The sequence below is a fragment of the Pseudomonas sp. TMW22091 genome (genome assembly GCF_022496705.1).
Taxonomy (GTDB): domain Bacteria; phylum Pseudomonadota; class Gammaproteobacteria; order Pseudomonadales; family Pseudomonadaceae; genus Aquipseudomonas; species Aquipseudomonas saxonica.
Map to the genome: position 1 here is coordinate 286,117 of NZ_SCFI01000006.1, position 57,671 is coordinate 343,787.

At 57.1% G+C, this 57,671-nt stretch carries 51 protein-coding genes (2 of these 51 only partly in view); 25 read left to right on the plus strand and 26 right to left on the minus strand.

What is annotated here, in order from left to right; genetic code table 11:
• Both EQV93_RS14170 and purL read right to left on the minus strand, forming a co-directional pair.
• Positions 1–203: the 5' portion of a Nif3-like dinuclear metal center hexameric protein gene (locus EQV93_RS14170; protein ID WP_122782491.1), read on the minus strand. Its footprint begins 109 nt before the window's first position; only the first 203 of its 312 coding nucleotides appear in the window; its start codon is at positions 201–203; its stop codon lies beyond the left edge, outside the window.
• A 20-nt stretch (positions 204–223) separates the two neighbouring features.
• Positions 224–4,120, minus strand: a complete 3,897-nt coding sequence (gene purL, locus EQV93_RS14175; protein WP_122782492.1) for a phosphoribosylformylglycinamidine synthase — start codon at positions 4,118–4,120, stop codon at positions 224–226.
• A 285-nt stretch (positions 4,121–4,405) separates the two neighbouring features.
• Here purL and mltF point away from each other — a divergent pair, with 285 nt between their 5' ends.
• Positions 4,406–5,863, plus strand: a complete 1,458-nt coding sequence (gene mltF, locus EQV93_RS14180; protein ID WP_240891776.1) for a membrane-bound lytic murein transglycosylase MltF — start codon at positions 4,406–4,408, stop codon at positions 5,861–5,863.
• Between the two features lie 174 nt (positions 5,864–6,037).
• Here the strand turns inward: mltF and pdxJ are convergent, their stop codons facing one another.
• The 8 genes from pdxJ to lptF form a co-directional block, all read right to left on the minus strand.
• Complete coding sequence (pdxJ, locus tag EQV93_RS14185) at positions 6,038–6,781, minus strand: pyridoxine 5'-phosphate synthase (protein WP_240891777.1); 744 nt, start codon at positions 6,779–6,781, stop codon at positions 6,038–6,040.
• A gap of 50 nt (positions 6,782–6,831) precedes the next feature.
• Positions 6,832–7,521 carry a DNA repair protein RecO gene (gene recO / locus EQV93_RS14190; protein ID WP_122782495.1) on the minus strand — a complete coding sequence of 230 codons (690 nt, stop codon included), beginning with the start codon at positions 7,519–7,521 and terminating at the stop codon, positions 6,832–6,834.
• A 143-nt stretch (positions 7,522–7,664) separates the two neighbouring features.
• Positions 7,665–8,567: a GTPase Era gene (gene era / locus EQV93_RS14195; RefSeq protein ID WP_122782496.1), complete on the minus strand. Its 903-nt coding sequence runs from the start codon at positions 8,565–8,567 to the stop codon at positions 7,665–7,667.
• Positions 8,560–9,249 (minus strand): ribonuclease III, encoded by a 690-nt coding sequence (gene rnc, locus EQV93_RS14200; RefSeq protein ID WP_122782497.1) that lies wholly within the window; start codon positions 9,247–9,249, stop codon positions 8,560–8,562. Before rnc ends, era begins: the two co-directional genes overlap by 8 nt.
• A gap of 259 nt (positions 9,250–9,508) precedes the next feature.
• Positions 9,509–10,363, minus strand: a complete 855-nt coding sequence (lepB, locus tag EQV93_RS14205; protein WP_122782498.1) for a signal peptidase I — start codon at positions 10,361–10,363, stop codon at positions 9,509–9,511.
• 5 nt (positions 10,364–10,368) lie between these two features.
• On the minus strand, positions 10,369–12,168 hold the full coding sequence (lepA, locus tag EQV93_RS14210; RefSeq protein ID WP_122782499.1) for a translation elongation factor 4: 1,800 nt from the start codon (positions 12,166–12,168) through the stop codon (positions 10,369–10,371).
• A 162-nt stretch (positions 12,169–12,330) separates the two neighbouring features.
• A complete protein-coding gene (gene lptG, locus EQV93_RS14215) occupies positions 12,331–13,392 on the minus strand; it encodes an LPS export ABC transporter permease LptG (protein WP_122782500.1) in 1,062 nt (353 codons plus the stop codon).
• Positions 13,385–14,503, minus strand: a complete 1,119-nt coding sequence (gene lptF / locus EQV93_RS14220) for an LPS export ABC transporter permease LptF (protein WP_122782501.1) — start codon at positions 14,501–14,503, stop codon at positions 13,385–13,387. The genes lptG and lptF overlap by 8 nt, the downstream gene beginning before the upstream one ends.
• 318 nt (positions 14,504–14,821) lie before the next feature.
• Here lptF and EQV93_RS14225 point away from each other — a divergent pair, with 318 nt between their 5' ends.
• The 5 genes from EQV93_RS14225 to rlmF all read left to right on the plus strand — a co-directional run bounded on the left by EQV93_RS14225 (position 14,822) and on the right by rlmF (position 21,379).
• Positions 14,822–16,312: a leucyl aminopeptidase gene (locus tag EQV93_RS14225; RefSeq protein WP_122782502.1), complete on the plus strand. Its 1,491-nt coding sequence runs from the start codon at positions 14,822–14,824 to the stop codon at positions 16,310–16,312.
• A 59-nt stretch (positions 16,313–16,371) separates the two neighbouring features.
• Complete coding sequence (locus EQV93_RS14230; protein ID WP_240891778.1) at positions 16,372–16,812, plus strand: DNA polymerase III subunit chi; 441 nt, start codon at positions 16,372–16,374, stop codon at positions 16,810–16,812.
• Positions 16,813–16,819: 7 nt separating this feature from the next.
• The gene (locus EQV93_RS14235) at positions 16,820–17,194 is read left to right on the plus strand and encodes a DNA polymerase III subunit chi (protein WP_122782504.1); all 375 of its coding nucleotides are present in this window, start codon (positions 16,820–16,822) and stop codon (positions 17,192–17,194) included.
• 232 nt (positions 17,195–17,426) lie between these two features.
• Positions 17,427–20,273 (plus strand): valine--tRNA ligase, encoded by a 2,847-nt coding sequence (locus EQV93_RS14240; protein ID WP_122782505.1) that lies wholly within the window; start codon positions 17,427–17,429, stop codon positions 20,271–20,273.
• An 89-nt stretch (positions 20,274–20,362) separates the two neighbouring features.
• Entirely contained in the window at positions 20,363–21,379 is a 1,017-nt protein-coding gene (gene rlmF / locus EQV93_RS14245; protein ID WP_122782506.1) for a 23S rRNA (adenine(1618)-N(6))-methyltransferase RlmF, read from the plus strand.
• Between the two features lie 71 nt (positions 21,380–21,450).
• On the opposite strand, the gene EQV93_RS14250 is transcribed toward rlmF, so the two are convergent.
• Complete coding sequence (locus EQV93_RS14250) at positions 21,451–21,732, minus strand: HU family DNA-binding protein (RefSeq protein ID WP_122782507.1); 282 nt, start codon at positions 21,730–21,732, stop codon at positions 21,451–21,453.
• A gap of 398 nt (positions 21,733–22,130) precedes the next feature.
• Here EQV93_RS14250 and yejK point away from each other — a divergent pair, with 398 nt between their 5' ends.
• Both yejK and EQV93_RS14260 read left to right on the plus strand, forming a co-directional pair.
• Positions 22,131–23,135 carry a nucleoid-associated protein YejK gene (yejK, locus tag EQV93_RS14255; protein ID WP_146385357.1) on the plus strand — a complete coding sequence of 335 codons (1,005 nt, stop codon included), beginning with the start codon at positions 22,131–22,133 and terminating at the stop codon, positions 23,133–23,135.
• Positions 23,135–23,509 carry a glutaredoxin family protein gene (locus EQV93_RS14260; RefSeq protein ID WP_122782509.1) on the plus strand — a complete coding sequence of 125 codons (375 nt, stop codon included), beginning with the start codon at positions 23,135–23,137 and terminating at the stop codon, positions 23,507–23,509. The genes yejK and EQV93_RS14260 overlap by 1 nt, the downstream gene beginning before the upstream one ends.
• A gap of 346 nt (positions 23,510–23,855) precedes the next feature.
• On the opposite strand, the gene EQV93_RS14265 is transcribed toward EQV93_RS14260, so the two are convergent.
• The 4 genes from EQV93_RS14265 to EQV93_RS14280 form a co-directional block, all read right to left on the minus strand.
• Positions 23,856–24,164, minus strand: a complete 309-nt coding sequence (locus EQV93_RS14265) for a GIY-YIG nuclease family protein (RefSeq protein WP_122782510.1) — start codon at positions 24,162–24,164, stop codon at positions 23,856–23,858.
• Positions 24,151–24,615 carry a nuclear transport factor 2 family protein gene (locus EQV93_RS14270; RefSeq protein ID WP_240891779.1) on the minus strand — a complete coding sequence of 155 codons (465 nt, stop codon included), beginning with the start codon at positions 24,613–24,615 and terminating at the stop codon, positions 24,151–24,153. Before EQV93_RS14270 ends, EQV93_RS14265 begins: the two co-directional genes overlap by 14 nt.
• A gap of 65 nt (positions 24,616–24,680) precedes the next feature.
• Entirely contained in the window at positions 24,681–25,979 is a 1,299-nt protein-coding gene (locus EQV93_RS14275) for a CynX/NimT family MFS transporter (RefSeq protein WP_240891780.1), read from the minus strand.
• Positions 25,969–26,628 carry a FadR/GntR family transcriptional regulator gene (locus tag EQV93_RS14280; protein WP_122782513.1) on the minus strand — a complete coding sequence of 220 codons (660 nt, stop codon included), beginning with the start codon at positions 26,626–26,628 and terminating at the stop codon, positions 25,969–25,971. Before EQV93_RS14280 ends, EQV93_RS14275 begins: the two co-directional genes overlap by 11 nt.
• A 165-nt stretch (positions 26,629–26,793) precedes the next feature.
• Between EQV93_RS14280 and EQV93_RS14285 the strand changes: the two genes are divergently transcribed.
• Both EQV93_RS14285 and EQV93_RS14290 read left to right on the plus strand, forming a co-directional pair.
• The gene (locus EQV93_RS14285) at positions 26,794–27,102 is read left to right on the plus strand and encodes a type II toxin-antitoxin system MqsR family toxin (RefSeq protein WP_146385363.1); all 309 of its coding nucleotides are present in this window, start codon (positions 26,794–26,796) and stop codon (positions 27,100–27,102) included.
• On the plus strand, positions 27,102–27,593 hold the full coding sequence (locus EQV93_RS14290) for a type II toxin-antitoxin system MqsA family antitoxin (RefSeq protein WP_240891781.1): 492 nt from the start codon (positions 27,102–27,104) through the stop codon (positions 27,591–27,593). Before EQV93_RS14285 ends, EQV93_RS14290 begins: the two co-directional genes overlap by 1 nt.
• Positions 27,594–27,696: 103 nt before the next feature.
• Here EQV93_RS14290 and EQV93_RS14295 read toward each other — a convergent pair whose 3' ends face one another.
• From EQV93_RS14295 to EQV93_RS14310, 4 genes are all read right to left on the minus strand, one after another.
• The gene (locus tag EQV93_RS14295) at positions 27,697–28,461 is read right to left on the minus strand and encodes an amino acid ABC transporter ATP-binding protein (RefSeq protein WP_122782516.1); all 765 of its coding nucleotides are present in this window, start codon (positions 28,459–28,461) and stop codon (positions 27,697–27,699) included.
• 9 nt (positions 28,462–28,470) lie between these two features.
• The gene (locus EQV93_RS14300) at positions 28,471–29,568 is read right to left on the minus strand and encodes an amino acid ABC transporter permease (RefSeq protein ID WP_122782517.1); all 1,098 of its coding nucleotides are present in this window, start codon (positions 29,566–29,568) and stop codon (positions 28,471–28,473) included.
• Between the two features lie 10 nt (positions 29,569–29,578).
• The gene (locus tag EQV93_RS14305; protein WP_240891782.1) at positions 29,579–30,760 is read right to left on the minus strand and encodes an amino acid ABC transporter permease; all 1,182 of its coding nucleotides are present in this window, start codon (positions 30,758–30,760) and stop codon (positions 29,579–29,581) included.
• Positions 30,761–30,828: 68 nt separating this feature from the next.
• Positions 30,829–31,857 carry an amino acid ABC transporter substrate-binding protein gene (locus EQV93_RS14310; protein WP_122782519.1) on the minus strand — a complete coding sequence of 343 codons (1,029 nt, stop codon included), beginning with the start codon at positions 31,855–31,857 and terminating at the stop codon, positions 30,829–30,831.
• A 420-nt stretch (positions 31,858–32,277) separates the two neighbouring features.
• Here EQV93_RS14310 and EQV93_RS14315 point away from each other — a divergent pair, with 420 nt between their 5' ends.
• Both EQV93_RS14315 and rhlB read left to right on the plus strand, forming a co-directional pair.
• Positions 32,278–32,934 carry an alpha/beta hydrolase gene (locus EQV93_RS14315; protein WP_240891783.1) on the plus strand — a complete coding sequence of 219 codons (657 nt, stop codon included), beginning with the start codon at positions 32,278–32,280 and terminating at the stop codon, positions 32,932–32,934.
• Between the two features lie 85 nt (positions 32,935–33,019).
• On the plus strand, positions 33,020–34,510 hold the full coding sequence (gene rhlB / locus EQV93_RS14320; RefSeq protein WP_122782520.1) for an ATP-dependent RNA helicase RhlB: 1,491 nt from the start codon (positions 33,020–33,022) through the stop codon (positions 34,508–34,510).
• Between the two features lie 86 nt (positions 34,511–34,596).
• Here the strand turns inward: rhlB and EQV93_RS14325 are convergent, their stop codons facing one another.
• The 4 genes from EQV93_RS14325 to moaC form a co-directional block, all read right to left on the minus strand.
• On the minus strand, positions 34,597–35,190 hold the full coding sequence (locus EQV93_RS14325) for a hypothetical protein (RefSeq protein WP_240891784.1): 594 nt from the start codon (positions 35,188–35,190) through the stop codon (positions 34,597–34,599).
• A gap of 982 nt (positions 35,191–36,172) precedes the next feature.
• A complete protein-coding gene (gene moaE / locus EQV93_RS14330; RefSeq protein ID WP_122782522.1) occupies positions 36,173–36,625 on the minus strand; it encodes a molybdopterin synthase catalytic subunit MoaE in 453 nt (150 codons plus the stop codon).
• A gap of 2 nt (positions 36,626–36,627) precedes the next feature.
• A complete protein-coding gene (moaD, locus tag EQV93_RS14335) occupies positions 36,628–36,873 on the minus strand; it encodes a molybdopterin converting factor subunit 1 (protein WP_153379769.1) in 246 nt (81 codons plus the stop codon).
• Positions 36,870–37,343, minus strand: a complete 474-nt coding sequence (gene moaC, locus EQV93_RS14340; RefSeq protein ID WP_122782524.1) for a cyclic pyranopterin monophosphate synthase MoaC — start codon at positions 37,341–37,343, stop codon at positions 36,870–36,872. The genes moaD and moaC overlap by 4 nt, the downstream gene beginning before the upstream one ends.
• 158 nt (positions 37,344–37,501) lie before the next feature.
• On the opposite strand from moaC, the gene EQV93_RS14345 reads away from it, so the two are divergent.
• Entirely contained in the window at positions 37,502–37,948 is a 447-nt protein-coding gene (locus EQV93_RS14345) for a DMT family transporter (RefSeq protein WP_122782525.1), read from the plus strand.
• Here EQV93_RS14345 and EQV93_RS14350 read toward each other — a convergent pair.
• Positions 37,865–38,845 carry a LysR substrate-binding domain-containing protein gene (locus EQV93_RS14350; protein ID WP_122782526.1) on the minus strand — a complete coding sequence of 327 codons (981 nt, stop codon included), beginning with the start codon at positions 38,843–38,845 and terminating at the stop codon, positions 37,865–37,867. The genes EQV93_RS14345 and EQV93_RS14350 overlap by 84 nt on opposite strands.
• 222 nt (positions 38,846–39,067) lie before the next feature.
• Positions 39,068–40,462: a PhoH family protein gene (locus EQV93_RS14355; RefSeq protein WP_122782527.1), complete on the minus strand. Its 1,395-nt coding sequence runs from the start codon at positions 40,460–40,462 to the stop codon at positions 39,068–39,070.
• 474 nt (positions 40,463–40,936) lie between these two features.
• On the opposite strand from EQV93_RS14355, the gene EQV93_RS14360 reads away from it, so the two are divergent.
• Positions 40,937–41,257, plus strand: coding sequence for a hypothetical protein (locus tag EQV93_RS14360; RefSeq protein ID WP_122782528.1), 321 nt, complete (start codon positions 40,937–40,939; stop codon positions 41,255–41,257).
• A gap of 34 nt (positions 41,258–41,291) precedes the next feature.
• On the opposite strand, the gene EQV93_RS14365 is transcribed toward EQV93_RS14360, so the two are convergent.
• Entirely contained in the window at positions 41,292–42,419 is a 1,128-nt protein-coding gene (locus tag EQV93_RS14365) for a polysaccharide deacetylase family protein (protein ID WP_240891785.1), read from the minus strand.
• A gap of 943 nt (positions 42,420–43,362) precedes the next feature.
• Between EQV93_RS14365 and yaaA the strand changes: the two genes are divergently transcribed.
• From yaaA to EQV93_RS14420, 11 genes are all read left to right on the plus strand, one after another.
• On the plus strand, positions 43,363–44,142 hold the full coding sequence (yaaA, locus tag EQV93_RS14370; protein ID WP_240891786.1) for a peroxide stress protein YaaA: 780 nt from the start codon (positions 43,363–43,365) through the stop codon (positions 44,140–44,142).
• A 660-nt stretch (positions 44,143–44,802) separates the two neighbouring features.
• The gene (locus EQV93_RS14375) at positions 44,803–46,119 is read left to right on the plus strand and encodes a nucleotide sugar dehydrogenase (protein ID WP_122786470.1); all 1,317 of its coding nucleotides are present in this window, start codon (positions 44,803–44,805) and stop codon (positions 46,117–46,119) included.
• A gap of 101 nt (positions 46,120–46,220) precedes the next feature.
• Positions 46,221–47,702: a mannuronan synthase gene (alg8, locus tag EQV93_RS14380; RefSeq protein WP_122786469.1), complete on the plus strand. Its 1,482-nt coding sequence runs from the start codon at positions 46,221–46,223 to the stop codon at positions 47,700–47,702.
• A 34-nt stretch (positions 47,703–47,736) separates the two neighbouring features.
• Entirely contained in the window at positions 47,737–48,906 is a 1,170-nt protein-coding gene (locus EQV93_RS14385; RefSeq protein WP_122786468.1) for an alginate biosynthesis protein Alg44, read from the plus strand.
• A 2-nt stretch (positions 48,907–48,908) separates the two neighbouring features.
• Positions 48,909–50,222, plus strand: coding sequence for an alginate biosynthesis protein AlgK (locus tag EQV93_RS14390; protein WP_240891787.1), 1,314 nt, complete (start codon positions 48,909–48,911; stop codon positions 50,220–50,222).
• Positions 50,219–51,691: an alginate export family protein gene (locus EQV93_RS14395; RefSeq protein WP_122786467.1), complete on the plus strand. Its 1,473-nt coding sequence runs from the start codon at positions 50,219–50,221 to the stop codon at positions 51,689–51,691. Before EQV93_RS14390 ends, EQV93_RS14395 begins: the two co-directional genes overlap by 4 nt.
• A 26-nt stretch (positions 51,692–51,717) precedes the next feature.
• Positions 51,718–53,289 carry a mannuronan 5-epimerase AlgG gene (gene algG / locus EQV93_RS14400; protein ID WP_122786466.1) on the plus strand — a complete coding sequence of 524 codons (1,572 nt, stop codon included), beginning with the start codon at positions 51,718–51,720 and terminating at the stop codon, positions 53,287–53,289.
• An 11-nt stretch (positions 53,290–53,300) separates the two neighbouring features.
• A complete protein-coding gene (locus EQV93_RS14405; RefSeq protein ID WP_122786465.1) occupies positions 53,301–54,719 on the plus strand; it encodes an alginate O-acetyltransferase in 1,419 nt (472 codons plus the stop codon).
• 8 nt (positions 54,720–54,727) lie between these two features.
• Complete coding sequence (locus EQV93_RS14410; protein ID WP_122786493.1) at positions 54,728–55,849, plus strand: mannuronate-specific alginate lyase; 1,122 nt, start codon at positions 54,728–54,730, stop codon at positions 55,847–55,849.
• A gap of 220 nt (positions 55,850–56,069) precedes the next feature.
• Positions 56,070–57,509: an MBOAT family O-acyltransferase gene (locus EQV93_RS14415; RefSeq protein WP_122786464.1), complete on the plus strand. Its 1,440-nt coding sequence runs from the start codon at positions 56,070–56,072 to the stop codon at positions 57,507–57,509.
• Between the two features lie 12 nt (positions 57,510–57,521).
• Positions 57,522–57,671, plus strand: the 5' portion of a protein-coding gene (locus EQV93_RS14420) for an alginate O-acetyltransferase (RefSeq protein ID WP_122786463.1). Its footprint extends 1,029 nt past the window's final position; 150 of the gene's 1,179 nt are visible here — the first part of the coding sequence; it begins with the start codon at positions 57,522–57,524; the stop codon falls past the right edge of the window.

The window sequence follows — 57,671 nt, forward strand, 5'->3', positions numbered from 1 at the left end:
ACCTTCCATTCCCCGACATACTCGACCTGACCGGTTTGCCCGATAAACGGCTGACTGCCGTCCAGCGCACGAAACTGGCCCTGCCCCATGGTTTGCCAGGCGCAATGGTCGTAGTTGCCGATTCGCCCGCCACCGGCAGCGAATACGGCCTCTTTAACGCCATCCACATGGCTGGGTGGAACAAAAAAGCTAAGCTTGTACATCCTGATAATCCATCCAGCTTTTAATTTACCCAAGCACGCGCGTTACGGAACATGCGCAACCACGGTGCATCTTCGTTCCAGTCTTCAGGGCGCCACGAGTTCTGCACGGCGCGGAACACACGCTCCGGGTGCGGCATCATGATGGTCACACGGCCGTCACGGCTGGTGAGACCGGTAATACCGCGCGGCGAGCCATTCGGGTTAGCCGGGTAGTTTTCAGTCACTTTGCCGTGGTTATCGACGAAACGCAGTGCCACTGAACCGGACAGATCCGCTTGCAGCATGGCCTCTTCGCTGGCGAACTCGGCATGACCTTCACCGTGAGCAATGGCGATTGGCATGCGTGAACCGGCCATGCCCTGCAGGAAGATCGAGTTCGACTCTTGCACTTGAACCATCGCTACACGGGCTTCGAACTGCTCGGAGCGGTTGCGCACAAAGTGTGGCCACAGCTCGCTGCCCGGGATCAACTCGCTCAGGTTGGACATCATCTGGCAACCGTTGCACACACCCAGAGAGAAACTGTCGGAGCGTTCAAAGAAGCCCTGGAACGCATCGCGTGCCCGGGTGTTGAACAAGGCTGACTTGGCCCAGCCTTCACCGGCACCCAGAACGTCGCCGTAGGAGAAGCCGCCACAGGCAACCAGCCCCTTGAACTCGTTCAGGTCAACACGGCCCGCCAGAATGTCGCTCATGTGCACGTCGATGGCATTGAAACCGGCACGGTCGAATGCCGCCGCCATTTCAACTTGCCCGTTCACACCCTGCTCACGCAGCACAGCCACTTGAGGGCGAATGCCTTTCTTGATGTATGGCGCGCTGATGTTGTCATTGACGTCAAAGCCCAACTTGACGGTCAGACCCGGATTGTCTTCTTCCAGCAGCACGTCGAACTCTTGATCTGCACATTCGGCGTTATCACGCAGGCGCTGGATCTGGTAGCTGGTCTCGGCCCATTGACGCTGCAAGGCGCCGCGCTGACCTTCGAAGACGGTCTCGCCGTTCAAGCTGATGTTGATTTCGCTGTTGTTCAACGGCTGGCCAATCACGGCCACGCACTCACCCAAACCGGCAACGCTGAACTGGGTCAACACGTCCGGGGTTTCGTCATGACGCACTTGAATCACGGCACCCAGTTCTTCGTTGAACAGGATGGCCGGGATTTCACTGACGCTCTCAGTCAGGCAATCCAGGTTCAGGTTCAGACCGCAGTGACCGGCAAACGCCATTTCCATCACGCTGGTCAGCAAACCACCGTCGGAGCGGTCGTGATAAGCCAGCAGATGACCGTCAGCATTCAACCCCTGAATCACGGCGAAGAAGGCCTTGAGGTCTTCTGCGTCATCAACGTCCGGGGCCACTTTGCCCAACTTGCCATACGTCTGGGCCAGAATCGAGGCACCCATGCGGTTTTGGCCACGACCCAGGTCGATCAGGATCAGGTCGGTTTGACCTTTATCCATACGCAGTTCCGGGGTCAAGGTCTGGCGAATATCGAGCACAGGCGAGAAGCCGGTGACGATCAGCGACATCGGCGAGGTGACGCTCTTTTCAGTGCCGTCTTCGTTCCAGCGGGTCTGCATCGACATCGAGTCTTTGCCCACTGGAATGGTGATGCCCAGCTCCGGGCACAATTCCATGCCAACGGCTTTGACGGTATCGAACAAACGCGCGTCTTCACCCGGGTGGCCGGCGGCGGACATCCAGTTGGCAGACATTTTGATGTCAGAAATTTTGCCAATGCGCGAAGCAGCGATGTTGGTCAGGGTTTCGCCGATGGCCATACGGCCCGATGCCGGAGCATCCAGCAGCGCAAGCGGCGTACGCTCGCCCATCGCCATGGCTTCACCGGTGTACACGTCAAAGCTGGTCGCCGTCACGGCAACGTCAGCCACGGGCACCTGCCACGGGCCAACCATTTGGTCACGAGCCACGAGACCCGTGATGGTGCGGTCGCCAATGGTGATCAAGAAGCTTTTGCTGGCCACCGCCGGGTGGTGCAGAACGCGCTCGACACACTCAGCGATGTTCAGCTCAGCCGGGTCGAAGTCGTCGCCCAGCTCTTGCTCGCGAACAGCCGAACGGTGCATGCGTGGCGCCTTGCCCAGCAATACTTCCAGCGGCATGTCGACCGGGTTGTTACCGAAATGGCTGTCGGTCACGGTCAGTTGCGGCTCAGCAGTGGCTTCACCGACTACTGCATACGGGCAGCGCTCGCGCTCACAGATGGCCTGGAAGCGGGCAAAATCTTCAACGCCCACGGCCAGAACGTAACGTTCCTGGGATTCGTTGCTCCAGATTTCGTGCGGGGCCATGCCCGGCTCGTCGTTTGGAATGTTGCGCAGCTCGAAACGGCCACCACGGTCGCCGTCATTGACCAGCTCCGGGAAGGCGTTGGACAGGCCACCCGCGCCCACGTCGTGGATAAAGCTGATCGGGTTTTTGTCACCCAACTGCCAGCAGCGGTCGATGACTTCCTGACAGCGGCGTTCCATTTCCGGGTTTTCACGCTGTACCGAAGCGAAATCCAGGTCAGCCGAGCTTGCGCCAGTGGCCATGGAAGAAGCGGCACCGCCGCCCAGACCGATCAGCATGGCCGGGCCGCCCAGCACGATGAGCTTGGAGCCCACAGTGATTTCGGCTTTCTGAACGTGTTCGGCGCGGATGTTGCCCATGCCGCCCGCCAACATGATCGGCTTGTGGTAACCGCGCACTTCATCACCGTGCGGCGTGGTGATGGATTGCTCAAACGTACGGAAGTAGCCAGTCAGAGCAGGACGACCGAATTCGTTGTTGAATGCGGCGCCGCCCAGAGGGCCTTCGATCATGATATCCAGCGCGGTAACGATGCGCTCAGGCTTGCCGTAAGGCACTTCCCACGGCTGTTCGAAACCCGGAATTTGCAGGTTGGACACGGTGAAGCCGGTCAGGCCTGCTTTTGGCTTGGCACCACGACCGGTTGCACCTTCGTCACGAATCTCGCCCCCCGAACCCGTCGCAGCACCCGGAAACGGAGCAATGGCGGTCGGGTGGTTGTGCGTCTCGACTTTCATCAGGATATGCACGGGTTCTTGTACCGCACCGTACTGGCGGGTTTCAGAGTTGGGGAAGAAGCGCCCCGCTACGCTGCCGACAATCACCGAGGCGTTGTCTTTATAAGCTGACAGAACGCCTTCGCTGTGCATCACGTAGGTGTTCTTGATCATGCCAAACAGGCTTTTTTCCTGGCTTTGACCGTCGATGTCCCAGCTGGCGTTGAAGATCTTGTGGCGGCAATGCTCGGAGTTGGCCTGAGCAAACATCATCAGTTCGATGTCGTGAGGGTTACGACCCAAACCGTTGAAAGCATTGACCAGATAGTCGATTTCGTCTTCTGCCAAAGCCAGGCCCAGCTCGACGTTGGCTTTTTCCAGCGCTGCGCGCCCGCCACCCAACACATCAATCGCCGTCAGTGGCTTCGGTTCGGCATGGCTGAACAGGCCGGCAGCCTGCTCAAGGTTGCCCAACACGATTTGCGTCATGCGGTCATGCAATGCGCCAGCAATCAGCTCGGCTTCAGCATCGCTGAATTGACCCGCCACATAGAAAGCAATACCGCGTTCCAGGCGCTGGATTTTAGCCAGGCCACAGTTACGGGCAATGTCGCTGGCCTTACTCGACCAAGGGGAAATAGTGCCAAACCGCGGTAACACCAGAAACAGTCGTCCGCTTGGCTCTTGAACCGGCACGCTCGGGCCGTATTTCAAAAGACGAGCCAGGACCTGTTGTTCATCGCTGGTCAATTCACCGGTGACATCGGCAAAGTGGGCGAATTCAGCATACAAACCAGTGACAGCCGGAACCTTGAGGTTCAGTTGTGCAAGCAGTTTGCTGTGGCGAAAGGCAGAAAGGGCAGGAGCGCCGCGCAGGATCAACATCTTCGGGACAGCCTCGGGAGGGGTATGCTTTGAGGCCCGGCATTCTAGCGTAAACCATCGCTGACGGCACCCGAAACGGCACACCTCTCACACACCTGGCGTCACTAACCGACAAAGGCCTTATTCTTTATGGCTATCAGAGGCATCAGACATGGAGCAATCAGCTCTTTAAACCCTGCCTTACCCCCCATTCCACGGGGGTTAAGGCTGTTTTCCCTGCTGTTATCAGAATGACCACACATTGTCGAGATATGGCACCCGCGCTGCTTTGCGTATACTGCGCGAATGTTTTCTATAACCGAATTCCGCCCGCGCTGCGCCAAATGGCTTATCGCAACCGGACTCTTCCTGATGCTCGGTGCCTGCGTTGAAAAACCCAGCACCCTTGAGCGCATAAAGGAGGACGGTGTACTGCGGGTCATTACCCGTAACAGCCCGGCCACTTACTTTGAGGACCGCAACGGCGAAACCGGCTTTGAATATGAGCTGGTAAAGCGCTTTGCCGACGATCTGGGGGTCGAACTCAAGATCGAAACTGCTGACAACCTGGACGACATGTTTACCAAGCTGAGCCAACCTGACGGCCCGGCTCTGGCTGCTGCCGGACTGGTCAGCAGCGAGAAACGACTGCAGCAAGCGAAGTTTTCTCACCCTTACCTCGAAGTCACTCCGCAAATCATCTATCGCAACGGCCAATCGCGCCCCACCTCTGCGGCAGACCTGGTGGGCAAACGCATCACCGTCCTCAAAGGTAGCTCTCACGCAGAGCAGCTCGCCGAGCTCAAAAAGCAGTATCCGGGTATCGACTATGAAGAGTCTGACGCCGTTGAAGTCGTCGACTTGCTGCGCATGGTCGATGAAGGCCAGATTGACCTGACGCTGGTCGACTCCAACGAAGTGGCGATGAATCAGGTGTACTTCCCCAATGTACGTGTGGCGTTCGACCTGGGTGATGCACGCAGCCAGCGCTGGGCGGTGAAGGCCGGTGAAGACAACAGCCTGCTTAACGAGATCAATACCTACCTCGACAAGGTTCAGAAAAACGGCACCCTGCAACGCTTGAAGGATCGCTACTACGGGCACGTAGACGTGCTGGGCTACGTGGGCGCGTACACCTTCGCCCAGCACCTGCAAGAGCGTCTGCCCAAATACGAAAAATTCTTCAAGGAAGCGGCCAAAAAGGAACAGATTGACTGGCGGTTGTTGGCAGCCATGGGGTACCAAGAGTCCTTGTGGCAACCCGCGGTCACCTCCAAAACGGGCGTTCGCGGCCTGATGATGCTGACCCAGAACACCGCCCAAGCCATGGGCGTTTCTAATCGGCTGGACGCCAAACAAAGCATTATGGGCGGGGCCAAATACATCGCCCAGATCAAAAACGAGCTCGACGACGACATCCAGGAGCCCGATCGCACCTGGTTTGCCCTAGCGGCTTATAACGTGGGCGGCGGGCATCTTGACGACGCGCGCAAGCTGGCCAAAAAAGAAGGCCTGAACCCGAACAAGTGGCTGGATGTGAAAAAAATGCTGCCTCGCCTTGCGCAGAAGCAGTGGTACAGCAAAACCCGCTATGGCTACGCCCGCGGCGGGGAACCGGTGCACTTCGTGGCCAACATCCGTCGTTACTACGACATTCTGACGTGGGCCACACAGCCGCAGCTCGAAGGCGACGAAGTCACCGACGGCAAGCTGCACATCCCCGGTATCGACAAGACCAAGCCTAAAGAAGAGCCTGCGTTGTAGATTCAACACAAATCCCGTAGCAGCTGCCGCAGGCTGCGTCCGATTGCGTAGCGATCGTAAATCAGAGTTTTGGGAAAGCCTGACAGATCGCACTCGCAGATTTTACGTGGGCTACGCCCACGGACGCAGCCTTCGGCAGCTGCTACCGGAGTTGGGCTATTTTCAAAGTCTGGTTTAAACCTTCGCAGCCGCCACGATAAGCGCTTTCATTTCGGCCACTGCCGATTTGAAGCCCACAAACAAGGCGTGCGCCACCAAGGCATGGCCGATGTTCAACTCGTTGATGCCCTTGATGGCCGCTACCGCTTCGACGTTGTGGTAATGCAGGCCGTGACCGGCATTCACAATCAACCCCTGGGCCAGACCACAAGCCACGCCTTCTGCGACGCGCTGTAATTCTTCAGCAACTTCAGTCGGCGTTTGCGCATCGGCATAACGCCCGGTGTGCAGCTCAATCGCCGGAGCACTTACGCGCTTGGATGCTTCGATCTGGCGCTCGTCAGCATCAATGAACAGCGACACTTCACAGCCTATTTTCGCCAAACGCTCGACGGCCGCCTTGATGCGCGCCTCTTGACCCGCCACATCCAGACCGCCTTCGGTGGTGAGTTCCTGACGGGTTTCGGGCACCAAACAGATGTGCGCAGGGCGAATATGCTCGGCGAACGCCATCATTTCTTCAGTCACGCCCATCTCGAAGTTCATGCGGGTTTGCAGCACATCCTTGAGCAGCAACACGTCGCGCTCCTGGATATGACGACGATCTTCACGCAGATGCACAGTGATGCCATCAGCGCCCGCCTCTTCGGCATCCAGCGCGGCCTTGACCGGGTCAGGGTAACGCGTGCCGCGTGCCTGACGCAGTGTGGCAACGTGATCGATATTGACGCCGAGAAGAATGCGATTGCTTGTGGTCACGGAGGCTCTCCTGAAGAGCTGAAGATTCGGCGCACAGCATACCGATCTATTCAGGGCTTGCGAAACAACTCACGACTGGCCAACGGCTTACCTGCCAGATGAACGGCCAGGGCCTGACGCATCAAGCGCTTGGCCGCCGACAACGCGCCTGGGACGGCCCAGTCGGTTTGGGCCATTGCATGCAGTTCGGCGCCATGAAAAAGCCCTGGCTGGATCAGGTAAATACGCTCAAGCCCGGCATCCACTTGCAAACGGTACATGCCATCAATGGCCACCGGCTCGCCATGAATGTCCTGAGTCAAAGAGAAGCCGTAACCGATGTCGTCCAGCAGCCGCCATTCAAAAGCACGCAACAACGGTTCCAGCGCCCGACCTTCGGCCAGTGCCAACAAAGTAGCGGCGTAGTGGTTGAATAAACCGGGGTGGGGATCTTCGGCGGGTAACAGGCGAATCAATAGCTCGTTAAGGTACAAGCCGCTGAACAGCGCCTCGCCATTGAGCCAGGTAGAGAGACCGGCGCTTTCCATGCGGCCCACGTTTTTAAGCTCACCACGGCCGCGAAACTCGATTTCGAGCGGAACAAAGGGCCGGGCCAATGTGCCTGCTTTGCCTCGCGCGCTGCGCAAGACCGCGCGCAACCGACCTTGTGGCGTAATGAAGTCCACCAGAGCGCTGGTTTCGCGGTAAGGGCGACTGTGCAGAACGTAGGCGAGTTGTGCGACTGGGGGATTGCTGGACATGGGTGTCAGGTATCTCTGGACACTAAAGCTTCCCTCACCCTAGCCCTCTCCCGGAGGAAGAGGGCACTGACCGCATGCAGGTTCGAAAACACCGACATTCAGCCCCTCTCCCTCCGGGAGAGGGTTGGGGTGAGGGCAACGGATTACAGGTCGCCGTAACCCAGTGAACGCAGGGCGCGCTCATCGTCGGACCAGCCGCCTTTCACTTTCACCCACAGGTTAAGCATGATCTTGGAGTCGAACAGCAGCTCCATATCCTTGCGCGCTTCGGTACCGATACGCTTGATACGCTCGCCCTTGTCGCCAATGATGATTTTCTTCTGACCATCACGCTCAACCAGAATCAGCGCGTGAATGTGCAAGGTTTTACCTTGCTGCTTGAATTCTTCGATCTCGACCGTGATCTGGTACGGCAGTTCGGCACCCATTTGGCGCATGATTTTTTCGCGCACCAGCTCAGCGGCCAGAAAGCGGCTGCTGCGGTCGGTGATCTGATCTTCCGGGAAAAAGTGTTCGTTTTCCGGCAAGTGTTCAGCGATCACGCGCTCAAGCGCGTCAAGGTTGTGACCGTGCTGAGCAGAAATCGGGATGATCTGGGCGTTCGGCAGTTGCTCCTGAAGCCAGCTCAGGTGCGGCATCAGCTCGGCCTTGTCTTCAATACGGTCGGTCTTGTTCAGCGCAACGATCAACGGCCCGGTCACGTATTGAACGCGCTCCAGCACCATCTGGTCTTCGTCGGTCCACTTGGTGCGGTCAACAACGAAGATCACCACGTCCACGTCTTTCAACGCGGCCGAGGCGGTTTTGTTCATGTAGCGGTTCAGGGCCTTTTCGCCGCCTTTGTGCATACCAGGGGTATCTACATACACCGCTTGCACGTTGCCTTCGGTCTTGATGCCCAGCATGTTGTGGCGGGTGGTCTGAGGCTTGCGCGAAGTAATCGCCAGCTTTTGACCGAGGATGTGGTTCAGCAGTGTGGATTTACCCACGTTTGGTCGACCAACAATGGCGACATAGCCACAGCGTGTTGCAGTTGTATCATTCATGGCCATTCTCCACGCCAAGGGCAATCAATGCTGCGGCGGCCGCTACCTGTTCGGCAATACGACGACTCACACCCTGACCTCGGCTTTTTTCATTCAATAGGGCAATTTCGCATTCAACGAAGAAGATGCGGCAATGCGGTTCGCCCTGGATATCTACCACTTCGTAACGTGGCAGCTCACAGGCACGCGACTGCAAGAATTCTTGCAGGCGGGTCTTTGGATCTTTGTTGGTATCGACCAGAGTCAAGGTCTCGAATTCGCTGGCCAGCCACGCCAATACCCGATCACGGGCAGCTTCCATGCCGGCGTCCAGATAAATGGCGCCGATCAACGCTTCAAGGGCGTCGGCCAGAATCGATTCACGACGAAAACCACCGCTCTTGAGCTCGCCCGAGCCCAGGCGCAGATACTCGCCCAACTCGAAACCACGGGCCAGTACAGCCAGGGTTTCGCCTTTAACCAGACGGGCACGCAGACGCGACAGCTGGCCTTCACGGGCCAACGGGAAGCGGTCAAACAAGGCTTCGCCGGCAACAAAATTGAGGATGGCATCACCCAGAAATTCGAGACGCTCGTTATTGCGCCCCGCAAAACTGCGGTGTGTCAGGGCCAGAACCATCAGTTCCTGGTCTTTGAAGGTGTAACCGAGCTGACGCTCTAAACGACTTAATGGAAAACTCACGATTTACCCACGCTGAGTTCGTGGCCGAATGTCACCACCGGACCGATATAAGGGATCAGTGATGCTCTCTTATCGCATAGCAAATGGACCGGGAACCGGCAGTTCGCCGCCGTCACACTTAACGCTTTGTTCAAATCCACATCCTGAATACAGTTGATCGCTCACCTGAAGCGGCAAAGCAATCTTGAGACGACTGATCTGCGAACCTGTTCGTTCGCCTGAAAAGCAGTCGGCGCTGTTATTAACAGCGCCGTCTTGGCTACTTGATCAGACCAACCCGCGACAAGCTCGGCAGGTTGCTCATTTTAGGTTCTGGCCAGCTCATCCAAACAGCGAAGGCCTTGCCGACGATATTTTCGTCAGGAACCATGCCCAACTCGTTCTTGGGAATGTTGGGATCGTCCCAGTAACGGCTGTCGTTCGAATTGTCGCGGTTGTCACCCATCATGAAGTAGTGCCCGGCCGGAACCGTCCACTCCTTGCCGGGTGGCGCACGATAGCGGCTCATTTCCTTGCGGATCATGTGCTCGACTTCGCCCAGCTTTTCTTTGTACAGCTCTGCACTGCCCAATGTTCCAGGCTCAGTACCCACCAGTTGCTCGGCAACCAGTTGGTCGTTGATGTACAGCTTTTTGTCACTTGTGTAACGAATCTTGTCACCCGGCAGGCCGACTACACGCTTGATGTAGTTGACGGTCGGATCGCTTGGGTAGCGGAACACCATCACATCGCCGCGTTGCGGATCACCCACCTCGATGATTTTCTTGTCGATGACCGGCAAGCGGATACCGTAAGAAAACTTGTTCACCAAGATGAAGTCGCCCACATCCAGGGTCGGTTTCATCGAGCCGGACGGAATCTGGAACGGCTCAACCAGAAACGAACGTAGCACCAGCACGATGAACAACACCGGGAAGAACGACTTGCCGTATTCAACCAGCAGCGGTTCCTTGTTGAGCTTCTCGATAACCTGAGCATCAGCCGGCTTGACGCTGGCTTGATACTGGGCGATGGCCTTGCGCCGGCGAGGTGCCAGAAAGACCAGATCGAGCAGCGCCAGCAAACCACAGACGGCAACAGCAATGACCAGCAACAGCGGGAAATTTAGTGACATAGGACCTAGCTATCCAACCTGAGCACTGCAAGGAAGGCTTCTTGTGGAATCTCCACGTTACCCACTTGCTTCATGCGTTTTTTACCGGCTTTCTGCTTTTCCAACAGCTTGCGCTTACGGCTAACGTCACCACCGTAGCATTTGGCCAGTACGTTTTTTCTGAGCGCTTTAACCGACGAGCGCGCAATGATTTGGCCACCAATTGCAGCCTGAATTGCTACATCGAACATCTGACGCGGAATCAGCTCTTTCATTTTCTCGGTCAGCGCGCGCCCTTTGTAGTGAGCGTTGTCGCGGTGAACGATCAGTGCAAGGGCATCAACCTTCTCGCCGTTGATCAATACATCGAGCTTGACCAGATTCGCCGACTGATAACGGTCGAAGTGGTAATCCAGCGAAGCATAGCCGCGACTGGTGGATTTGAGACGGTCAAAGAAGTCCAGAACCACTTCGTTCATCGGCAAATCGTAAGTCACTTGCACCTGCGAGCCGAGGAACAGCATGTCGTGCTGAACGCCACGCTTCTCAATGCACAGGGTAATGACGTTACCCAGGTGCTCTTGAGGCACAAGAATATTGGCGCGCACGATCGGTTCGCGAATATCTTCGATGGACGACACATCCGGAAGCTTGGATGGGTTATCCACGTAAATCGTTTCGCCGGACTTGAGCAGCAGCTCAAAAATAACGGTCGGCGCGGTAGTGATCAGGTCCAGGTCGTACTCGCGCTCAAGGCGCTCCTGGATGATCTCCATGTGCAGCATGCCGAGGAACCCGCAACGGAAGCCGAAGCCCAGTGCGTCGGAGCTTTCCGGGGTGTACTGCAGCGACGAATCGTTCAGCGTGAGCTTTTGCAGCGCTTCACGGAAGTCTTCAAAGTCGTCGGAGCTGACCGGGAACAGACCGGCATAGACCTGAGGCTGAATGCGCTTAAAGCCAGGCAGAACGTCAACATCAGGGGTGCTGCTCAAGGTCAGGGTGTCGCCCACTGGCGCGCCGTGAATGTCCTTGATGCCCGCGATGATGAAGCCCACTTCACCGGCTTTGAGGTCAACGGTCGCTGTGTGCTTGGGGTTGAATACACCCACGCTGTCCACCAGGTGCATCTTGCCGGTGGACTTGACCAGAATCTTGTCGCCCTTTTTCACGCGGCCGTGGCGCACGCGAACCAGAGACACAACGCCCAGGTAGTTGTCGAACCAGGAGTCGATGATCAACGCTTGCAGCGGATCTTCGTAATTACCGGTCGGGGCTGGAATGGTGTGCACCAGACGTTCGAGCACTTCGTCGACGCCAAGGCCAGTTTTGGCACTGCACGTCACCGCATCCGTGGCATCGATACCGATGATTTTTTCGATTTCGTCTTTTACACGATCAGGATCGGCCTGCGGCAGGTCGATCTTGTTCAGTACCGGCATGACCTCAAGGCCTTGCTCGATAGCGGTGTAACAGTTGGCTACGGACTGAGCTTCAACGCCCTGCCCCGCATCCACCACCAGCAACGCACCTTCACACGCCGCCAGAGACCGGCTGACTTCATAGGTGAAGTCAACATGGCCCGGGGTGTCAATAAAGTTCAGTTGGTAGGTAATGCCGTCTTTGGCCGTGTAATACAAGGTGACGCTGTGCGCTTTGATGGTGATCCCGCGCTCACGCTCGAGGTCCATGGAATCCAGCACCTGGGCTTCCATTTCACGGGCACTCAGCCCGCCACACATCTGGATGAAACGATCGGCCAGCGTCGACTTGCCATGGTCAATGTGGGCGATGATGGAGAAATTGCGGATATGACTCAAATCACTCACGGGTCAACACTCAAAAAAAGTCGCAGGCAGACTGCCCGCCGAAAAATAGCCGGGAATTGTACCTGATGATCGCGCCAAGCGTCACGTTCACTGGCCAAGGTACACCGACAAAAAAGCCCCTACCGTGAGATAGAGGCTTTTGAGTGACTCAATAACGACGCATCAACCCGCTCGGCGCAACAGCCACAGCCCCGCCAATGCGCAGATAGCGGCCGGTAGCAGCACCGCAAACAGTGGCGAGAAGCCAAACACCAGGCTGGAGGGGCCCAGCAAGTCCTGGGCAATCTTGAATGCAAAGCCGACCAGCACCCCGGTGAATACTCGCTGCCCCAGTGTGACAGAGCGTAACGGACCGAAAATGAACGAGATCGCCATCAACACCAGCGCAGCCGTGACCAAGGGTTGCAACACCTTGACCCAGAACGCCAGCCAGTAACGACCGTTGTTCAGGCCTTGATCCTTGAGGTAGTGGATATAGCTCCACAAGCCGCTGATGGACAGGGCGTCAGGCGCCATGACCACGGTATTGAGCAACTGCGGGCTCAGCAGTACGTCCCAACGCTCTGCGGGGACTTTGACGACTTCAGTGCTGCGATCATGGAAAACCGTGGTGGCAACGTCGGTCAACTGCCAGTGATCCTGATCGAACTGCGCTCTTTTGGCGAAGCTGGACGACAGCATGTGGCGCTCTTTATCAAAGCGGTAGCGGGTAACACCCAGCAAGACCCCATTGGGTTGTACCGCGTTGATATGGATGAACTCATCGCCCTGACGGTGCCACAAGCCATGCTTGGAGCTTTGCGCATCACCGCCACCCTGCGCCAGGGCGCGGTTGGCCTGAGCCATGGTTTCAGTGGCTGGCGCGACATATTCACCGATCAACAGGCCGGCCACCATCAGCACCAGCATCGGCTTCATGACCGCCCAAACGATACGCCCGATAGAAACACCGGCCGCCCGCATGATGGTCAATTCACTGTTGCTCGCCAGGCTGCCCAGGCCGATCAGACAGCCGATCAGGGCCGCCATCGGCAGCATGTCGTACATGCGGCGCGGCGCCGTGAGCAAGACAAAACTCAGCACATCCATGACGGTGTAGGTGTCACTGACGCTGCCCATTTCGTCGATAAACGCAAACAGCGTGGCCAGTCCTAGAATAATCCCCAGTACCGCCAGGATCGCCAACAACACACTTTTACCAATGTAGCGATCGAGCTTAACCACGGGCCATCTCCTTCACGCTACGACGACTCGCCAACTTCAAGCGCAACGGTTCCCAATACAACAACCCCAGACCAACCGCCAGGAACAGAATATGCACCCACCACAAACCCAGCACCGGGGACAGCTTGCCCTTCTCAAGGGCACCACGGGCCGAAATCAGCATGGTCAGATACCCCATATACAGCAGGATGGCCGGCAATAATTTGAGGAATCGACCCTGACGTGGATTAACCCGCGACAGAGGCACCGCAATCAAGGTCACGACAAACACCAGCAATGGCAAGGAAATACGCCACTGCAATTCGGCAATGGCACGCGGCTCAGGATTGCCTATCAGGTCAAGCGTCGGAATCGCATCGCGGTCAGTCACTTCATCACTGACGTCCGGCTTGGGCAGCAACACACCGTACGTGTCGTACTGAATGGCGCGATAGTCGGCCAGCCCAGGCTGCCCGTCATAGCGATAGCCGTTGTCCAGCACCAGCCAGCGACTGCCGTCGGGGCGCACTTCCTGACGGCCTTTTTCAGCCACCAACACCGAAATGCCACGATCCTTGGCATCTTGCCCAAGGTTTTTCTGAGAGATGAACACGCCCGACAGGTTAGTACGGTCGTTGGTCAGCTCTTCGGTGTAGGTCACCCGCGAGCCGTCACTCAAGGACTGAAAACGCCCCGGCTCCAGCGTATCGAACTCGGTCAGGGCATCTTGCTTGTTCAGCAGCAACTGAAATTGATTGGCACCTTGCGGGGCCAGACTCAGGCTCAGCCATGCCACCACCAGCGCAACAAAAGCCGCAGGCACCAGGGTCATGCCCAGCAAACGCTGCTGACTCATGCCGGTGGCCGACAACACGGTCATCTCGCTTTCCAGGTACAACCGGCCATACGCCAGCAAAATACCCAAAAACAGACCCAGTGGCAGGATCAGTTGCATAAACCCCGGCAGTCGAAACCCCATGATCAGGAACAACGAACCAGGATCGAGCGCGCCGGAAGCAGCCTGCGCCAAGTATTTAATGAAACGACCACTCATGATGATGACCAGCAGCACAGCACTGACTGCACTCAAGGTAACCATGACTTCGCGGGATAGATAACGGAAGACGATCAAACCAGACACTCCAGGGGTCGTCAGGCAAAGGCGGCCAAACAAACGGCATAACGAGTGGACACAGACTCAGATGAAGAGCCTAGCCGTTAAAAAAGATGGCGCATTATCCTGTGAATGAGTGCGCCTGTCACTGCGCATGCTCACCCAAGGCTTCAAAGCGTGAATGACACGGCAATCGAGGGTTGTCAGGGTCTGCCGACGAGGTTCAAACTGCCCGCCTTGACGCTTGCCCGAACGGCAGGTGAAGCGCTTCATCTATATAAGCAAGCAAACACTTCGTTTGCGCGCACGTTGACCATTTGATTCAGGGACCCGGACATGGAACTGGTTGTAAAAAGCGTTAGCCCAGAAACGTTGAAAACGGCCACTCTAGTGGTCGCCATCGGTGAAGACCACACACTCGGCAACACAGCCAAGGCCATTGACGAACTCACGGGCGGCGCCATCAGCGCCGTACTCAAGCGCGGCGACATCGCCGGCAAAACCGGTCAAACCCTGCTGCTGCACAGCCTGCCCAACCTTAAAGCCGAGCGCGTACTGCTGGTGGGTACCGGTAAAGATGCCGAACTGGGTGATCGCCCGTTTCGCAAAATTATCAGCAGTACCCTCAACGTACTGAAAGGTCTGGGCGGCAGCGATGCCGTTCTGGCGCTGGACGAACTGGTCGTCAAGGGTCGCGACAGCTACGGCAAAACCCGTCTGCTGGCAGAAACACTGGTTGATGGCGAATACACGTTCGACCGTTTCAAGAGCCAGAAAGCCGAACCGCGCGCGCTGAAAAAAATCACCCTGCTGACCATCAAGGCTGCACAGGCTGAAGTGCAACTGGCTGTAACCCATGCTCAGGCGATTGCTGCCGGCATGTCGTTCACCCGCGATCTGGGCAACTTGCCGCCGAACATCTGCCACCCGACTTTCCTGGCTGAACAGGCCAAGGAGCTGGGCAAGGAATACAAAGGCCTGAAAGTCGAAATCCTTGACGAGAAAAAGATCAAGGAACTGGGCATGGGCGCGTTCTACGCCGTGGGCCAGGGCAGCGACCAGCCGCCTCGCCTGATTGTCATGAACTACTCGGGCGGCAAAAAATCCGAGAAGCCATACGTACTGGTCGGCAAAGGCATCACCTTTGACACCGGCGGCATCAGCCTCAAGCCGGGCGCCGGCATGGACGAAATGAAGTACGACATGGGTGGCGCTGCCAGCGTGTTTGGTACGCTGCGCGCCGTGCTTGAGCTGAAGTTGCCGATCAACCTGGTGTGCATTCTGGCTTGCGCCGAAAACATGCCAAGCGGCGGTGCAGCGCGCCCAGGTGACATCGTCACGACCATGAGCGGTCAAACCGTCGAGATCCTCAATACCGACGCCGAAGGCCGTCTGGTACTGTGCGACGCCCTGACCTACGCCGAACGCTTCAAGCCGCAAGCCGTTATCGACATTGCTACCTTGACCGGCGCCTGCATGGTTGCCTTGGGCGCTCACACGTCCGGCCTGATGGGCAACAACGACGAGTTGATCGGCCAACTGCTCGAAGCCGGCAAACAAGCCGACGACCGCGCCTGGCAACTGCCGTTGTTCGACGAATACCAGGAGCAACTGGACAGCCCGTTTGCCGACATGGCCAACATTGGCGGCCCGAAAGCCGGTGCAATCACCGCTGGCTGCTTCCTGTCGCGTTTCGCCAAGGCCTATCACTGGGCTCACCTGGACATCGCTGGCACCGCATGGGTGAGCGGCGGCAAGGACAAGGGCGCCAGCGGCCGCCCAGTGCCTCTGCTGACCCAGTACCTGCTGGACCGCGCCAACGCTTGACGCTGACAATCGAAAGCTGCGCGGCTTGATGGCCGCGCAGCCTCGATTCAGGAATCGCAATGACCACTGAAACAACCAAAATCGACTTCTATATTCTTCCAAGCGCGGCCACATCGGCGCGGCTGGATTTTGCCTGCAAGCTCACCGAAAAAGCCTGGCGCCTCGGGCATCGGGTCTACCTGCACTGTAGCGACGCCGCGCAACGCCAGGATCTGGATGAGCGCTTATGGCGCTTCAAGGGCGAGAGCTTTGTGCCCCACAGCCACTTCGAAGATGAACCCGATGGCGTAATTGTCATGGGCCTGGGCGAAGCACCGGCCAGCCATCAGGATTTATTGATCAACCTGGACCTTAAAGTCCCTGAATTTTTTAAACGCTTTGCCCGTGTGGCCGAAGTCGTGGTCGAAGACCCTGTCGTGCGACTGGCGGCACGAGAGAGTTTCCGCTTCTACCGCGAACAGGGCTATCCTCTGCAAGACCACAAGCTGCAACGACTTTGAGCACACGATGGACACCTCCAACTCCTCACAAAAAGCTGCGCACCTGCTCGACGACCTTGAATCCATTCGCCAATTGCTGGGCGATGATGGTCTGCAGCCGCCGCTACTGACCGAAATGGTGGGCGCCGAAGGGGCCCAGATCCCCCTGCTGTCTGAAGCCATCGACGACGAGAACCAGATGCCGCTGGTCGGTATTGCACCCGCACCGAAGGCGCAAAAACAGCCGGACGCCCTGCTCGTGCACCTGGACAACGAGCTGCGCACAGCGGCGCACTCGATCATGCAAGACGTGATCAACGACTTCACGCCGCATATCGAAACCGAAATAAAACGCCGCCTTGAAGCGCACATGGAGCGCCTGCTGGCGCAGCACCAGAGCTGAGCGATTTCTCGTAACCGCTGCCAAAGGCTGCGTCCGATTGCCAAGCGATCGCCACCCTGACAACGCGCCCCATCTGACGGATTGCATTGCCTGATTTCACGACGGCTACACCGCCGAACGCAGCCAGCAGTAGCGGCTAATCATTCGCGGCCGCGTACAACTCGCCCTTCGCGTCCCGCCCCGCTATACTTGCCGGCTTTCCTGAATTAATGCCAATAGGGTCCCGCCGCGCATGGATAAGACCTACCAGCCGCACGCCATTGAAACTTCCTGGTACAAAACCTGGGAAGAAGAGAATTATTTTGCCCCGCAAGGCGCGGGCGACCCGTACACCATCATGATTCCGCCGCCGAACGTCACCGGCAGCCTGCACATGGGTCACGGCTTCAACAACGCGATCATGGACGCCCTGATCCGTTTCCGCCGCATGCAGGGTCGCAACACCCTGTGGCAGCCGGGCACCGACCACGCGGGCATCGCCACCCAAATGCTGGTTGAGCGCCAAATCGAAGCCCAGGGCCTGAACCGCCACGATCTGGGCCGCGAGAAGTTCCTCGACAAAATCTGGGAATGGAAAGATCAGTCGGGTGGCAATATCAGCCGTCAGATTCGTCGCCTCGGCTCGTCCGTAGACTGGAGCCGCGAGCGTTTCACCATGGACGACGGCCTGTCCGAAGCCGTGAAAGAAGCGTTCGTGCGCCTGCACGAAGACGGCCTGATCTACCGCGGCAAGCGTCTGGTCAACTGGGACACCAAGTTGCACACGGCCATTTCCGATCTTGAAGTGGAAAACCACGACGAGAAAGGTTTCCTGTGGAACCTGCGTTACCCACTGGCCGACGGTGCGAAAACCGCTGATGGCCTGGATTACCTGGTCGTGGCTACAACCCGTCCTGAGACCATGCTGGGCGACGCGGCAGTCGCCGTGAACCCCGAAGATGAACGCTATAAAGCCCTGATCGGAAAATTCGTCGAGCTGCCGCTGGTCGGCCGCCGCATTCCGATCATTGCTGACGACTACTGTGACCCTGAGTTCGGTACCGGTTGTGTGAAAATCACCCCGGCTCACGACTTCAACGACTACGAAGTCGGCAAGCGCCACAACCTGCCGCTGCTCAACATCTTCGACAAAAACGCCGCCGTACTGCCTGCCGCTCAAGTGTTCAACCTGGATGGCACGTTGAACGACAGCGTCGACGGCACCCTGCCGGCCAAGTACGCCGGCCTGGATCGCTTCGAAGCGCGCAAGCAAATCGTCGCCGATCTGGATGCTGCTGGTTTGCTGGTCAGCGTCGATGATCACGCCCTGAAAGTGCCAAAAGGCGACCGTTCGGGCACCGTTATCGAGCCATGGTTGACCGACCAGTGGTACGTATCGACCAAGCCGCTGGCCGAGCCTGCCATTGCTGCCGTTGAAGACGGTCGCATTGCATTCGTGCCTAAACAGTACGAAAACATGTACTTCTCGTGGATGCGCGACATCCAGGACTGGTGCATCAGCCGTCAACTGTGGTGGGGCCATCGCATTCCGGCCTGGTATGACGAGTCGGGCAAGGTCTATGTGGGCCGCGACGAAGCTGAAGTGCGTGCCAAGAACAACCTGGGCCCGGACGTTGCGCTGCAACAGGACAACGACGTACTCGACACCTGGTTCAGTTCGGGTCTGTGGACCTTCTCCACCCTGGGCTGGCCGGAAAAAACCGACGCGCTGAAAACCTTCCACTCCACTGACGTGCTGGTGACGGGCTTCGACATCATTTTCTTCTGGGTTGCCCGGATGATCATGCTCACCATGCACTTGGTGAAAAACGAAGACGGCACCCCGCAAGTTCCGTTCAAGACAGTGTATGTACACGGTCTGGTGCGTGACGGTCAGGGCCAGAAAATGTCCAAGTCCAAAGGCAACGTACTGGACCCGCTGGACATCATCGACGGCATTGAACTCGAAGACCTGGTGGCTAAACGCACCTCGGGCCTGATGCAGCCAAAACTGCTGAAGAAAATCGAGAAGCAGACCCGCGACGAATTCGCTGACGGTATCGCCAGCTACGGCACCGATGCACTGCGTTTCACCTTCTGCTCGCTGGCGTCCACCGGTCGCGACATCAAGTTCGACATGGGCCGCGTTGAAGGCTATCGCAACTTCTGCAACAAGATCTGGAATGCCGCACGCTACGTGCTGGACAAGGGCGAAGACTGCGGCCAGAACGGCGAAGCCTATGAGCTGTCGCTGGCAGACCGCTGGATCATCTCGCAGTTGCAACGCACTGAAGCCGAAGTGACCCGTCACCTCGACCAGTTCCGTTTTGACCTTGCGGCACAGGCCCTGTACGAGTTTATCTGGAACCAGTACTGCGACTGGTACCTGGAACTGTCCAAGCCTGTGCTGTGGGACGAGAACGCCCCGGTTGAACGTCAGCGTGGCACCCGCCGCACGCTGGTTCGGGTGCTGGAAGTGGCATTGCGCCTGGCTCACCCGTTCATGCCATTCATCACCGAAGAAATCTGGCAGCGCATTGCGCCGCTGGCCGGCGTTGAAGGCAAAACCATCATGCTGCAACCGTGGCCAGTACCGAACGAGGCGCGCATCGACCAGGCCGCCGAAGACGATATCGAATGGCTCAAGGGCCTGATGCTGGGTATTCGCAACATTCGTGGCGAAATGAACATCGGCCCGGGCAAGCCATTGCAGATCTACCTGAAAAACGTCAGCAGCGAAGATCAACGCCGCCTGACCGAGAACGATGCCCTGCTCAAAAAGCTGGCTAAACTCGAATCGATCACCGTGCTGCAAGACGGCGCCGAAGCACCACTGTCGGCTACCGCACTGGTAGGCGAGATGGAAGTGCTGGTGCCCATGGCCGGCCTGATCGACAAAGATGCAGAGTTGGCGCGTCTGGACAAGGAAATCCAGCGTCTGAACGGCGAAGTGGCCCGCGTAGGTGGAAAACTCTCTAACGCCGCGTTCGTTGACAAAGCTCCGGCCGAAGTCATCGAAAAAGAACGAACCAAGTTGGCCGAAGCCGAACAGGCCTTGAGCAAACTGGCCGAACAGCACGCGCGGATTTCCAGCCTGTAAAAAAGCTGCGCACCTGATCGCGGGCAAGGCCTTAGTTCTGAAAGGAACCAAGGCCTTGCCCGCGATTGCTTTTGTGGAATGAATTGAACATGACAACCCCACGCACTTCCAAAGCCACACGCCACAAGCCCAAGGCTGCCAGCGATAACACGCCGGCTGCCCCTCGGGTCAAGCCGAGCCTGCACCCGCGCAACCGCCATCAGGGCCGTTACGACTTCCCGCAGTTGATATCGGTCTGCCCTGAGCTGGCAGAGTTCGTGATCATCAACCCGTACGGCAAAGAAAGCATCGACTTCGCCAACCCGGATGCCGTGCGCGTCTTCAACCGTGCGCTGCTCAAGGCGTTCTACGGTATCGCCCACTGGGACATTCCGGCTGACTACCTGTGCCCGCCTGTGCCCGGTCGCGCTGACTACGTGCACTTCCTGGCCGACCTGCTGGCTTCCATGAACGATGGCGTCATCCCGCGTGGCCCGAGCGTGCGCGTGCTGGACATCGGCATGGGTGCAAACTGCGTTTACCCGCTGATTGGTCACAGCGAATACCGCTGGCAGTTCCTGGGCACCGAAGTTGACCCCACAGCGGTCAAGGCCGCCAAGGCGATCGTGCAGTCCAACGGGTTGAACAAAGCCATCAGCCTGCGTTTGCAGCCTGACCCGAAGAAGATCCTGCTGGACGTTCTGGACAACACCGAGCGTTTTGACCTGAGCATGTGCAACCCGCCGTTCCACGCGTCTATCGACGAAGCCACACGGGGCAGCGAGCGTAAATGGCGCGCACTGGGCAAGGCTGATCCCAAGCGCAAACTGCCCGTACTGAACTTTGGCGGTCAAGCGGCTGAATTGTGGTGCGAAGGTGGTGAGCAGCGCTTTGTGACCCAGCTGATTCGTGAAAGCGTACAAGTGGGCCGTCAGGTGCTGTGGTTCAGCGTGCTGGTGTCCAAGGCGTCCAACTTGCCGGCGATCCAGACTGCCCTGAAAAAAGCCGGTGCGCGCGAAAGCCAGGTGGTCGACATGTCACAGGGCAACAAGCAAAGCCGCTTTGTTGCATGGACATTCCATGACAAAGAGCAGCAGCAGATGTGGCGCGAGAAGAATTGGAAGTAAATGCGCAATAGCTTGGGCATAAAAAAGCCGCGCTTCGGAGTGATCCGAAGCGCGGCTTTTTTACAACAGTCTTACTTGTTAACAGCGTCAGTCAGGCCTTTGGCCACAACGAGCTTGATAACTTTTTTGGCAGCGATTTCGATGGCAGCGCCAGTCGAAGGGTTACGGCCAGTACGGGCAGGACGCTCGGTCACTTTCAGTTTGCCAATACCTGGCAGAGTGATTTCGCCGCCATTTTCCAATTGATCAGCAACGATCTGAGCCAGTTGGTCCAGAGCATTACGCGCGGTAGTTTTCGGCGCGTCGATAGCTTCAGCGATATCAGCGATCAGTTGGTCTTTAGTCATAGCCATTGAGATGGTCCTTCCCTATCAAATTCATTTGGTTTGCAGAGTGCAAAGTCAGCTATCGAGCCAGATCTCAGGGGTCTGGCACGCCCGTTGGCTTTCACGACGAATCGCGGATGTAGAGTGCTAAAACGGGGTTTGGTTCGACCTGACACTTGCTGAATGCATGCTTTGCGCCATTACACAGCGCAAGACCGGGCAAAACTAGCACAGAGACGGCTAAATATCCGCCTCTACCTAGCCATTTGGTCAGCTTTATCGCTCTAAATCAGTAAAAAAGCTCATACGGGCGATCACAAGCCCCCTAAACACGGCCGCAAAGACTGCCCCGGCGCTCAGGTGGGTTACACTTGGCGCTTTTGCGGGGTGTGCGCCCTGCCCTCTCATTACTCACCGAGAAGCCCATGCCGATCCGTCATTGCATCGTCCATTTGATTGAAAAAAAACCCGACGGTACGCCCGCTGTTCTCCACGCCCGCGACTCTGAACTGGCCGAGTCCCAAGCCATCGAGAACATGCTCGCGGACCTCAACGAAAGCTATAACGCCAAGCAAGGTAAAGCCTGGGGGTTTTTCCATGCTGAGTCTGGCGCGCACCCGTTCAGTGGCTGGCTCAAAGAGTATCTGGACGGCGGCAAGGATTTCACCGCGTTCAGCCGCGTCGCCGTTGAGCATCTGCAAAAGCTGATGGAGGAATCCAACCTCTCAGTGGGCGGGCACGTGCTGTTTGCTCACTACCAGCAAGGCATGACTGACTATCTGGCCATCGCCTTGCTGCACCACAGTGACGGCGTGGCAGTGAACCAGGAGCTGGATGTGACCCCCTCGCGTCATCTGGATCTTGGCCAACTGCACCTGGCCGCCCGCATCAACATTTCCGAATGGCAAAACAACAAGCAGTCCAAGCAATACATTTCGTTCATCAAAGGTAAAAACGGCAAGAAGGTTTCGGAATACTTCCGCGACTTTATCGGCTGCCAGGAAGGTGTCGACGGCCCGGGCGAAACCCGAACGCTGCTCAAAGCCTTCAGCGATTTTGTTGAGAGCGAAGACCTGCCGGAAGAGTCCGCACGCGAAAAGACCAAAACACTGGTTGATTACGCAAGCAGCCAGGCCAAGATCGGTGAACCGATGGGCCTCGAAGAATTGTCCGAGCTGATTGACGAAGAGCGCCCCAAAGCCTTTTACGACCATATCCGCAACAAGGATTACGGCCTGTCGCCAGAAATCCCGGCTGACAAACGCACCCTTAACCAGTTCCGTCGGTTCACTGGCCGTGCTGAAGGCCTGTCCATCAGTTTTGAAGCGCACCTGCTGGGCTCCAAGATCGAGTTCGACGAAGAAGCCGGTACCTTGGTCATCAAAGGCCTGCCGACCCAACTGCTCGACCAGCTCAAGCGCAGCAAATAATGTTCAACGGGATTCTGAAGAAAGTCCTGTTTGTTCTGATCGTGGTGGTGGTGTTTCAGAATTGGGGCAAAATCCAGCGGGTATTGAACCCTTCGGGTGTTGTATCCGAGCAAACCCGGGCCGACGCCCGGGTCGTGCTGTATGCCACGCAGTGGTGTGGTTACTGCAAGGCCACGCGGCGTTTTCTGGACGAGAAAGGTATCCCGTTCAAAGAGTTCGATATCGACAAGGATGCAACCGCACGTGAGGCCTACGAGGCGCTGGGCGGACGCGGGATACCTATACTGGATGTCAACGGGACGTTGATCAGAGACTTCAAGCCAGAAGCGATAGAGGCGGCGTTGAAGTCACCCGCAAAAGCGCCCTCACCCTAACCCTCTCCCAGAGGGAGAGGGGACTAAAAGCAGATTCGCGCTACACCTCAGATCAAGCTCCCACTCCCAGAGGGAAAGGGGACTAAAAGCAGATTCGCCCTACGCCTCAGATCAAGCTCCCTCTCCCAGAGGGAGAGGGGAATAAAAGCAGATTCGTCCTACACCTCAGATCAAGCTCCTCTCCCAGAGGGAAAGGGGACTAAAAGCAGATTCGCGCTACACCTCAGATCAAGCTCCCTCTCCCAGAGGGAGAGGGGACTAAAAGCAGATTCGCGCTACGCCTCGGATCAAGCTCCCTCTCCCAGAGGGAGAGGGGAATAAAAGCAGATTCGCGCTACGCCTCAGATCAAGCTCCCTCTCCCTCTGGGAGAGGGCTGGGGTGAGGGTTTGCGCACCCCACCTGACTCAGCACTAGACACTCCTTGGCGCTCTTCCTGAGCTTTTTGATCAGCCGTTCCTGACGCAACGCTTCGCCTTTATCAGGCCAGGACTCGACATACACCAGCGCCACTGCCGGGCTCGAGGCAAAAAATCGCGCGCCCTTGCCCGTTTGATGCTTGGCAAAACGGCGCACCGGATCATCGCTGATCCCGCAATACAACGAACCATTGGCCGCCCTGACCAAATACACAAACCAGGGTTTACTCACGGCCAGCCTGAAAGGCTTTAAGGCCTTTTAGCGCCTGCCCCCGTATCGCGTTTTTTACCCACGGCGTCCACCCCAACAGCAGCCCCTTGATACCCAAGGCCTGACGCGACCAACGCCATAGATCAAAATGATCATGGTGTTCGCAAATCTTGCCGTCCCGAAATACAAACCGGGCCTCAATATCATTGATCACCACCGCCCCGCTCTGACTGAACACATAGGTCGCCACCCAATGAGCGCTGCCCGTCTGCGCGTCGGCCTGCACTCGGTCAAAGGTCAGCGTAAAGTCTTTGGCCCGAGCCGTCAGCATGCGCCACATATCGCCAGCATTGCGGCCACGCAGCTCACCGAATACCGGGTCGCTGAACACTACGTCGTCGGTGTAACAGGCAGCCATCGCTTCAGCATCAAAGCGTTGGAAAGCTTCATAGAAATGGGTGATCAACGCTTGGCTCATGACAAGGTCCGTTCCATTGGAGTATCTGAGCACGATAATCTGCAATCCGCAGAAACACTACGCCTTCAGAGTCGTTCGCTTTGCACATTCACATAACGCATGCGCCCCGCTCCCAGTCCGGCAACGATGGCAGCGACACCAATCACCCCGAAAATCCAGCCCAGCGCACTCCAGCCCCCTGTCACTTCATGCACCACGCCGACGGCCAACGGCCCCATGGACGCCACGGTGTAACCAATGCCCTGAGCCATCCCCGACAGGTTGGCCGCCACGTGAGCATCGCGCGAACGCATCACAATCAAAGTCAACGCCAGGCTGAATGCTCCGCCCTGCCCCAACCCCAGCACAATCGCCCAGCCCCATAAACCGTCAAGCGGCGCATACAGACAGCCGAACAGGCCGGCCAGGGTCATGCTCATCACCAACACGATCGCCAACCGCTGGTCCTTGCCGCGCGTGGCCAACCAGGGCGCTGTCAGTGCCGTAATCAATTGCACGATGACCGAACCCGACATCACCAGCCCGGCCTGAGTTGCCGTCAAACCGCGCCCCATCAAAATGGAAGGCAACCAGCCAAAAACAATGTACGAAAGCGACGATTGCAAACCCATGTACAACGTCACTTGCCACGCCAGTGGATCACGCAGCAACCCCCGCACCCGGTAAGCCACTTTATGCGCGCCTTGCCGCTTGCCCGTTTGCGGTAACCAGAAGATGGCCGCGATCAGTGCCGGCAATGCCCAAAAGCCCAAGCCCAATGCCCAGTTATTGCCCATTGCATGGCTTAACGGCACCGTGGCACCTGCCGCCAATGCCGCACCGAGACACAATGCCATGGTGTACACGCCCGTCATCGTGCCCGCATGCCCGGCAAAATCACGCTTGATGATGCCCGGCAGCAATACACCGATCACGCCAATACTGGCGCCCGCCAAAATGCTCCCGGCAAACAGCCCCACATCTCCCAACGAACTGCGCAGTGCAATGCCGCCGCCCAGCGTCAGCAATATTCCCAACACAACCCGCTCAGTCCCGAAACGTCTCGCCAGTATTGGCGCCAAAGGTGCGAACAGCCCCAGACACAGCACCGGCAAGGTGGTCAACAAACCCGCCTGAGCCGCAGACAAACCCAGGCTGTCAGACACTTGCGAGAGTAAAGGCGCCATGCTCGACAGGGCTGGGCGCAGATTCAACGCCACCAGCACCAAACCCAGCAACAGCAACCACGGCCGCACGACAACGGGAGGTAGGGGCGGCACCTGCTCGTCATCGACTTCGGCGTCAATCAGCAGTTCTTCCAGATCGTCCACAGGGCGAACAGGCTCGGTGAAGCGGGCCATGGTTTTCTCCGGTTCAGGGTTCATTGATCAACGTCCGGCAAAGCGCCATCGCCCGTTGCGGATCTTGCTGTTCAACAGCCGCCAGCAGGTCAATGTGCAAATCAAACACCGACTGGCGACGAGGCTGGGCTGCCAAAGTCGAACGTATCTGGCTGGTGACGATGCTTGAGGTGTAGCGATACAACTCACTCAGTGCGGGGTTGTGCGCGGCATCAATCAAGCGTTGGTGAAACAGCAAATCGCAACCAATAAACGTATCGAGCTCACCGTGGTAATGCTGGGCACTTTCCTTCAGAGCCAGATGCAGCAGGCGCAGATCTTCATCCGTGCGCCGCAAAGCCGCCAAGCCAATGGCTTCAACTTCCAGGATGTGCCGCGTCTCGCGTATTTGCTCCAGCGAGCAGGAAGACAACGCGCGCAAGGTATCCATCGGATCGATGCGTCCTCGTAGATAACTGCCGTCGCCCTGGCGGATCTCGATCAAACCGGCAAAGGCCAGCACGCGCATGGCTTCGCGCACGGTATTACGGCTGATACCCAGCTCTGCTGCCAGTTCGGGCTCGGTTGGCAAACGCTGCCCGACCTCCCAGGCGCCTTCTTTTATTCGCGTGCGCAGTTGTTCAAGGGCCTGGTCAACCAGTGAGCGTTTAATCAGTGGGGAAGCTTCTGTCATAAAATTCGCCTTTTCATCCAATCATTGGATGAATTTTCCGACATGTTAGTCAGACCCACGCGATCGGGCAATCCGCTAGAGATAAGTGGTCAACAGTAAATGACGGTTATACGTTGCAAAAAACACCCTTAAAGGGTAGTTTCACACTTATCGAGGCCGCCTCTTATGGAAAAGAAAACACCTCACTACGATCTCTTTTGCATTCAGGACGACGTACGCCGGCTTGGTGCTGTGGCATTCACTAAAAGCGCACTGGATGGCGGGCGGACGATGGGCCTGACACTGGCGCAAATGCAGCGAGTGATTACCTCACTGGAGCGCAGGGAGCTATACAAGTCGATGACCACTCATGCCGACCACCGGGTGTGGCAGGACGTTTACCACACCGATGCTTACGGCTTATTTATTTACATCAAGGTGACTTACCGACCCGGTGGAGGGCCGCCTGTCATTGCCTTCAAGGAAAAACACTGATGGACAGACACGATTGCTACACCTGCGGTGCGCCTAACGCATTGCAAGCCTTTAAAGATCGCAGTTTCACCGTATGTTTCAAACAATTGACTCGATCGGTCCACGGTCTGGCGGGCCATGAATGCGCGAAGTGCGGCGAAGTCGAGTTCGACGCTCCCAGCGCAGAGCGCTATGCCCAGGCAGGAGATGAACTGATAGAAGATGCCAAGCGGGTCATGGCTGACGAGATGAAACGCATTCGTCGCAAGTTGCATTTCACCCAGAAAAGCGCCGTACAACTATTGTCCGGCGGTGGTCACAACGCATTTAGCCGATACGAACGGGCCGAAGTGGAGCCTCCAAAGCCCTTGTTTGTGCTGATGCGCCTACTCGATCGCCACCCCGAACTGGTGGCTGAATTAGAGACCCTCAATGAATGCGCAGACATCAATGCGCTGCTGGAGCAAAAGCAACAGCAGCGCGAGAAAGCACGCCCCACCATCGCCCTGTAGCCGCTGCCGCAGGCTGCGATGGGTTGCGAAGCGACCCCGACAACCGAAGGTCCTTCGGCCCTTATCGCAGCCTGCGGCAGCGGCTACACGTAGTGCGTTTGGATCAATGCAAGATCTGATTCAAAAACAGCTTGGTCCGGTCATTTTGCGGGTTATCGAAGAACTCATTCGGCGCGGCCTGCTCCACGATTTCACCCTTGTCCATAAAGATCACCCGGTTGGCCACCGTACGTGCAAAGCCCATTTCATGAGTCACACACAGCATGGTCATGCCGTCTTCGGCCAACCCGATCATGGTGTCGAGTACCTCCTTGACCATTTCCGGGTCAAGGGCTGACGTCGGTTCATCGAACAACATGATCTTGGGCTTCATGCACAACGCCCGGGCAATCGCTACCCGCTGTTGCTGACCACCCGACAACTGCCCCGGGTACTTGTGCGCCTGCTCCGGAATTCGCACACGCTCCAGATAGTGCATGGCAATTTCTTCAGCCTGACGCTTTGGCATCTTGCGCACCCACATCGGTGCCAGTGTGCAGTTTTGCAAAATGGTGAGGTGCGGGAACAGATTGAAGTGTTGAAACACCATGCCCACTTCACGGCGCACGGTTTCGATTTGCTTGATGTCGTTGGTCAACTCAACGCCGTCAACCACGATGCGCCCTTGCTGGTGCTCTTCTAGGCGATTGAGGCAACGAATGGTCGTCGATTTGCCAGACCCCGAAGGCCCGCACAATACAATGCGTTCCCCCGGCTGCACGTTCAGGTTGATGTCCTTGAGCACGTGAAACTGGCCGTACCACTTGTTAACGTCCTGCATCTGAATAATGCCTTCAGCGCTCGCAGGTTTTTTGATGGCTTCACTCATGTCGCACTCCTAACGCTTATGACCAGTGTCCAGCTTGCGCTCCAGATGCATGGAGTAGCGGGACATGCCAAAACAGAAAATCCAGAACACCAACGCCGCAAACACATAGCCTTCCGTCGCCATACCCAACCACGTCGGGTCGGCGGCCGCTTGTTTGACGCTGTTGAGCAAGTCAAACAAGCCGATGATGATCACCAGGCTCGTGTCCTTGAACAGGGCAATAAAGGTGTTAACGATGCCGGGAATAACCAGTTTCAAGGCTTGCGGCAAGATCACCAGGCCCATGCTGCGCCAATACCCCAAGCCCATCGCTGCCGCGGCTTCGTACTGCCCCTTGGGGATAGCTTGCAAGCCCCCGCGCACCACTTCCGCCACATAGGCCGACTGGAACAGAATCACTCCGATCAACGCGCGAAGCAGTTTGTCGAAGTTCATGCCCTCGGGCAGAAACAGCGGCAACATCACCGAAGACATAAACAGCACGGTAATCAGCGGTACACCGCGCCAGAACTCGATGAAGGTCACACACACCACGCGAATGGCCGGCATGTCCGAACGCCGTCCCAGCGCCAGCAAGATCCCCAGCGGCAAAGCACCGGCAATGCCGACTGTGGCAATCACCAGCGTCAGCATCAAACCGCCCCACTGGCTGGTGGCCACGTTGCTGAGGCCAAAGTAACCGCCATGCAACAGGCTGTACGCCGCAATCGGGTACACCACCAGAAAGCTCAGCCCGTAGATGGCCTTGTGCTTGAACCGCGAGATAAACAGCGGTGCCACACCGACCACGGCCAAAATCACCGTCAGGTCGACCCGCCAGCGCAGTTCACGCGGGTAATAGCCGTACATGAACTGGCCAAAACGCTGCTGGATAAACACCCAACAGGCGCCCTCTTTGGTGCAGTCCGCCCGGGTACTGCCGACCCAATTGGCATCGAATATCGCCCAGCTCAGCAGCGGCGGCACGATCAGCCAGATCAGGTAAAAGGCAAATAGGGTCAGCAGTGTGTTGAGCCAGCTGGAAAACAGATTGGCCCGCGCCCAGGCGACGATGCCGATGCGGTTGCCCGGTGGCGGCATGTCAGGTTTGAAAACATGAGTCGTCATAGTCGCGTCCTCATCGCTCGATCAGCGCAATGCGCGTGTTGTACCAGTTCATCAACAGCGAAATGCTGATGCTGATGGCCAGGTAAACGCTCATGGTGATGGCGATGACTTCAATGGCCTGCCCGGTTTGGTTCAGCACCGTACCGGCAAACAGAGAAACCATTTCCGGGTACCCGATGCCCGCCGCCAGCGACGAGTTTTTCACCAGGTTGAGGTATTGGCTGGTCAACGGCGGAATAATCACCCGCAATGCTTGAGGGATGATGACCTTGCGCAAGGTCGGCCCGGGGCGCAGCCCCAAAGAACGCGCGGCTTCAGTCTGGCCATGACTGACCGATTTGATGCCCGAACGCACGATCTCGGCGATGAATGCAGCGGTGTAAACAGTCAAGGCAATGGTCAAAGCCAACAGTTCAGGGATCAGCACCCAGCCGCCCACAAAGTTGAAACCCTTGAGCTGTGGCATTTCCCAATGCACCGGCGCCCCGAATACCAGCACGCACAGCCCCGGGATCACCAGCAAGAGCGCCAAACCGGCCCAAAACTTATGGAAGGGCACACCCGTGTCTTCGAAGCGTTTGTTGGCCCAACGAACCATCAGCACAATCGCTACCAGCGCCAGTACCACACTGACCACAAAAGGCCAGAAGGCGTCGGTTCCAATGGCTGCCGGCATATTCAGGCCACGGCTGCTCATGTAGAAAATGTCGCCGAAGTTATGACTGTTACGCGGGCCTGGCATGGTCAGAAAGACAGCGAAATACCAGAACAGGATTTGCAGCAATGGCGGGATATTGCGAAACACCTCCACATACACCGTCGCCAGTTTGTTGATCATCCAGTTCGGCGATAGCCGCGCAATGCCGACGATGAACCCGAGGATCGTCGCCAGAACCACACCGATGGCCGATACCAGCAACGTATTCAACAACCCGATAACGAATACGCGGGCATAACTGTCAGACTCGGTGTAATCAATCAAATGCTGCGCAATGCCAAACCCGGCACTGCGTTCAAGAAAGTCAAAACCCGAAGTAATACCGCGGTGTTGCAGGTTGGTCTGGGTGTTGTTGAACAAATACCAGCCCATGAAGACCACCAACGCGACGGTGATGATCTGAAATAACCACGCACGCACACGTGGATCGCTGAGGCTGAGCCTCGGCTTGGGTGCGCCGACTTTTGTCTGCATGAAATGCCCCAGGAAAGATGGATCAACACAACATCACCCGGCAGTTGGCCTGCCGGGTAACAGGGCTATCAGCGCACAGGCGGTGCGTATTGGATGCCGCCGTTGTTCCACAGGGCGTTCAGCCCGCGGTCAATGGCCAGCGGAGTGCTTTTACCGAGGTTTTTCTCGAAAACTTCACCGTAGTTACCGACCTGGCTGACGATTTGCACCACCCAGTCCTTCGGCAGTTTCAAGTCTTTGCCGTATTCACCATCAGCACCCAGCAAACGGGCCACGTCCGGGTTTTTGGTGGATTTGGCTTCTTCCACTACGTTCTTCGAGGTCACACCGGCTTCTTCGGCATTGAGCATGGCAAACAGCGTCCACTTCACAATGCTGAACCAGTCTTCGTCGCCCTTGCGAACCACTGGCCCCAAAGGCTCTTTGGAGATGGTTTCAGGCAACACCACGTAATCGTTCGGGTTGGCCAGCTTGCTGCGTTGTGCGTAGAGCTGGGACTTGTCGGAGGTCAGTACGTCGCAACGGCCGCTTTCAAGCGACTTGGCGCTTTCATCAGACGTGTCGAAGGTGATCGGGGTGTATTTCAGATTATTGGCGCGGAAGTAATCCGACACGTTCAGTTCAGTGGTGGTACCGGCCTGGATGCAAATGGTCGCACCGTCCAGTTCCTTGGCACTTTTTACGCCCAGCTTGTTGTTGACCAAAAAGCCAACGCCGTCGTAATAAGTCACACCGGCAAAGACCATGCCCATGCCCGCGTCACGAGAGCTGGTCCAGGTGGTGTTGCGCGACAGCACATCCACTTCACCGGATTGCAGCGCAGTAAAACGCTCCTTGGCATTCAGCTGGCTGAATTTGACCTTGGTCGCATCGCCAAACACGGCTGCCGCTACGGCACGGCAAATATCAGCATCGATCCCCAAAATCTTGCCGTCTTTGTCAGGCACCGAAAAGCCCGGCAAGCCATCGCTGACACCACACTGCACAAACCCTTTCTTTTTAACCGCATCGAGCGTCGCGCCGGCGTTGGCAAAACCGCTGACACTTAACACGATGGCGGCAGTGGCCAAAGCCAGGGTGGATTTCAGTTGCTTCATTCAAACCTCCAAGTGCTGCTTATGTTGTGTTTGAACAAGACCCGCCGCCCCCTTGTGAGGCACTGTTGACCCGTGTTGGCTTTTTATTGGGTCAAGCGGCATAAGCCTTGAGCGATGGGTGCATCGCACGAACTTTCACACTGAAGCGCTCACTTGAGCTGTTGCTGTCCCTGTCTAACTTCACCGTCCAGCTTTTTGCAGCCCCCACGTCGACAGTTGCCTGTTAGTGTTACCGCCGAGGGTGAATGCATTAACATCCCTGACTCGTTAGCAAAGCGCGTACCACTCTTGCGCCACAGGGCATTGCGCCCTATTTTTCAGAAAAAACTTTCAGGCAATACCCAGTTTTTTCACAACCAGAACGATTACGCACCTTTGTCGCGCACCCAATTCGCGCGCACGCACAACGATGGAGCAGCCATGACCGACCCCCTGATTATCCAGCCACCAAAGACCGCAGACGCTTGTGTTATCTGGCTCCACGGCTTGGGTGCCGACCAGACTGACTTCCAGCCAGTGGCTCAAATACTGGTGCAGACGCTACCGACGACGCGCTTTGTTTTACCTCAAGCGCCCACTCGCCCCGTCACCATCAATGGCGGATATGCCATGCCCAGCTGGTACGACATCAAGGCCATGAGCCCGGCACGCTCCATCAGCATGGATGAGCTGGAAACGTCGGCCGAGACGGTGATTGCCTTGATCGAAGCGCAGAAGAGCGCCGGAATAGACGCAAGCCGGATATTTCTCGCGGGCTTCTCCCAGGGCGGGGCCGTGGTCTATCACACCGCTTACGTGAAATGGCAGGGCGCACTGGGTGGCGTTATTGCCCTGTCCACCTATGCACCGACCTTCGACGATCAGCTGGAACTGTCCGCCAGTCAGCAACGCATTCCTGCTTTGTGCCTGCATGGCCAGAAGGATGAAGTCGTTCAATACGCGATGGGCCGTTCGGCTTATGAGCATTTGAAGCAACGGGGTGTATCGGTTACATGGCAGGAATACCTAATGGGCCATGAAGTGTTACTGGACGAAATCACCCACATAGGTGATTGGCTGAAAGACCGTCTGGGCTAAAACTGAAACATCCTGTCGTTCACCTACGCCGAGCACGCGACTTGCATTACACTGCCCGGCGTACACTCCTTAACCAACTGATGAGATGACCGTGCTCAAAGCACTCAAAAAAATATTTGGTAAAAGCGAGGCTGAGCCGCTCGCGCCAGCTTCAACCACGCCTGGAGCCAGCCAAGGCCCGCGTACTGATGCACAAAAGCCTGCCCGTCCGGAGCCTGAACCCGCCGCGGTGAATACCCCCGCAGCCCCTTCGGCACCTGAACCGCAGCGCATCGAAAAACCCAAAGTGACAAAACCACGCCGTGAAGTGGCGCCCAAGCCGCCGGTCATTCCCTGGAAACTCGAAGACTTCGTGGTTGAGCCGCAAGAAGGCAAAACCCGCTTTCACGATTTCAACCTGGCCCCCGAACTGATGCACGCCATTCAGGACCTGGGCTTCCCGTATTGCACGCCGATTCAGGCTCAGGTTCTGGGTTATACCCTGAGCGGCCGTGACGCTATTGGCCGCGCCCAGACCGGCACTGGCAAAACCGCTGCCTTTCTGATTTCGATCATCAGCCAGCTGACGCAAACCCCACCGCCCAAAGAGCGGTACATGGGTGAGCCGCGCGCGTTGATCATTGCGCCGACCCGCGAGCTGGTGGTGCAAATCGCCAAAGACGCTGCCGACCTCACCAAGTACACCGACCTCAACGTCATGGCGTTCGTAGGTGGCATGGACTTCGATAAACAGCTGAAACAGCTAGAAGCCCGCCACTGCGACATCCTGGTCGCCACACCGGGCCGCTTGCTGGACTTCAACCAGCGCGGCGAAGTTCACCTGGACATGGTCGAAGTCATGGTGCTCGACGAAGCCGACCGCATGCTCGACATGGGCTTCATCCCCCAAGTGCGTCAGATCATTCGTCAGACCCCGCCGAAAGCCGAGCGCCAGACCCTGCTCTTCTCCGCGACCTTTACGGAAGACGTGATGAACCTGGCCAAACAATGGACCACCGACCCGGCCATTGTTGAAATCGAAGCGCCAAGCCGTGCCAACGAACTGGTGGAACAGCATGTCTATGCCGTGGCCGGTGCTGACAAATACAAATTGCTGTTCAACCTGGTGAACGACAATGGCTGGGAACGCGTGATCGTGTTCGCCAACCGCAAAGACGAAGTACGCCGCATTGAAGAGCGTCTGGTGCGCGACGGCATCAACGCTGCGCAACTGTCCGGCGACGTGCCGCAGCATAAGCGGATCAAGACCCTCGAAGGTTTCCGCGAAGGCAAAATTCGCGTCCTGGTGGCCACTGACGTCGCGGGTCGCGGCATCCATATCGACGGCATCAGCCACGTGATCAACTTCACCCTGCCTGAAGTGCCGGACGACTACGTACACCGCATTGGCCGAACCGGCCGTGCGGGCGCCAGCGGTGTCTCCATCAGCTTCGCGGGCGAAGATGACTCCTACCAACTGCCGTCCATCGAAGCCATGCTGGGCCGCAAAATCAGCTGCGAGACCCCGCCGACAGAACTGCTGCGCCCGGTGGTACGCGCCGTGCGCAAGCCGCAGGACCCAACAGAAACGGCGTAATACTCGATTCGCTGGTTATGTAGGAGCGAGCGTGCTCGCTCCTACAGGTGTTTTGACCAGCACCGTCAATGAATGCGCAAGCACCTCTACACGTCACCGTAACCAACATCGCCGAAAAGCATAATGCCGAACGCGACCACCCAATACACCCCTCCCAATATGATCCAAACAATATTGGCTGTCGTGAACTCACGGTTGCTTGTGCCTTCAGGATCACCGGCAAGTCGATTGATCGCCCGCTGAGCGCCGATAAAGCAAGTGGTCGTTACAGCAAGGGTTGTGGCACTGATTGCGAAAGCCAGCCGAGGGTCTGCAGGGGCATCGAGAAATAAAGGGGCTATAAACGATAGTACAGTCACTCCTATAAGCGACACGCCTCGTAATGTTGGATACCAACGATACACTTCGCCGGTTGTTTGGAGCCCAGCATTGATTCGTTCAAACAACGGCATAATAAAGAATGGCCAAAAAATGCCACGCATAAAGGGAGTGACCTCAGCGCCTCTGGCATCTCTATAAAACACCCAGTTTCGATAAGACCAATACACTGCGTAACCACCTATAGTGATCACAAACAAGATCAAAAACTTATTGATGGACACGACATATAAATCCGCGTGAGAACTCGTTGCGCTCTCACCCTTGGATAAAAGGACATCGTGTTTATTTTCATCGCACATACACTGACCTTCACTTTATAAAAAGCCAGCAATAAACCACACAACAACCTATAGAGTATGCAGAACACTTCTTTTTAATCCGTAGGATGTTTCTACAAGCAGACAACGTAAAACCAATCACTCCCTCAAACTTCTTCCAACCGCACATCAAATATTTTATGACCGACACGAGTGACTTTAAACGCCCACACCAAAAAAAAGCCAGCGACCAACACCATATTCCCCGCCAAATTGCCGACCCACTGAAATACTGCGCCTACAGCCACTGTCCCTATTAACGCGCCCACCACCATAAGGTTCCATATCAACATGTGTCTGGCCAAGGCATATCTAATTTTCTTTCTTTGGTCAAAAGCCGCATGCAAATGAGCGTTACAGTTAATACACGGTATACGCTGCCCCCCCAACAACTGACCAAGAGCTCCATAAGTAGATGGCCACACGCACTCGCAACGTGAGCAGTAGAAACAATAAACGGACAACGATCCTCTACAGAAGATGACGAAAGGTTATTCATGGGTGTCCTTTCTTGAAATTCTTATAATTGAGCACTGAATACAACCCTGCCTATTTACAAAAAGCGCCCTGTTAACCCATTGTAAAGCCCGACTGCTGAAGCCGTATCACACTGACTCTTTGAAACCCATGCGTTACGTTTTGGCGTGTTCAACTTAGAAGTTGAACCAACAGAAAAACTGATACCGGCAGACCGAAAGCAATCATTAGCAGCATCCCTCTGCTCTAGTACTTCCCAGTTGGGCCACCCACTTCAAGAGACGCATCATCCATTGCGACAAGTTTCTCCTGCTTATCTGAAATTGACCGGTGTACACAACGGGCTGACGTAAGCATCCGGGCTCCTCCCTAAATAAAGGGCTGAACGCTAACGGATAGACAGGTGAGGAGGTTGTAGGAGGATTCTGAAATTTTTAAAAGATACGTCTTGGATCGTTGCGGAGCACCGACTGGTGCTCGTAAACCATCATTTCACCCAGCGCTCCGCTGCGGCTTCATCACTGGCCCGCCCTTCGACCCAGCGCGGGCCATCGCAGGTCTGTTCTTTCTTCCAGAACGGGGCACGGGTTTTCAGGTAGTCCATGACGAAGGCGCAGGCGTCGAAGGCGGCTTGACGATGGGCACTGGCCACGCCAACAAACACAATGGGCTCACCCGGCTCCAGCGCGCCCACACGATGCAGCACGTGCAGTTTGAGCAACGGCCAGCGCTGCTCGGCTTCGGCCATGATCTTGGCCAAGGCTTTTTCGGTCATGCCGGGGTAATGCTCCAGAAACAGCCCCGCCACGTCGCGCCCGTCATTGAAGTCGCGCACATAGCCCACAAAGCTCACCACCGCGCCGACGCCCAGATTGGCCGCGTGCAGGGCGTTGACCTCGGCCCCCGGATCAAAAGCCGCCTCTTGTACCCGAATCGACATGTTCAGCCTCCCGTGACCGGTGGGAAAAACGCCACGTGGTCGCCTTCCGCCAAGGGTTCATCGAGCTTGCACAGCTCTTCATTGCGCGCACACATCAGGTTGGGCTCTGCCAGTACCTGCCAAACGTCTTTGCGTTGCAGCAAATGCGCACGCAAGTGCTCTAGGGTGGCGAACTCGCCTTCGACCGTTTCTCTATCCACCCCCAATGCTTCACGGTAGCGGGCGAAGTACATGACGTTCAGTTTCATGCCTGGTCAGCCTTGAAGTGACCGCTCTTGCCGCCGAGCTTTTCCAGCACGCGCAGGCCTTCGATGGTCATGCCGCGGTCGACCGCTTTGCACATGTCGTAAATGGTCAGCGCAGCCACGCTGGCGGCCGTCAGGGCTTCCATTTCAACCCCGGTTTGCCCGGCCAGCTTGCAGCGCGCGACGATCAAAACTGCCTCGGTGCCTTGAGCGCTGAGTTCAACTTTAACGCTGGTGAGCATCAACGGATGGCACAAGGGAATGAGGTCAGCGGTTTTTTTCGCTGCCTGAATGCCGGCGATACGGGCCACGGCGAAAACATCACCCTTGGGGTGACCGCCACTAACAATCATGGCCAGGGTTTCGGGGCGCATGTGCACCACCGCTTGAGCCACGGCCTCACGGGACGTCACGGCTTTATCGGTAACGTCGACCATGTTGGCACGGCCTTGGGAATCTAAATGAGTCAGCACGGGAATACTCCAGACAGGAAGGTCGAGTTTAAACCCGAGCGTACGGTTTGCCCACGTCCGCCGGGCTATCCATCCCGCGAATAGCGCACATCAGATCGTCGAATTGGTCACCCGCCCTCCTGCGCCGTACAACGGTGCAAACCTTGGAGGATGCAGTGATGCCGTTTTTTATTGCGATTGTGTTAAGTCTGCTGGCCGGTGCCGCCGTGCCTTTGCAAGCTGGGAGCAACGCCCGCCTGGGGGTGCTGCTGGGCCACCCGTTCTGGGCAACGGCAATGTCGTTGTGTGTCAGTGGTGCCGCCATTGCCGTGGTGATGCTACTGATCAAAGTGCCCCGCCCCAATGCAGCCGCGCTTCTCGGTGCACCCTGGTGGGTGTGGTTGGGCGGGCTGGCCGGGGTGTTTTACATCACCGTGGCGCTGATGATCGTGCCACGTCTGGGTGCGCTGAATTTCATCATGGCGGTGGTGGTCGGCCAGTTGCTAATTTCAGTGCTGATGGACTATTTCGGGTTGCTCGGCTTACCCAGGCACACGCCCAGCCTGCAAAAGCTGATCGGCGTCAGCGTGGTGCTGGCCGGGTTTTTCATCGCTTCTCGGGGTTGATGCCGTCACCTGTTTGACTAACTCACGCAGCCAGCGATGGCCCGGGTCTTCGTTTAAACGCGGGTGCCAAACCTGCACGTAGTTAAAGGGCGCAATGGCCAAGGGCGGGGGCATTGTGACGAGACCGTCGCCCATCACCCGATTGTCGAGGGTGCGGGTGGCCACGGTGAGGATCAAGTCTGTGTCGACAATCATGGCCGGGGCCGCGCTCCAGTGCGGCACATTGACCACCACCCGACGCTGCAAACCCCGCGCACGCAGCACGTTATCGACTTCGCCCTGAGTGCTGCCGTCAGTGGAGACCAGCAGGTGCGGACGCGCCAGATAACCCGTCAGATCCAGCTCGCCCTGCTCAGGCAGCGAGCGCCGGTTTAACAGGCAAGTGAAGGTCTCTTCAAACAGCAACTCACTGCAGACCTCATCGGTCAGGTGGGTAAACACCCCAAGGGCGAGGTCAATCTTGCCCTGTTCGATTTGCTCCAGCATGCCGGCGCGGCTGTCTTGTACCACCACCAACGAGGTGTCGGGTGCTTGGGCGCGTAGTTGCACCAGTAACTTCGGCAACACAATCGAGGCACCGTAATCTGACATGGCGACACGAAAAGTGCGTTGCGACTCGGCAGGAACAAAATCGATGGACTGGCCGAGCAAGGATTCGATCTGCCCGAGGATGGCTTTGAGTGGGGCCTGAAGGTTTTGTGCCAGCACGCTGAGCACCACCTCGTTGCCCTGACGGATCAGTAACGGATCGTCCAAAAGCACCCGGAGTTTGTTCAATGAGTGGCTGATGGCCGGTTGGCTGAGGTGCAGGCGGATGCCCGTGCGGGTCACGTGCTTCTCCGTGAGCAACGCGTCGAGCACCACCAGCAGGTTTAAATCGATGTTGCGCAGTAACATCCTGACGATCCTGTCATGCCTGTGCCGTGCAGCTTAACGCGATTTGGTCATACCCGTAGCAGCTGCCGAAAGCGGCGTGCGGTTGCGAAGCGACCGTAGATCCTGAAACCCTGCTTTGCGGTTTTACGACGACTGCGTCGCCGGACGCAGCCTTCGGCAGCTGCTACAGGTCGGGGGTGAATCGTGATGAAATCGGGCGGCTCAGGGCCGCCCGGGGTTGGGTCACAGATGGGATTCGGCGTATTCGGCCAGAATCGAACGAGGCACCCCTTGCAGGGCAATGTGCACACCATTGGGGAAGTCTTTGAAACGCTCCGTCAGGTAGGTCAGCCCTGAACTGGTGGCCGACAGGTAAGGCGTATCAATCTGCGCCAGGTTGCCCAGGCACACCACTTTAGAGCCTGCACCCGCACGGGTGATGATGGTTTTCATCTGGTGCGGCGTCAGGTTTTGGCATTCATCAATCAAAATCAGGCTTTGCTGGAAGCTGCGGCCCCGTATGTAGTTGAGGGATTTAAACTGCAAAGGCACTTTGCTAAGAATGTAATCAACGCTGCCGTGGGTGCTTTCGTCCTCCATATGCAAAGCTTCAAGGTTGTCGGTGATAGCGCCCAGCCAAGGTTCCATTTTCTCGGCTTCGGTGCCCGGCAAAAAGCCGATTTCCTGATCCAGCCCTTGCACGCTGCGGGTACAGATGATGCGCCGGTAGCGTTTGCTGACCATGGTTTGCTCAATAGCCGCCGCCAGCGCCAGAATGGTTTTACCCGAACCCGCCGCACCCGACAGATTGACCAGGTGAATATCCGGGTCCAGCAAGGCAAACAACGCCAGCCCCTGATAAATGTCCCGGGGTTTGAGCCCCCAGGCTTCCTGATGCAATAAAGGCTCTTGATGCAGGTCGAGAATCAACAGGTGATCTTTGCGAATCTCCTTGATCCAGCCGACAAAGCCCTGTTCGTCGATGATGAACTCGTTGATATGCACCGCAGGTAAATTGTCCACCAGTTGTACCTGATGCCAGGTACGGCCATGCCCCTGACGGGTTTCAACTTTGCTGACACGGTCCCAGAAGGAGCCGGTCATGGTGTGATAGCCGCGAGACAGCATCGACACGTCATCAACCAATTGGTCGGTGCTGTAATCTTCGGCTTCGATTCCGCAGGCACGCGCCTTGAGGCGCATGTTGATGTCTTTGGTCACCAGCACCACATGCCATTCCGGTCGGCGGGCATGCAAGTCGATCAACTGGTTGATGATGATGTTGTCGTTGAGGTTTTCGGGCAGCAGCGTGTTGGGTTCTCTGCGCTTGTTCATCAAGATGGAAAGGAAGCCTTTAGGGCCGCTTTTACCACGCTGGATGGGCACGCCTTTTTCGACATCTTCGGGGCAAGCAACGCCCAATAACTGATCGATCAGCCTGATTGCCTGGCGGCACTCCGCAGCCACCAGCAACTTGCCGGCCTTGAGTTTGTCGAGTTCTTCGAGCACCGTCATCGGGATTGCGACGTGGTGTTCCTCGAAGTTGAGCAACGCATTGGGATCGTGAATCAGAACATTGGTATCGAGTACATAAAGGATCGGTTTGTTGGAAGAAGGAATGCGTCCGTGATCATCCATACTCGGTCACCTTTGTGGGAGCCATTCGACGCAACACCTCAACAGTGTTGCGCCTCGAAGTGACTGCCTATTCATCTGAACCTGCCAGATGAATGTCCTGCCCGATGGGTCTTGGAAGACGCCACCTGTGTTGCAGGTTTCGGCTGTCTGTCTTCGTAATACTCCAAATTGTGTGACAAAAAAAAGCTTTTCTTGCGCTTTTTAACTATTTTTTTCTAACGGGCCAAATGGACTTGGCGCCATCTCAAATCGCTACTAGGCTTAGTAATTACCTGAAACATAGTCATACGTTTTTGAACCAAAAATCGGCTATCTCGGATACAAAAAGCGGAATTTATTCTGCTGACAGAAATGCCAGAGCCCTCTGACAAAAAGCGCGGATGCGTCTTGTCTGCCCTCCTTGAAGGCGCACGTAAGCTTCGTGGCAGGCTGCTTTCAGCCTGATTCCTCAATGCTTATGCCGAAGGAGGCCGTATGACCCCAATTTCCAAAACCCTGGAACACCTGCTGCTCGATATTTACAAAGACGGCAGCGTGTCTTTTACCGAATACCAACAACTTCGTGACAATGCAGACGAGCGCATGGAGGCAGTCATTCACGAGTTTGGCTTGCACAACAACATCACTGCCTTCCAAAAGGCGATGGACGTTGCCATGCAGTTGCTACAGCTATCGGTCATTGATGCCAAAAAAGCCCAGCTCACTGACACCGGTGAGGCCATCGTCAAAGACGCCATCGTGGCTCAAGTTGAATACCTTCGCGTCGGCACCGACATGGCCTTGCGCCTTCTGTAACGCCCTCGCCCGCCTTCACCGGCGGGCACTCCCTTCACGGGTGACCCATTGCCCCGCATTCTTGCCAACCCAAACCGCTCTGCGCTGTGGCCTTCAGTAACCAGGGCAATGCGCTGCGCACTTTGTCTTGAGTGTCGTGAAAGGCAATCACCCCATGACGCCACAACAGCATCAAGGTCAGCACCCGATGCGCCGACTGCTCGCCGGTCAGGCTGGCGGCCATGTCTTGCGAATCAATGTTCCACAAGGCCACTTGCAAACCTTGCGACTTGAAAAATGCGCCGCTGTCTGCACGTCGATGCCCATAGGGGGGGCTGAACACAGGCACGTAATTGTCTGGTAGCTGCTGTTTGACCAGTGCGGCACTGCGCACAATCGAGTCCTGCCAGTCTTGCCAATGGCTGTGCGAGCGGTATTCCCAGCCTTGCACACCGACGCACTGGCCCTTGTACAGCGACTGAACGGCCTGTTCAGAGGTTTTACCGAGGCGCGCTTGCAGACTATTGCCGAGCACAAAGAAGGTCGCGCTCATCGATTGCTTGCGCAAGTAGTCGGTGAGCCAGTCTGTTGTGCCCGGTGACTGGCTGGGGCCACTGTCGAGCGTCAACATAAAGAGTCGGTCGCTCATTTGTTCGCCGTTGAACTCCTGCTCACCGAATACAGCGACTTCACTGGCAATTTGCGGGAACAACGCTGCCATTCGCAGCTGTTCATCCAGATAACGACGATGGAACTCACGGCTCGGCTCGGCCCATGCTGCGTAAAACGAGTCGTCGGCCACGACAAATTTGCCGGCCTGTTCGCGCAACGAGGGCATGTCTTCGACGTAGTAACAAAACGATGCATCCTGATCGCAGCTCTGTTGGGCGGCGTTGTAGTTAAGCAAGAGCTGCTGCCACAGGCGCTGACGAACGCTATCGATTGAGTCGAGGTTAATGACTTTAAGGTTAAGACGCTGTTTCAGGGCGTTTTCATCCAGCGCTTCGGTGGCCAGTAAAGCATGAGCGAAGGTGAGGATTTCTGCGCGTGAGGCCACGTCGAACAAGGCCGGGCTGCTCAGTTGTTCCGGCCAAGTGCTGCGGTCCAGCGTTGCCGGTTCGTTGGGCGCCGCCATTGCACCCAGACACATCAGCCAGGTCGATAAAAAAAGAGCCACACGCACGGGTTGTTCTCCCAATAAAAAACTGCCAGCACTATAACCTTGCTTGCAGCGCTTTAAGACTGATGCTTGTTGCTGGTTGCTGGTTGCTGGTTGCTTATAAACCAATCCCCCTGCCGCCACCGAAACAGTGGGAGCGACACTGGGGCCCATCACAGGAGGCTGAACGCAGGTGCTGTTATGGGGGTGGCGAGGCAGGACGCCGAGCCAGCCGCGATCGGGCCAAGGATGGCCCGTCGCGGCGTGCCCCCATAACAGTGCCGGAGAGAAGGCACCGGGCGAGCCTAGGCGAGCTCGGCCGTATGGTAGGGCAAGGACCTTTTGGTTCCTTTTGGGGCTGTTTGCCAAAAGGAACTCGCCGTAAGGGCGAAACCATAACTTCAACTAGACGCTAATAATGGATATGTACTCGAAGCTTTTAATAGGCCCGTGTACATATCCATTGAATGCGTTAAATCTATCTACGGGTTCCGCCCTTACGGCGGCTCACTTTTGTCAAACAGCCACAAAAGTAAGCAAAAAGGCCTTGCCCCTGCGTACGGCCCTCGCTTCGCTCAGGTGTCCCTCGCTCCGGTCCCGCTCCGTGGGCACGCTGCGACGGGCCATCCATGGCCCGATCGCAGCTCTCCCGGCATCCATGCCGGTCGACCCACTGCGCAGAACCTCCACTCGGCCTCCCGAAAGGGGCGGTAGATCAAGATCAAAAACCAGATCACAAGCCAGATCACAAGCCAGATCACAAGCCAGATCACAAGCCAGATCACAAGCCAGATCAAAAACAGATCACAGGCTCGTTGCCTCGTCACGAGGCTGCGGCAAGCAGCCCATCTCAACCTTCATTCCTCGTCAGCAACTACACCTCAACACCCTTCTATGAAGGTGATAGGTGGAGTCAAACCCTCCTACCCCCTAGAATTGCTCCCCTGCCTATAAAGGAGACGACCTTATGCTGATGGTGATTTCACCCGCTAAAACCCTCGATTACGAAACGCCGCCAGCCACTGCGCGCTTTACCTTGCCTCAGTACCTGGACCACTCGCAGGTGTTGATCGAGCAATTGCGTGAGTTAAGCCCGCAACAGATTGGCGAGATGATGCACCTGTCCGATAAGCTTTCAGGCCTCAATGCCGCTCGCTTCGGCAGCTGGACCCCAGCCTTTACTCCCGAAAATGCCAAGCAGGCACTGCTGGCCTTTAAAGGCGATGTGTACACCGGCCTCAATGCCGTGGACTTCAATGAAGACGACTTTGACTATGCCCAAACCCATCTGCGTATGCTCTCAGGCCTTTACGGACTCTTGCGTCCGCTGGACTTGATGATGCCGTACAGACTGGAGATGGGCACCAAGCTGGCCAACGCTCGCGGCAAGGACTTGTACGCCTTCTGGGGTACACGCATCAGCGAATGGCTGAATGAAGCACTGGCCGAACAAGGCGATGATGTGTTGCTCAATCTGGCGTCTAACGAATACTTTTCAGCCGTCAAAAAATCAGCCTTGAACGCGCGCATCATCAATACCGAATTCAAGGACCTGAAAAACGGTCAGCACAAGATCATCAGCTTTTACGCGAAAAAGGCCCGAGGCATGATGAGCCGCTTTGTGATCAAGGAACGTATCAACAACCCTGAACACCTCAAGCAATTTGACGCTCAGGGCTATCGTTACAGTACCGAGCACTCGAAACCCGACTTGCTGGTTTTCCTACGCGATCACGCCCCCGAATAACCCCTCCCTTTTTCGACGCACCTCAGCTCCCTGAGCGTGCGTCGCACCTGATTTCGCCCTCCCAACCCTTCGATAAATATAAATTCACTCGACAAATGTGACTTTTTTTCATAGTGGCACTTAATTTTTTTTTGGATAGTGGCACTTAACTATCGCAACGAATGAACTCCCTACAAATAAAGGGCGAAACCTTTGGGGCCATCACTTTGCAACTAGTGCCATCTTTTGAAACACATTCAGCAATATGTAAAAACGAGATCAGCGGGCTGGAACTATGTACCGAAGCACCGCTCATAGAATCCGTAACAATTATTACCGAGCTTGTAGGAAATGACTTACGCAGCACTCATAAAATAAACGCTTAACACGCTCTGGCCAGCCGGGGTGTGGCGATCAAAAGCGAATCACCTGCTAAACGCCTTCGTGCCATATAAATCAATGGCTTGAGGTATGCCCCTGCGTGTATCCGCGGAGGGCTTCGAGCCAAATTGTCCTACAAGACAATAAGTAGCTGCACTTTAAAAGTGCAACTTAAGCAGCGTTGAAACATAACAGTGCCTGTTCACGGTATTGCGGGTTAGTTATGCCGTAATTCCAAGTTCGCCCATATTTTTTAACTTAGGCCACTCAGTGGCTTGAACATGACAGAGGTCAATTACGATGCGCATCAGCATATTTGGTTTGGGTTACGTCGGCGCCGTTTGTGCCGGTTGTCTTTCTGCCCGCGGCCATGAAGTTATTGGCGTTGATATTTCTCAAGACAAGATTGACCTGATCAACCTCGGCAAATCGCCCATCGTTGAACCGGGCCTTGGCGAGCTGCTGGCTCAGGGTATTCAAACAGGCCGTCTGCGCGGCACCACCAACTTTGCTTCGGCCATCCGTGACAGCGACCTGTCGATGATCTGCGTCGGCACGCCGAGCAAGAAAAACGGTGATCTGGAACTTAACTACATCGAAGCCGTATGCCGCGAAATCGGCGCTGTGCTGCGTGAAAAAACCAGCCGTCACACCATCGTGGTGCGCAGCACCGTATTGCCGGGCACCGTGAAAAATGTCGTGATCCCGATTCTCGAAGAATGCTCGGGCAAGAAAGCAGGCGTTGATTTCGGCGTCGCCGTAAACCCTGAATTCCTGCGTGAAAGCACGGCCATTGCCGACTACGACCAGCCGCCAATGACTGTCATCGGCGAGTTCGATACCGCTTCTGGCGATGTGCTGCAATCGCTGTACGAAGAACTCGACGCACCGATCATCCGCAAGGACATCGAAGTGGCCGAGATGATCAAGTACACCTGCAACGTATGGCACGCCACCAAAGTGACCTTCGCCAACGAAATCGGCAACATTGCCAAAGCAGTGGGTGTAGATGGCCGTGAAGTGATGAACGTGGTCTGCCAGGACAAAACCCTCAACCTGTCGCAGTACTACATGCGTCCGGGCTTCGCGTTCGGCGGCTCTTGCCTGCCTAAAGATGTTCGCGCCCTGACCTACCGCGCCGGTTCGCTGGACGTTGAAGCGCCGCTGCTCAACTCGCTGATGCGCAGTAACGAATCGCAAGTGCAGAACGCCTTCGACATCGTTGCCAGCCACGACAAACGCAAAGTCGCCCTGCTCGGCTTGAGCTTCAAGGCCGGCACCGATGACCTGCGCGAAAGCCCGCTGGTCGAGTTGGCAGAAATGCTGATCGGTAAGGGCTACGACCTGAGCATCTACGACACCAACGTCGAATACGCCCGTGTTCACGGTTCGAACAAAGAGTACATCGAATCGAAAATCCCTCACGTGTCGTCCCTGCTCAACTCGGACTTCGACGCAGTGATCAATCACAGCGACGTGATCATTCTGGGTAACCGCGACGAGAAATTCCGTGCCCTGGCGCAAAACGCACCGGCCGGTAAACAAGTCATCGACCTGGTCGGCTTTATGGCCAAGGCCACTAGCACCACCAGCCGCACCGAAGGCATCTGCTGGTAACAGCAGCCGTCAGCTTCAAGCAGCACGTCGCAAGTTTACAGCGCTTCACTCGTAGCTTGCGGCTTGCAGCTCGAAGCCCTCTTCACCTTCGGATGACGCAAATGTCCAAGTTAAAAAACGTGTTACTTCAATCCGCGGGCTGGCTGTTTTTTCTAAGCCTGTTGATGGGCCTCGCGCTAGCGTTGCCGACCTCTACCTTTGACTCCGAGTCGAAGAACTTTATTTTCCTGATTGGCGCCGTGGGTATCTGGCGCTACTCAATGGGTGCCACGCATTTTCTGCGCGGCATGCTGTTTTTATATGTGGTGTACCCCCACTTGCGCCGCAAGGTACGCAAGCTGGGCAAGGCGGCTGACCCGTCTCATGTGTTTCTGATGGTCACCAGCTTTCGAATCGACGCACTGACCACCGCGCAGGTGTACAGCTCGGTCATTCGCGAAGCCATTGACTGCGGCTTGCCTACCACCGTGGTGTGTTCGCTGGTGGAAATGTCCGATGAGCTGCTGGTCAAGAGCATGTGGCAGCGCCTCAACCCGCCTGACCGCGTCAAGCTGGACTTTGTGCGCATTCCCGGCACCGGCAAACGCGACGGCCTGGCCTATGGCTTCCGCGCCATCTCGCGGCACATGCCCGACAACCGCGCAGTGGTTGCAGTGATCGACGGTGACACCGTGCTCGCCCAAGGCGTGGTGCGCAAAACCGTGCCGTGGTTCCAGCTGTTCGGCAATGTCGGCGGCCTGACCACTAACGAGTTCTGCGAAGTACGCGGCGGCTACATCATGAGCGAATGGCACAAGCTGCGCTTTGCTCAACGCCACATCAACATGTGCTCGATGGCCCTGTCCAAGCGCGTCTTGACCATGACCGGACGCATGTCAGTGTTCCGTGCCAACGTAGTGACTGACCCCGACTTTATTGCCGATGTGGAAAGTGACTCGCTGCAACACTGGCGTCTGGGCCGCTTCAAGTTTTTGACCGGCGACGACAAGTCCAGCTGGTTCAGCCTGATGCGTCTGGGCTACGACACCTTTTACGTGCCAGACGCGGCGATCCATACCGTGGAACACCCGCCGGAAAAGAGCTTTATCAAGGCCAGTCGCAAGCTGATGTTCCGTTGGTACGGCAACAACCTGCGCCAGAACGCCCGCGCGTTAGGGCTGGGTGTTAAACGCCTCGGCGCCTTCACCAGCCTGGTGCTGTTCGACCAGCGTGTGTCGATGTGGACCTCACTGCTGGGCCTGACGGTAGCGCTGATTGCCACGGCCAAATACGGCATCACCTTCCTTATTGCCTACCTGCTGTGGATTGGCATCACCCGCCTGATTCTGACCCTGTTGCTGGCCTGTTCGGGTCACAGCATCGGCCCGGCTTACCCGGTGATTCTTTATTACAACCAGATCGTTGGGGCACTGGTGAAGATCTACGTGTTCTTCCGCCTCGACCAACAATCCTGGACCCGTCAGGACACTAAATTGACCCGTGATCTGGCCAGCTTTCAACGTTGGTTCAACACCTGGTCGTCTCGAACCATGACCTTCTCCGCTGCCAGCATTTTTGTTGCTGTGCTGTTGACGATGGTCTGAACCGACCCGACCGAATTAATCAGGAATAAGACCCATGAACACTCAAGTTAACGCCAACGTTGTCCACGAATCCGAAGCCCAGCGCCAGCATGCGCGGGTCAAAATCCCGGCCAAGCTGCGCTTTCTCACGGCCGAGCGCGCGCCGATGGAAGTCAGCCTGATCGACCTCTCGGCCGGTGGCCTGAGCTTCAATGCGGCCAACCAGACCTTCAAGGTCGGCGACGTGTTTAAAGGCCGCCTGCAATTTCTGGTGGATAACCTCGGCCTGACCATGGACGTCGACCTGCTGGTTCGCAATGTTGACCGCCAGACCGGCCGCGTCGGCTGCCAGTTCCAGAACCTGGACCTGCAAGACATCGCCACCTTGCGTCACTTGATCACCTCGCACTTGAGTGGCGACATCGTGACCATGGGCGAAATGCTCGCCACCCTGCAACGTGACAACTTCACCAAAGCGCGCAAGGTCAAGGATGGCGGCAGCGGCATGAGCCCGTTCGGTCGTATGAAAGCCGTAGTGCTGAGCGCCGGTGTGTTTGTCGTCGGTCTGGTGGCGTTCGGCTTTATCGTCAAATCGGTGTACGGCCTGTATTTCGTCACCCACGCGCAATCGGCTCTGGTCAGCGTGCCCGCCTTGAACATCACCATGCCCCGTGACGGCACGGTGCAAAGCCTGATCAAAGACGACCAACTGGCCGCCAGCGGCGCGCCGATTGCGACCTTCAGCACCAGCATGCTCGACGTCCTGAAGGGGCATCTGGACGAAAACCAGCTGCAACCACAGAACATCGAAACCCTGTTCGGCAAGCAAATGACCGGTACCCTGACCTCGCCATGTGATTGCGTGGTGGCGGAACAAGTGGTTGCCAATGGTCAATACGCCAGCAAGGGCGACGTGATCTTCAAACTGGTACCGCGCACCAGCGAAGCCGGTATTGCTGCACGCTTCAGCTATCGCCAGTTCGGTGACGTACTGCCGGGCACCCGTGTGAACTTCCAGATTGCCGGTGAAGATGGCCAGCGCAGCGGCAAGATCATCAGCAGCACCAGCCTTAACAGCGATGACCTGTCATCTGACATTCGCGTGCAAATCAAACCTGACGCCCCGCTGGACAGCGCGTTGGCTGGCCGTCCAGTAGACGTGCGCAGCGACCGTGGCCCATCGTTGAACTGGTTGATCGACAAAGCCTCGGCTGCGGGTTTGTAAGCATGACAAGCCCATCCCCCATGCCATTTCCCGTAGCAGCTGCCGAAGGCGGCGTCCGAGTGCGCAGCGCTCGCCCTCCTGAGCACGCGCAGGTTCTGACACACCGTGCCAATGGGTTTTACGGTCGCTTCGCAACCGAACGCAGCCTTCGGCAGCTGCTACGGGGGCAGGCGTTGCTACCACTGGTTGCAGCCATCGCATTGGCCGGTTGTGCGGGCCTGCCCGATCAGCGTCTGGCCAATGAAGCCTTGAAGCGCGGCGATACCGCCACCGCTCAGCGTAACTATCAAGCGTTGTCGGATCTGGGCTACACCGAAGCGCAGGTCGGACTGGCGGACATCTGGATGACAAATCCAGACGCCGATCAACTGAAGAAAGCCGAAGCCGCTTACCGCGCGGCCGCAAAAACTTCACCTCGCGCTCAGGGCCGTCTTGGCCGCCTGCTGGCAACCAAGCCCGATGCGACCGAGGCCGAGCTGCTTGAAGCACAGGGCTTGCTCGAACAATCCCTGGGCAACGCCGGTTATTACCCCGAGCTGGCCGCGATCTACCAGAAACGCGGTCAAACCGAACAACTGGCCGAGCTGGTCAAGCAGTTGCAAGGCGCGTATCGCAGTGGCGCAGCCTCGGCCAAGAAGGTCGACGGTGTCGCCCGGGTATTGGCCGATCCGACGCTGGGCACGCCTGATCCCGAAACGGCTAAATCGTTGCTGGAAAACATCGCCCCCGGTTACCCCGCAGCCTGGGTGAGCCTGGCGCAATTGCTCTATGACTTCCCGGATCAGGGCGACACCGCGCAGTTGCAGGAATACCTGGACAACGGCCGCGCTGCCGATCTGCCCCGCGCCGAGCTGTTGCTGGGACGTATGTATTACGACGGCAAGTGGATGACCCCGGATGCGAAAAAGGCCGAGGCGCACTTCCAGCGTGCCGTGGACAAAGAAGTCGCGGCGGATTACTACCTGGGTCAGATTTACCGTCGCGGTTATCTGGGTCAGGTGTATCCGCAAAAAGCCCTCGACCATTTGCTCAAGGCTGCGCGTAACGGCCAAAACAGCGCCGACTTCGCCATCGCCCAGTTGTTCTCCCAAGGCAAAGGCACTCAGCCCAACCTGCTGAACGCTTATGTGTTCGGCCAACTGGCGAAACTCCAGGACACCCCGCAGGGCAATGAACTGGCGAGCCAGCTCGACGAGCAACTGCCGCCTGAACAACGCGCCGACGCCGAACGCCTGCTGGAAAAAGAACGCACCCTGCGCGCCAACCTGTTGCTGCGTGCACAGCTAGAACAAGAACACGGCGAGGAAGCCCTATGACCCTCAATCCCTTTGTGAAAGCGGGCATTGGCCTGTCTTTCGCGCTGCTGTGGTCATGCCCGACCCTGGCCGCCATGACCGATGAAAAGAACTTCGGCCTTGAGACGAAAATCACCGTGCAGTCCGAAGACGACCGCGACCTCGGCACCCGTGACGGCGGCGACGTAAACGGTATCGCCCTTGACCTGCGCCCATGGGCGTATTTCGAACACGGCAACTGGAGCGCCTACGTGATGGGGCAGGCGGTGACGTCCAGCGACATCATCGAAACCGACACCCTGCAACAAGCCGATGAGCAGCAATCAAGCAGCAGCGATTCGCGCCAACCGGATAAAAGCTACCTGGCCCTGCGTGAATTCTGGCTCGGTTACAAAGGTTTCACCGCTTACCCCGGCGAAGAGCTGCGATTGGGTCGCCAGCGCCTGCGCAACGACGACGGCCTGTGGCGCGACACCAATATCGAAGCGCTGAACTGGACGTTCGATACCACCTTGTTGAAGGCTAATCTGGGCGTTGCTGAACGCTTCAGCGAGTACCGCACCGACCTCCACGATCTGGCCCCGGATGACAAGGATCGCTTGCACCTGTTCGGTGATATTTCAGCACAGTGGACACCCGGCCAGTGGGTCGGCCTGCGTGCGCATCACACCCACGACGATGGCAAGCTCAAGCATCAAGGTGAAGAAGTCGACGCGCTGGATAAAACCGAGAACGGCGACCTGACCTGGCTCGGCATTGAAGCCAACAGCGACGCCTACAACTACCGCAACACCAACACCGTCAATTACTGGGCCAGCCTCACCGGCATGACCGGCAAACGCGACAACCTGGCCACCTCCAGTGTGGACGGGCGCACGCTGGCGGGCGCCAAAACCAGTGACAACGTAGACGGCTGGGCCACCGATCTGGGCATTCGTTTGCGCCTTGACCCGAACTGGCAAGTCGGTGCGGCCTATTCCCGCGCCAGCGCTGATTACCAGCAGACCGGCCTTGAGAGCAACCGCTCGAACTACACCGGCACCCGCTCGCGGGTTCACCGTTTTGGTGAGGCATTCCGTGGCGAAATGCAGAACATGCAAAGCGCCAGCCTGTTCACCTCCTGGCAGCTGCGCGACGACTACGACGCCTCGCTGGTCTACCACAAGTTTTGGCGCGTAGACGCCAGCAAGCCGGTGGGCAGCAACGGCATCAACGCCGTCGAAAATACCGAAGACCCGACTGGCGGCTTGCTGTCCAGCACGTCACTGCCGTTGATCGACGGTAAAAACGACCTGGGTCAGGAAATGGATCTGGTGGTCACCAAGTACTTCAAGCAAGGCCTGCTGCCAGCGGCACTGAGCCAGTCGATTGACGAGCCTTCAGCGCTGGTGCGCTTTCGTGGCGGCGTGTTCAAGCCGGGCGATGCCTACGGCAAGAACGTCGACTCGTACATGCACCGCGCGTTTGTTGACGTGATCTGGCGCTTCTGATGACTACGCCAACGGGAGTGCGTGACATGAATCATCCTGCCCACAAAGGCGCGATCAGCCTGCTGGCTGGCGCGCTGCTACTGGCCAGTTCGGCCGCCTTTGCCTCCGTCTCGCCGGTAGAGCAGACGGTGGCCAAAGAGCTGCAACAAGCCAAAACCTACACCGTCAGCACAGCCCCGTCGGCGCCGCTGGACATTGCCAAGCCCGCCCTGCCCGACCTGTCGGGTTACACCCGTGAAGCCGCAGCGGCCAAGATTGTGCGCAGCAAAGCCGGCAAAGTCAGCGTGCGCCGCATGATGCAAGAGAACGCCCTGAAAGACTTTATCGGTGGCGATAACAAAATGGCCGAATGGGTGGTGCGCCAAGGCGGTATTCCCCAGGCGATTTTCATCGACGACGGCTATGTAAACCTCAAGGATCTGGCCAAACGCCTGCCCAAACAGTACTTCAGCGAAACCGCACCGGGTGTGTACCTGGCGCGCTTGCCGATTGTAGTCGGGCATCAAGGCATTCTGGACATCGACAGCAGCACCAAAGAGCTGCGTCTGTCCGAAGAAGGCGGCTCCTTTTTGGTCAACGATGGCCAGTTGTTTGTGCGTGACACCCAAGTCACTGGCTGGCGTGAAAAGGCCAATGGTCCGGCCACTTTCCGCGACGCAAAAGAATTCCGTCCGTTCCTGCTGGCTTGGGGCGGCACCCAGACCTACATCGTCAACAGCAAGATGGCCAGCTTTGGCTACGCCAACAGTAAGTCGTACGGGGTGAGTATTTCTCAGTACACGCCCAACATGGCCAAGGTGGTCAAACGCGATGAGCCCACCGGCTGGATCGTCGACTCCGAGTTCTCGGACATGTGGTACGGCTTCTACTGCTACGAAACCCGCGACTTTGTAGTCAAGGGCAGCACTTACCGCGACAACATCGTCTACGGCATTGACCCCCATGACCGTTCGCACGGCCTGATCATTGCCGAGAACGACGTGTTCGGCACTAAACGCAAACACGGGATCATCATTTCCCGTGAAGTGGACGACAGCTTCATCTTCAACAACCGCAGCCACAACAACAAATTGTCGGGCCTGGTGATCGACCGTAACAGCGTCAACAACCTGATTGCCGACAACGACATTTTCCAGAACCACACCGACGGCATCACCCTCTATGAGAGCGGCGACAACCTGTTGTGGGGCAACAAGGTTTTCAACAACCGTCGTCACGGCATTCGGGTGCGCAACAGCGTGAATATTCGCCTGTACGAAAACCTCTCGATGGCCAACGGCCTGACGGGCGTGTACGGCCACATCAAAGACCTGAGCGACACCGACCGCGATATTCACCTCGACCCGTTCGACACCGAAGTGTCGCTGATTCTGGTGGGTGGCGAGCTGGCCGGTAACGGCAGCGGCCCATTAAGCATCGATTCGCCCCTGAGCATCGAGCTGTACCGGGTGTCGATGCTGGCCCCGACCAAATCCAGCGGTATCAGCCTGAACGGGATTCTGGGTGAACGTCAGGACGAGATCCTCGACCTGATGGTGCGCCAGCAAAAAGCCGTGCTGATCGACCCCGTTGAACGCCAGACCGAATTGCACGACTGAGGATGACTGTTATGCCCCCCCATTTGATCACGTTGCTGACCGCCGGCCTTCTGCTTGCCAGCGCAGGCGTGCAAGCCGATGAAATCGAAGCGCCGACGTTCACCGCCGAGGAGTGCTGCAACCTGTGCCCCGAAGCCCACGACGCGAAGAACTACACCACGCGTTACCAGCAAAACTTCACCACGTTGGTGCAGGCCAAAGGTGACTGGTTGTTCCGCACCCAGGAAGACCTGCGCACCCAATTCGAAACCACGCCCGCAGGCTACAAGCGCATGCAGCAACTGCACGATGCGTTCAAAAGCAAAGGGGTGGAATTGGTCGTGGTCTACCAGCCGACTCGCGGGCTGGTCAATCGCAGTAAATTGATGCCAGCCGAGCGCGCATCATTCGACTACGACACGGCCCTGAAAAACTATCAGGCCATGCTCGCACGCTTCGCCAAAATGGGTTACTACGTGCCTGACCTGTCACCGTTGACCGACGAGCAACAGGCGCACGACTTCTACTTCCGCGGTGACCAGCACTGGACGCCTTACGGCGCCGAGCGCACGGCCAAAATCGTCGCCGAAACAGTGAAAAAAATCCCCGGCTTCGCGGACATCCCAAAGCGCGAGTTTGAAACCAAAATTTCCGGACGTATGGGTAAAACCGGCACCCTGCATAACATGGCCGGGCAACTGTGCGGCACCAGCTACGCCGTGCAATACATGGATCAGTTCAGCACCGAGCCTAAAGGCGAAGCGGGCGACGACGATCTGTTCAGCGATTCGGCCAACCCGCAAATCACCTTGGTGGGAACCAGCCACAGCGGCAAGAACTACAACTTTGCCGGGTTCCTGGAGCAGTACATCGGCGCTGACGTACTCAATGTCGCCTTCCCGGGCGGCGGTCTGGAAGGGTCGATGTTGCAGTACCTGGGCAGCGATGAGTTTCAGAAGACCCCGCCCAAGGTACTGATCTGGGAGTTCTCGCCGCTGTATCGCCTCGATCAGGAAGTCACCTACCGCCAAATGATGTCGCTGCTGGACAACGGTTGTGAAGGCAAGCCTGCACTGCTGAGCAAAAGCACCACACTCAAGCCCGGCACCAACCAGTTGTTGGTCAATGGCACCAACAAGCCGTTGCACAACGCCAACCATCAAATTGACATCCGCTTCGCCGACCCCTCGGTGAAAACCTTGCAAGCCACCCTCTGGTACATGAACGGTCGCCACGAGACTCTGAAAATCGACAAGCCGACAACCTCCGACACAGACGGACGTTTCGCCTTTGAACTGCGCACCGATGAAGACTGGGCCGACCAGAACCTGCTGGCCCTTGAAATTCAGGGCCCGGATGACGCGGGTGACGCGCAGCAAGTCGAAGCCAAACTCTGCACCCGCAACGTATTCCCCTCCCCTGCGCAGCACACCGCGCAGGCTGGACGATGAGGTTTCTGATGCCTACTGCACCGATCAACTTACGCACACTGCTGGCGCCGACCCTATTGGGCTTGGCGATGTTTGCCAGCAACGCCCACGCGGCCGCGCCCCTGCGGCCTCCACAGGGGTATTACGCCCCGATCGAAGCCTTCAAAACCGGGGATTTCAAAAACGACTGCACGGCCATGCCGCAGCCGTATACCGACAAGCTGGAGTTTCGCAGCAAGTACGAAGGCTCGGACAAGGCCCGTTCCACCTTGAACGTGGAATCGGAAAAAGCCTTTCGTGATGCCACCAAAGGCATCACCACACTGGAGCGCGGCACCAGTAAACAGGTGATGCAATTTATGCGCGACGGCCGCCCCGAGCAGCTCGATTGCACATTGAACTGGCTGAGCGCCTGGGCCCAGGCCGATGCGTTGATGAGCAAGGACTTCAACCACACCGGCAAGTCCATGCGCAAATGGGCGCTGGGCAGCATGGCCTCGTCTTACTTGCGCCTGAAGTTTTCCGAGTCGCAACCGTTGGCCAAACACCCAGAGCAGGCGCAGATGATCGAGGCCTGGTTCAGCAAAATGGCCGATCAAGTGGTCAGTGACTGGGATGACCTGCCGCTGGCCAAAACCAACAATCACTCGTACTGGGCCGCCTGGTCAGTGATGGCCACGTCCATCGCCACCAACCGTCGTGACTTGTTCGACTGGTCGGTGAAAGAGTTCAAGGTGGGGGCCAATCAGGTCGACGCCCAAGGTTATTTGCCTAACGAAATGAAGCGTCAGCAACGGGCGCTCGCTTACCACAACTACGCCCTGCCACCGTTGGCGATGATCGCCAGCTTTGCTCTGGTCAATGGCGTGGACCTGCGCAACGAAAACAATGCGGCGCTCAAACGACTGGGCGAACGGGTGTTGAGCGGGGTCAAAGACCCGGATGAATTTGAAGACAAGAACGGCAAGGAACAGGACATGACCGACCTGAAGGTGGACGCCAAGTTCGCCTGGCTGGAGCCGTTCTGCACCCTCTACACCTGTGCGCCTGATGTGATTGAGCGCAAGCGCGAGATGCAACCGTTCAAGACATTTCGACTGGGCGGGGATTTGACCAAGGTGTACGACCCGGCTCACGACAAAGGCAAATAACGCAGCCCTCACCCTAGCCCTCTCCCAGAGGGAGAGGGGACTAAAAGCAAATCTGCGTAACACCACACATCTGCCCCCTCTCCCTCTGGGAGAGGGTTGGGGTGAGGGTCGATCAAACGACACCCTCCCCCCAAAAGAAACACAAACACCCTCCCCATTATTCACGGGGGGGTTTGGGGGGGCTGAGCCCTTTACTGTTGGTCAACACGGAGAGGTCAGGATGGTTTTTTCATCCAATGTGTTTCTGTTTTTATTTTTACCGGTGTTTCTCGCCCTCTATTACTTGAGCGGCCAACGCTACCGCAACCTGCTGCTGCTGATCGCCAGCTATGTGTTCTATGCCTGGTGGCGCGTGGACTTTTTGGCGCTGTTCATCGGTGTCACCATCTGGAACTACTGGATCGGCCTCAAAGTCGGAGCCGCCGGTGTGCGTACCAAACCCGCACAACGCTGGCTATTGCTGGGCGTGGTGGTCGATCTGGCGATTCTCGGTTACTTCAAGTACGCCAACTTCGGCGTCGACAGCATCAACGCGATGATGAATTCGGCCGGCCTCGACCCGTTCATCCTCACTCACGTGCTGCTGCCGATCGGTATCTCGTTCTACATTTTCGAGTCCATCAGCTACATCATCGACGTGTACCGCGGTGACACCCCGGCCACCCGCAACCTGATCGATTTTGCCGCGTTTGTGGCGATCTTCCCGCACCTGATCGCCGGCCCCGTGCTGCGCTTTCGTGACCTGGCCGATCAGTTCAACAACCGCACCCACACCCTCGACAAGTTCAGCGAAGGTGCCACGCGGTTTATGCAGGGCTTCATCAAAAAGGTGTTTATTGCCGACACCCTGGCCGTGGTCGCCGATCACTGCTTCGCCTTGCAGAACCCGACCACGGGCGATGCCTGGCTCGGCGCACTGGCCTACACCGCGCAGTTGTATTTTGACTTCTCCGGTTACAGCGACATGGCCATCGGCCTGGGCTTGATGATGGGTTTCCGCTTTATGGAAAACTTCAAACAGCCGTACATCAGTCAGTCGATCACCGAGTTCTGGCGGCGCTGGCACATCAGCCTCTCCACCTGGCTGCGCGACTACCTGTACATCACGCTGGGCGGTAACCGTAAAGGCACGCTGACCACCTACCGCAACCTGTTCCTGACCATGTTGCTGGGCGGTCTGTGGCACGGCGCGAACATCACTTACATCCTCTGGGGTGCCTGGCACGGCATCTGGCTGGCGATTGAAAAAGCTCTGGGCCTGAACACCAACCCACGTGTGCTTAATCCGATTCGCTGGGCCCTGACCTTCCTGATCGTGGTGATTGGCTGGGTGATTTTCCGCGCCGAAAACCTGCACGTCGCCGCTCGCATGTATGGCGCCATGTTCAGCTTCAACGAGTGGTCGCTGTCGGAACTGACCCGCGCCAACCTCACCGGTCTGCAAGTGGCAACGCTGGTAGTGGCTTACCTGACGCTGGCCTTCTTCGGCCTGCGTGACCTGTACCGCCGCCCTACCGAACTGGACGTCAGCAAGGCGCAGACACTGCCGGCGGACTGGTCACGCTATGCCCTGCGCAGTGTTATCGGGCTGCTGTTTATGGCCTCGATTTTCAAACTTTCGGCGCAAAGCTTCTCGCCGTTCCTGTACTTCCAGTTCTAAGGGGAGCCGACCATGAACCGAACATTACGCATCGTCTACGTCACCAGCTTCTGCGGCCTGTTACTGGGTTTGGGAGCGGTCTCGCTGCGCAGCTTTATGGGCTTCAACACGCCGCCCGAAACCACCGTGCTCAACGGTCATTGGAGCAAAGCGGTCGAGACC

What these genes read in the sequence shown, in the direction of transcription:
- purL (WP_122782492.1), bottom strand. Translation starts at nt 4,120, where the DNA reads ATGTTGATCCTGCGCGGCGCTCCTGCCCTTTCTGCCTTTCGCCACAGC.
- mltF (WP_240891776.1), top strand. Translation starts at nt 4,406, where the DNA reads ATGTTTTCTATAACCGAATTCCGCCCGCGCTGCGCCAAATGGCTTATC.
- recO (WP_122782495.1), bottom strand. Translation starts at nt 7,521, where the DNA reads ATGTCCAGCAATCCCCCAGTCGCACAACTCGCCTACGTTCTGCACAGT.
- era (WP_122782496.1), bottom strand. Translation starts at nt 8,567, where the DNA reads ATGAATGATACAACTGCAACACGCTGTGGCTATGTCGCCATTGTTGGT.
- lepB (WP_122782498.1), bottom strand. Translation starts at nt 10,363, where the DNA reads ATGTCACTAAATTTCCCGCTGTTGCTGGTCATTGCTGTTGCCGTCTGT.
- EQV93_RS14225 (WP_122782502.1), top strand. Translation starts at nt 14,822, where the DNA reads ATGGAACTGGTTGTAAAAAGCGTTAGCCCAGAAACGTTGAAAACGGCC.
- EQV93_RS14230 (WP_240891778.1), top strand. Translation starts at nt 16,372, where the DNA reads ATGACCACTGAAACAACCAAAATCGACTTCTATATTCTTCCAAGCGCG.
- EQV93_RS14235 (WP_122782504.1), top strand. Translation starts at nt 16,820, where the DNA reads ATGGACACCTCCAACTCCTCACAAAAAGCTGCGCACCTGCTCGACGAC.
- EQV93_RS14240 (WP_122782505.1), top strand. Translation starts at nt 17,427, where the DNA reads ATGGATAAGACCTACCAGCCGCACGCCATTGAAACTTCCTGGTACAAA.
- rlmF (WP_122782506.1), top strand. Translation starts at nt 20,363, where the DNA reads ATGACAACCCCACGCACTTCCAAAGCCACACGCCACAAGCCCAAGGCT.
- EQV93_RS14250 (WP_122782507.1), bottom strand. Translation starts at nt 21,732, where the DNA reads ATGGCTATGACTAAAGACCAACTGATCGCTGATATCGCTGAAGCTATC.
- yejK (WP_146385357.1), top strand. Translation starts at nt 22,131, where the DNA reads ATGCCGATCCGTCATTGCATCGTCCATTTGATTGAAAAAAAACCCGAC.
- EQV93_RS14260 (WP_122782509.1), top strand. Translation starts at nt 23,135, where the DNA reads ATGTTCAACGGGATTCTGAAGAAAGTCCTGTTTGTTCTGATCGTGGTG.
- EQV93_RS14270 (WP_240891779.1), bottom strand. Translation starts at nt 24,615, where the DNA reads ATGAGCCAAGCGTTGATCACCCATTTCTATGAAGCTTTCCAACGCTTT.
- EQV93_RS14275 (WP_240891780.1), bottom strand. Translation starts at nt 25,979, where the DNA reads ATGAACCCTGAACCGGAGAAAACCATGGCCCGCTTCACCGAGCCTGTT.
- EQV93_RS14280 (WP_122782513.1), bottom strand. Translation starts at nt 26,628, where the DNA reads ATGACAGAAGCTTCCCCACTGATTAAACGCTCACTGGTTGACCAGGCC.
- EQV93_RS14285 (WP_146385363.1), top strand. Translation starts at nt 26,794, where the DNA reads ATGGAAAAGAAAACACCTCACTACGATCTCTTTTGCATTCAGGACGAC.
- EQV93_RS14290 (WP_240891781.1), top strand. Translation starts at nt 27,102, where the DNA reads ATGGACAGACACGATTGCTACACCTGCGGTGCGCCTAACGCATTGCAA.
- EQV93_RS14295 (WP_122782516.1), bottom strand. Translation starts at nt 28,461, where the DNA reads ATGAGTGAAGCCATCAAAAAACCTGCGAGCGCTGAAGGCATTATTCAG.
- EQV93_RS14300 (WP_122782517.1), bottom strand. Translation starts at nt 29,568, where the DNA reads ATGACGACTCATGTTTTCAAACCTGACATGCCGCCACCGGGCAACCGC.
- EQV93_RS14305 (WP_240891782.1), bottom strand. Translation starts at nt 30,760, where the DNA reads ATGCAGACAAAAGTCGGCGCACCCAAGCCGAGGCTCAGCCTCAGCGAT.
- EQV93_RS14310 (WP_122782519.1), bottom strand. Translation starts at nt 31,857, where the DNA reads ATGAAGCAACTGAAATCCACCCTGGCTTTGGCCACTGCCGCCATCGTG.
- EQV93_RS14315 (WP_240891783.1), top strand. Translation starts at nt 32,278, where the DNA reads ATGACCGACCCCCTGATTATCCAGCCACCAAAGACCGCAGACGCTTGT.
- rhlB (WP_122782520.1), top strand. Translation starts at nt 33,020, where the DNA reads ATGACCGTGCTCAAAGCACTCAAAAAAATATTTGGTAAAAGCGAGGCT.
- EQV93_RS14325 (WP_240891784.1), bottom strand. Translation starts at nt 35,190, where the DNA reads ATGTGCGATGAAAATAAACACGATGTCCTTTTATCCAAGGGTGAGAGC.
- moaE (WP_122782522.1), bottom strand. Translation starts at nt 36,625, where the DNA reads ATGTCGATTCGGGTACAAGAGGCGGCTTTTGATCCGGGGGCCGAGGTC.
- moaD (WP_153379769.1), bottom strand. Translation starts at nt 36,873, where the DNA reads ATGAAACTGAACGTCATGTACTTCGCCCGCTACCGTGAAGCATTGGGG.
- EQV93_RS14345 (WP_122782525.1), top strand. Translation starts at nt 37,502, where the DNA reads ATGCCGTTTTTTATTGCGATTGTGTTAAGTCTGCTGGCCGGTGCCGCC.
- EQV93_RS14350 (WP_122782526.1), bottom strand. Translation starts at nt 38,845, where the DNA reads ATGTTACTGCGCAACATCGATTTAAACCTGCTGGTGGTGCTCGACGCG.
- EQV93_RS14355 (WP_122782527.1), bottom strand. Translation starts at nt 40,462, where the DNA reads ATGGATGATCACGGACGCATTCCTTCTTCCAACAAACCGATCCTTTAT.
- EQV93_RS14360 (WP_122782528.1), top strand. Translation starts at nt 40,937, where the DNA reads ATGACCCCAATTTCCAAAACCCTGGAACACCTGCTGCTCGATATTTAC.
- yaaA (WP_240891786.1), top strand. Translation starts at nt 43,363, where the DNA reads ATGCTGATGGTGATTTCACCCGCTAAAACCCTCGATTACGAAACGCCG.
- EQV93_RS14375 (WP_122786470.1), top strand. Translation starts at nt 44,803, where the DNA reads ATGCGCATCAGCATATTTGGTTTGGGTTACGTCGGCGCCGTTTGTGCC.
- alg8 (WP_122786469.1), top strand. Translation starts at nt 46,221, where the DNA reads ATGTCCAAGTTAAAAAACGTGTTACTTCAATCCGCGGGCTGGCTGTTT.
- EQV93_RS14385 (WP_122786468.1), top strand. Translation starts at nt 47,737, where the DNA reads ATGAACACTCAAGTTAACGCCAACGTTGTCCACGAATCCGAAGCCCAG.
- EQV93_RS14390 (WP_240891787.1), top strand. Translation starts at nt 48,909, where the DNA reads ATGACAAGCCCATCCCCCATGCCATTTCCCGTAGCAGCTGCCGAAGGC.
- EQV93_RS14395 (WP_122786467.1), top strand. Translation starts at nt 50,219, where the DNA reads ATGACCCTCAATCCCTTTGTGAAAGCGGGCATTGGCCTGTCTTTCGCG.
- algG (WP_122786466.1), top strand. Translation starts at nt 51,718, where the DNA reads ATGAATCATCCTGCCCACAAAGGCGCGATCAGCCTGCTGGCTGGCGCG.
- EQV93_RS14405 (WP_122786465.1), top strand. Translation starts at nt 53,301, where the DNA reads ATGCCCCCCCATTTGATCACGTTGCTGACCGCCGGCCTTCTGCTTGCC.
- EQV93_RS14410 (WP_122786493.1), top strand. Translation starts at nt 54,728, where the DNA reads ATGCCTACTGCACCGATCAACTTACGCACACTGCTGGCGCCGACCCTA.
- EQV93_RS14415 (WP_122786464.1), top strand. Translation starts at nt 56,070, where the DNA reads ATGGTTTTTTCATCCAATGTGTTTCTGTTTTTATTTTTACCGGTGTTT.